49 protein-coding genes and 3 pseudogenes (1 of these 52 running past the window's edge) are annotated in these 57671 nt (G+C 70.7%); 28 read left to right on the top strand and 24 right to left on the bottom strand.

Annotated elements, in window-relative coordinates; genetic code table 11:
- From JM949_RS40145 to JM949_RS01905, 9 genes and pseudogenes are all read left to right on the top strand, one after another.
- A pseudogene (locus tag JM949_RS40145) lies at nucleotides 1-406 on the top strand (amino acid adenylation domain-containing protein); its annotated part reaches 956 nt to the left of the window's first position; the annotation flags it as partial.
- Nucleotides 383-736 (top strand): AMP-binding enzyme, encoded by a 354-nt coding sequence (locus JM949_RS40140; RefSeq protein WP_456320229.1) that lies wholly within the window; start codon nucleotides 383-385, stop codon nucleotides 734-736. The pseudogene JM949_RS40145 and the gene JM949_RS40140, both read left to right, overlap by 24 nt.
- Nucleotides 737-753: 17 nt before the next feature.
- Nucleotides 754-2232: a phosphopantetheine-binding protein gene (locus tag JM949_RS01935; protein ID WP_203146735.1), complete on the top strand. Its 1479-nt coding sequence runs from the start codon at nucleotides 754-756 to the stop codon at nucleotides 2230-2232.
- Between the two features lie 6 nt (nucleotides 2233-2238).
- A complete protein-coding gene (locus tag JM949_RS01930; RefSeq protein WP_203146734.1) occupies nucleotides 2239-3039 on the top strand; it encodes a thioesterase II family protein in 801 nt (266 codons plus the stop codon).
- Nucleotides 3040-3056: 17 nt separating this feature from the next.
- Nucleotides 3057-4196, top strand: a complete 1140-nt coding sequence (locus JM949_RS01925) for an acyl-CoA dehydrogenase family protein (RefSeq protein ID WP_203146733.1) — start codon at nucleotides 3057-3059, stop codon at nucleotides 4194-4196.
- Nucleotides 4197-4207: 11 nt separating this feature from the next.
- Nucleotides 4208-5389, top strand: coding sequence for an acyl-CoA dehydrogenase family protein (locus JM949_RS01920; protein ID WP_203146732.1), 1182 nt, complete (start codon nucleotides 4208-4210; stop codon nucleotides 5387-5389).
- Entirely contained in the window at nucleotides 5386-6759 is a 1374-nt protein-coding gene (locus tag JM949_RS01915; protein WP_203146731.1) for an AMP-binding protein, read from the top strand. Before JM949_RS01920 ends, JM949_RS01915 begins: the two co-directional genes overlap by 4 nt.
- Nucleotides 6756-7097, top strand: a complete 342-nt coding sequence (locus JM949_RS01910; protein ID WP_203146762.1) for a hypothetical protein — start codon at nucleotides 6756-6758, stop codon at nucleotides 7095-7097. The genes JM949_RS01915 and JM949_RS01910 overlap by 4 nt, the downstream gene beginning before the upstream one ends.
- The gene (locus tag JM949_RS01905) at nucleotides 7081-7311 is read left to right on the top strand and encodes an acyl carrier protein (RefSeq protein WP_203146730.1); all 231 of its coding nucleotides are present in this window, start codon (nucleotides 7081-7083) and stop codon (nucleotides 7309-7311) included. Before JM949_RS01910 ends, JM949_RS01905 begins: the two co-directional genes overlap by 17 nt.
- 10 nt (nucleotides 7312-7321) lie before the next feature.
- Here the strand turns inward: JM949_RS01905 and JM949_RS01900 are convergent, their stop codons facing one another.
- A complete protein-coding gene (locus tag JM949_RS01900) occupies nucleotides 7322-8182 on the bottom strand; it encodes a hypothetical protein (RefSeq protein WP_203146729.1) in 861 nt (286 codons plus the stop codon).
- Nucleotides 8183-8368: 186 nt separating this feature from the next.
- On the opposite strand from JM949_RS01900, the gene JM949_RS01895 reads away from it, so the two are divergent.
- Complete coding sequence (locus JM949_RS01895; protein ID WP_203146728.1) at nucleotides 8369-8869, top strand: site-specific integrase; 501 nt, start codon at nucleotides 8369-8371, stop codon at nucleotides 8867-8869.
- Nucleotides 8870-8893: 24 nt separating this feature from the next.
- Here JM949_RS01895 and JM949_RS01890 read toward each other — a convergent pair whose 3' ends face one another.
- From JM949_RS01890 to JM949_RS01835, 13 genes and pseudogenes are all read right to left on the bottom strand, one after another.
- The gene (locus JM949_RS01890) at nucleotides 8894-9988 is read right to left on the bottom strand and encodes a thioester reductase domain-containing protein (RefSeq protein ID WP_203146727.1); all 1095 of its coding nucleotides are present in this window, start codon (nucleotides 9986-9988) and stop codon (nucleotides 8894-8896) included.
- A gap of 13 nt (nucleotides 9989-10001) precedes the next feature.
- Nucleotides 10002-10235, bottom strand: coding sequence for a ferredoxin (locus JM949_RS01885; protein WP_203146726.1), 234 nt, complete (start codon nucleotides 10233-10235; stop codon nucleotides 10002-10004).
- A 31-nt stretch (nucleotides 10236-10266) separates the two neighbouring features.
- Nucleotides 10267-10530, bottom strand: a complete 264-nt coding sequence (locus tag JM949_RS01880; RefSeq protein ID WP_203146725.1) for a phosphopantetheine-binding protein — start codon at nucleotides 10528-10530, stop codon at nucleotides 10267-10269.
- A gap of 54 nt (nucleotides 10531-10584) precedes the next feature.
- Nucleotides 10585-11544: an alpha/beta hydrolase gene (locus tag JM949_RS01875; protein WP_203146724.1), complete on the bottom strand. Its 960-nt coding sequence runs from the start codon at nucleotides 11542-11544 to the stop codon at nucleotides 10585-10587.
- Complete coding sequence (locus JM949_RS01870; protein WP_203146723.1) at nucleotides 11537-12307, bottom strand: hypothetical protein; 771 nt, start codon at nucleotides 12305-12307, stop codon at nucleotides 11537-11539. Before JM949_RS01870 ends, JM949_RS01875 begins: the two co-directional genes overlap by 8 nt.
- Nucleotides 12308-12340: 33 nt before the next feature.
- Nucleotides 12341-13129 carry an HpcH/HpaI aldolase family protein gene (locus tag JM949_RS01865; protein WP_203146722.1) on the bottom strand — a complete coding sequence of 263 codons (789 nt, stop codon included), beginning with the start codon at nucleotides 13127-13129 and terminating at the stop codon, nucleotides 12341-12343.
- Complete coding sequence (locus JM949_RS01860) at nucleotides 13126-13911, bottom strand: hypothetical protein (protein WP_203146721.1); 786 nt, start codon at nucleotides 13909-13911, stop codon at nucleotides 13126-13128. Before JM949_RS01860 ends, JM949_RS01865 begins: the two co-directional genes overlap by 4 nt.
- Nucleotides 13912-13978: 67 nt before the next feature.
- A complete protein-coding gene (locus JM949_RS01855; RefSeq protein WP_203146720.1) occupies nucleotides 13979-15487 on the bottom strand; it encodes a class I adenylate-forming enzyme family protein in 1509 nt (502 codons plus the stop codon).
- Nucleotides 15484-15921 carry a GNAT family N-acetyltransferase gene (locus JM949_RS01850; RefSeq protein ID WP_203146719.1) on the bottom strand — a complete coding sequence of 146 codons (438 nt, stop codon included), beginning with the start codon at nucleotides 15919-15921 and terminating at the stop codon, nucleotides 15484-15486. Before JM949_RS01850 ends, JM949_RS01855 begins: the two co-directional genes overlap by 4 nt.
- A gap of 70 nt (nucleotides 15922-15991) precedes the next feature.
- A complete protein-coding gene (locus tag JM949_RS38380; protein WP_203146718.1) occupies nucleotides 15992-16717 on the bottom strand; it encodes an NAD(P)-dependent oxidoreductase in 726 nt (241 codons plus the stop codon).
- A gap of 35 nt (nucleotides 16718-16752) precedes the next feature.
- A pseudogene (locus tag JM949_RS39505) lies at nucleotides 16753-16842 on the bottom strand (NAD(P)-binding domain-containing protein); the annotation flags it as partial.
- Between the two features lie 94 nt (nucleotides 16843-16936).
- Complete coding sequence (locus JM949_RS01840) at nucleotides 16937-18202, bottom strand: cytochrome P450 (RefSeq protein WP_203146717.1); 1266 nt, start codon at nucleotides 18200-18202, stop codon at nucleotides 16937-16939.
- Complete coding sequence (locus JM949_RS01835; protein ID WP_255545481.1) at nucleotides 18199-19281, bottom strand: aminomethyltransferase family protein; 1083 nt, start codon at nucleotides 19279-19281, stop codon at nucleotides 18199-18201. Before JM949_RS01835 ends, JM949_RS01840 begins: the two co-directional genes overlap by 4 nt.
- A gap of 270 nt (nucleotides 19282-19551) precedes the next feature.
- Here JM949_RS01835 and JM949_RS01830 point away from each other — a divergent pair, with 270 nt between their 5' ends.
- Nucleotides 19552-20094 carry a GNAT family N-acetyltransferase gene (locus tag JM949_RS01830; protein WP_309231956.1) on the top strand — a complete coding sequence of 181 codons (543 nt, stop codon included), beginning with the start codon at nucleotides 19552-19554 and terminating at the stop codon, nucleotides 20092-20094.
- Between the two features lie 6 nt (nucleotides 20095-20100).
- Complete coding sequence (locus JM949_RS01825) at nucleotides 20101-22860, top strand: amino acid adenylation domain-containing protein (RefSeq protein ID WP_203146715.1); 2760 nt, start codon at nucleotides 20101-20103, stop codon at nucleotides 22858-22860.
- A gap of 24 nt (nucleotides 22861-22884) precedes the next feature.
- On the opposite strand, the gene JM949_RS01820 is transcribed toward JM949_RS01825, so the two are convergent.
- Genes JM949_RS01820 through JM949_RS01805 form a run of 4 tightly spaced genes read right to left on the bottom strand, consistent with a single transcriptional unit; the run spans nucleotide 22885 to nucleotide 30331 of the window.
- Nucleotides 22885-25236: a condensation domain-containing protein gene (locus JM949_RS01820; RefSeq protein WP_203146714.1), complete on the bottom strand. Its 2352-nt coding sequence runs from the start codon at nucleotides 25234-25236 to the stop codon at nucleotides 22885-22887.
- 49 nt (nucleotides 25237-25285) lie between these two features.
- The gene (locus tag JM949_RS01815; protein ID WP_203146713.1) at nucleotides 25286-26845 is read right to left on the bottom strand and encodes an AMP-binding protein; all 1560 of its coding nucleotides are present in this window, start codon (nucleotides 26843-26845) and stop codon (nucleotides 25286-25288) included.
- 59 nt (nucleotides 26846-26904) lie between these two features.
- Nucleotides 26905-30066, bottom strand: coding sequence for a non-ribosomal peptide synthetase (locus JM949_RS01810; protein ID WP_203146712.1), 3162 nt, complete (start codon nucleotides 30064-30066; stop codon nucleotides 26905-26907).
- 4 nt (nucleotides 30067-30070) lie between these two features.
- Complete coding sequence (locus tag JM949_RS01805; protein WP_203146711.1) at nucleotides 30071-30331, bottom strand: phosphopantetheine-binding protein; 261 nt, start codon at nucleotides 30329-30331, stop codon at nucleotides 30071-30073.
- A gap of 680 nt (nucleotides 30332-31011) precedes the next feature.
- Here JM949_RS01805 and JM949_RS01800 point away from each other — a divergent pair.
- From JM949_RS01800 to JM949_RS01770, 7 genes are all read left to right on the top strand, one after another.
- Nucleotides 31012-32301 carry a hypothetical protein gene (locus tag JM949_RS01800; RefSeq protein ID WP_203146710.1) on the top strand — a complete coding sequence of 430 codons (1290 nt, stop codon included), beginning with the start codon at nucleotides 31012-31014 and terminating at the stop codon, nucleotides 32299-32301.
- A gap of 159 nt (nucleotides 32302-32460) precedes the next feature.
- On the top strand, nucleotides 32461-33219 hold the full coding sequence (locus JM949_RS01795) for an iron-containing redox enzyme family protein (protein WP_203146709.1): 759 nt from the start codon (nucleotides 32461-32463) through the stop codon (nucleotides 33217-33219).
- A 56-nt stretch (nucleotides 33220-33275) separates the two neighbouring features.
- Complete coding sequence (locus JM949_RS01790) at nucleotides 33276-35327, top strand: amino acid adenylation domain-containing protein (RefSeq protein WP_203146708.1); 2052 nt, start codon at nucleotides 33276-33278, stop codon at nucleotides 35325-35327.
- Between the two features lie 68 nt (nucleotides 35328-35395).
- Nucleotides 35396-36712 (top strand): condensation domain-containing protein, encoded by a 1317-nt coding sequence (locus tag JM949_RS01785; RefSeq protein WP_203146707.1) that lies wholly within the window; start codon nucleotides 35396-35398, stop codon nucleotides 36710-36712.
- Entirely contained in the window at nucleotides 36709-38526 is a 1818-nt protein-coding gene (locus JM949_RS01780) for an ABC transporter ATP-binding protein (RefSeq protein ID WP_203146706.1), read from the top strand. The genes JM949_RS01785 and JM949_RS01780 overlap by 4 nt, the downstream gene beginning before the upstream one ends.
- A gap of 61 nt (nucleotides 38527-38587) precedes the next feature.
- On the top strand, nucleotides 38588-40300 hold the full coding sequence (locus JM949_RS38375; RefSeq protein WP_203146705.1) for an ATP-binding cassette domain-containing protein: 1713 nt from the start codon (nucleotides 38588-38590) through the stop codon (nucleotides 40298-40300).
- A gap of 25 nt (nucleotides 40301-40325) precedes the next feature.
- A complete protein-coding gene (locus tag JM949_RS01770) occupies nucleotides 40326-41129 on the top strand; it encodes a phytanoyl-CoA dioxygenase family protein (protein ID WP_203146704.1) in 804 nt (267 codons plus the stop codon).
- Nucleotides 41130-41167: 38 nt separating this feature from the next.
- On the opposite strand, the gene JM949_RS38925 is transcribed toward JM949_RS01770, so the two are convergent.
- Both JM949_RS38925 and JM949_RS01760 read right to left on the bottom strand, forming a co-directional pair.
- A complete protein-coding gene (locus JM949_RS38925) occupies nucleotides 41168-42373 on the bottom strand; it encodes a DUF418 domain-containing protein (RefSeq protein WP_203146703.1) in 1206 nt (401 codons plus the stop codon).
- A 182-nt stretch (nucleotides 42374-42555) separates the two neighbouring features.
- Nucleotides 42556-43650, bottom strand: coding sequence for a ricin-type beta-trefoil lectin domain protein (locus JM949_RS01760; protein WP_203146702.1), 1095 nt, complete (start codon nucleotides 43648-43650; stop codon nucleotides 42556-42558).
- 534 nt (nucleotides 43651-44184) lie between these two features.
- Here JM949_RS01760 and JM949_RS01755 point away from each other — a divergent pair.
- The 6 genes from JM949_RS01755 to JM949_RS01730 all read left to right on the top strand — a co-directional run bounded on the left by JM949_RS01755 (nucleotide 44185) and on the right by JM949_RS01730 (nucleotide 52400).
- Complete coding sequence (locus tag JM949_RS01755; protein WP_203146701.1) at nucleotides 44185-47169, top strand: glycoside hydrolase family 3 protein; 2985 nt, start codon at nucleotides 44185-44187, stop codon at nucleotides 47167-47169.
- A 385-nt stretch (nucleotides 47170-47554) separates the two neighbouring features.
- Nucleotides 47555-50257 (top strand): RICIN domain-containing protein, encoded by a 2703-nt coding sequence (locus JM949_RS01750; protein ID WP_203146700.1) that lies wholly within the window; start codon nucleotides 47555-47557, stop codon nucleotides 50255-50257.
- 100 nt (nucleotides 50258-50357) lie between these two features.
- A complete protein-coding gene (locus JM949_RS01745) occupies nucleotides 50358-50654 on the top strand; it encodes a DUF6582 domain-containing protein (protein ID WP_203146699.1) in 297 nt (98 codons plus the stop codon).
- Between the two features lie 110 nt (nucleotides 50655-50764).
- Nucleotides 50765-51715, top strand: coding sequence for an FUSC family protein (locus JM949_RS01740; protein WP_309231955.1), 951 nt, complete (start codon nucleotides 50765-50767; stop codon nucleotides 51713-51715).
- A complete protein-coding gene (locus tag JM949_RS01735; RefSeq protein ID WP_203146697.1) occupies nucleotides 51703-51975 on the top strand; it encodes a hypothetical protein in 273 nt (90 codons plus the stop codon). The genes JM949_RS01740 and JM949_RS01735 overlap by 13 nt, the downstream gene beginning before the upstream one ends.
- Nucleotides 51976-52073: 98 nt before the next feature.
- The gene (locus JM949_RS01730; RefSeq protein ID WP_203146696.1) at nucleotides 52074-52400 is read left to right on the top strand and encodes a hypothetical protein; all 327 of its coding nucleotides are present in this window, start codon (nucleotides 52074-52076) and stop codon (nucleotides 52398-52400) included.
- 142 nt (nucleotides 52401-52542) lie between these two features.
- On the opposite strand, the gene JM949_RS01725 is transcribed toward JM949_RS01730, so the two are convergent.
- Nucleotides 52543-53358, bottom strand: coding sequence for a DUF72 domain-containing protein (locus tag JM949_RS01725; protein ID WP_203146758.1), 816 nt, complete (start codon nucleotides 53356-53358; stop codon nucleotides 52543-52545).
- Between the two features lie 123 nt (nucleotides 53359-53481).
- Between JM949_RS01725 and JM949_RS01720 the strand changes: the two genes are divergently transcribed.
- Nucleotides 53482-54486 carry a glycosyltransferase gene (locus JM949_RS01720; RefSeq protein ID WP_203146695.1) on the top strand — a complete coding sequence of 335 codons (1005 nt, stop codon included), beginning with the start codon at nucleotides 53482-53484 and terminating at the stop codon, nucleotides 54484-54486.
- 60 nt (nucleotides 54487-54546) lie between these two features.
- Nucleotides 54547-55272, top strand: a complete 726-nt coding sequence (locus JM949_RS01715) for a Clp protease N-terminal domain-containing protein (RefSeq protein ID WP_203146694.1) — start codon at nucleotides 54547-54549, stop codon at nucleotides 55270-55272.
- Between the two features lie 9 nt (nucleotides 55273-55281).
- On the opposite strand, the gene JM949_RS01710 is transcribed toward JM949_RS01715, so the two are convergent.
- Both JM949_RS01710 and JM949_RS01705 read right to left on the bottom strand, forming a co-directional pair.
- A complete protein-coding gene (locus tag JM949_RS01710; protein ID WP_203146693.1) occupies nucleotides 55282-55800 on the bottom strand; it encodes a hypothetical protein in 519 nt (172 codons plus the stop codon).
- A gap of 133 nt (nucleotides 55801-55933) precedes the next feature.
- On the bottom strand, nucleotides 55934-56128 hold the full coding sequence (locus JM949_RS01705; protein ID WP_203146692.1) for a DNA repair protein: 195 nt from the start codon (nucleotides 56126-56128) through the stop codon (nucleotides 55934-55936).
- A gap of 160 nt (nucleotides 56129-56288) precedes the next feature.
- Here JM949_RS01705 and JM949_RS01700 point away from each other — a divergent pair, with 160 nt between their 5' ends.
- Nucleotides 56289-56951, top strand: coding sequence for a GNAT family N-acetyltransferase (locus JM949_RS01700; RefSeq protein ID WP_203146691.1), 663 nt, complete (start codon nucleotides 56289-56291; stop codon nucleotides 56949-56951).
- A gap of 234 nt (nucleotides 56952-57185) precedes the next feature.
- On the opposite strand, the pseudogene JM949_RS01695 reads toward JM949_RS01700, so the two are convergent.
- Nucleotides 57186-57671, bottom strand: a pseudogene (locus tag JM949_RS01695) (glycoside hydrolase family 3 protein); the annotation flags it as partial.

Here is a 57671-nt window from a genome sequence, read left to right as displayed (position 1 = left end):
CCTGCCGGACCGGCTGCGCCGGCTGGTGCCCGACGTGAAGGTGATCAGCCTCGGCGGCGCGACCGAGGCCTCGATCTGGTCGATCGGGTACGAGATCGGTGCCGTGGACCCGGCCTGGACCAGCATCCCGTACGGCAAGCCGCTGGCCAACCAGCAGGTCCACGTCTTCGACCGGGATCTCGACGTACGTCCGATCTGGGTCCCGGGCGACCTCTACATCGGCGGCACCGGCGTGGCCGACGGCTACTGGCACGACAAGGAGGCGACGGACGCCGCCTTCATCACCCACCCAGGGACCGGCGAGCGCCTGTACCGCACCGGGGACATCGGACGGCGACTTCCCGACGGCAGCATCGAAATTCTCGGTAGGGAGGACTTCCAAGTGAAAATCGGCGGCTACCGGATCGAACTCGGCGAGATCGAGAGCGTCATCCACGAGCACGAGGCGGTACGCGAAGCGGTCGTGCTGGCCGTGGACGACCACAGCGACAGCAAGCGCCTGGTGGCGTACGTGGTCACGGCCGGCGACAAGCGGCCGGAGACGGGCGAACTGCGGACCTTCATCCGGGACAAGCTGCCCGAGTACATGGTTCCCAAGACGGTGATCCTGCGCGACGACCTGCCGCTCACCGCGAACGGCAAGATCGACCGCAAGGCCCTGGCCGAGTCGAACATTCCCGAGCTCGACGCCGCCCGCGGGCCGTCGCGCCCCGCACTCCGCTGGAGGAGCAGCTGAGTCAGCACTGGTGCGACGTGCTCGGACTCGACCGGGTGGGCGTCCACGACAACTTCTTCGACCTCAGCGACGACTCGCTGCAGGCGGTGAACCTCGTGTCGAAGATCTCCGGCACGGTCGGCAAGCAGCTCGGGGTCCGGTACCTGTTCGCCCACCCCACGATCGCCGACCTGTCGGCCGCGCTCACCAAGGGCGACGACACGGGCCAGGACGAGCAGACCGACGAGGGTGAGAAGGCCGCCGAGGTCATCGAGGGCAGCGTCACCACCGAGCGGCGCGACCTGCTGACGCTCTACGTGACCGGCAAGATCCCGCAGGTGGACGGCGCCGGCGTGCTGGCCACGCCGGCGGGCCTGTTCGAACGGGCGGGCATCGAGCCCGGCGACGTCGCGCACCGGCTGATGGAGCTGGACGCCCCGCACCTGTGCGGCATCATCGACACCAACCTGGGCCGCATCGCCACGATCATGATCCCGCGCCTCGACACCGCCGAGCTGTACCTCAACCAGGAGCGACTGGTCGAGACGATCATGAGTGGGGTCGAGATGGGCACCCGGCTCGGCGCGAAGAACATCTCGCTGAGCGGACTGCTGGTGACGGCGACCAACTACGCTCGCGGGGTCGCCGAGGCCGTCGAGGGCCGCCAGGACCTTCCGCCGGTCACCAGCGGCCACGACACCACCTCCGCTGCCGTCGTGCTCAACGTGGAGCGGATGCTGCAGATGACCGGGCGCAGCATGGAGAACGAGGTGCTGGGCATCCTCGGCGTCGGCTCGGTGGGTAAGGCGTCCATGCACCTGCTGCTGAGCACCCTGCCGCACCCCCGCAAGCTCGTCCTCTGCGACCCGTACGCCGCGACGGGGGACAGCCCCCGCGGCCCCGCGGCCGGGATCCCGAGCCGGCTCCGCAAGGCCGCCGACGAGGTACGCGACGTGCTCGGCTACCAGGGCGAGATCGAGATCATCGGCGGCACCTCGTCGCTGCCGGACAAGTTCTACGAGGCGACCGTGATCAGCGCGGACACCAACGCCCCCGACATCGTCGACATCGGCAAGCTCAGGCCCGGCACCATGCTGGTCGACGACTCGATCCCGCCCTGCTACGACCGGGACGTGGCGATGGCCCGGATCCAGGAGAAGGCGGACCTGCTGTTCGGCCAGGGCGACGTGATCGAGTGCGCCACCCCGATGCGGAAGATCTTCGGTTGGCCGCCGCTCATGTACGACCTGGCCGGCGAGGAGGGCGTGGAGTGGTTCGCCGCCAACACGCCGGACGCCTACAGCATCACCCAGATCACCAGCTCGGTGTTGTCCAACGTACTCGTCGCCCAGGAGGGCATCGGGCCGGTGACCGGACCGTCCGACCCGCAGCGGGCCCAGCGCCACCTGGAGGTCCTGCGCAGCAACGGCTACGTGGGCGGCCCTCCGCAGTGCGACGGGGTGCTGATCCCCGAGGAGGCCCTTGCCCGCTTCGTCGAGCAGTTCGGCGAGGCATAGGGTCCCATGCCGGAGACACCGGAACGGAATCCGCATCGCCAGCGCTGGATCCAGTACCCACGTCCGAAACCGGATGCCGGCCTGCGACTGGTCTGCCTGCCCTATTCCGGCGGGAGGGCGTCGGTCTTCCGGCGGCTGGCGGCGGATCTCCCCGGCGACGTCGAGGTGTGCGCCATCGAGCTGCCCGGGCATGGCCGCCGGCTCGGGGAGACACCGATGACCCGCCTGGAGCCGCTCGTCGACCAGCTCACCGACGTCATCGCCGAGCGGGTTCCCCGACCGTTCGTCCTGCTCGGCTACAGCGTGGGCGCGTTGATCGGCTTCGAGACCGGGCGCGAGTTCGCCCGGCGGGGATGGCCCGGGCCGACGGCTCTGTTCGCCGCCGCGGCCCGGGCTCCGCACCTGCGGTCGGAGCGGACCCCGCTGCACGAGCTGTCCCGGGCCGAGCTGGTCGACGGGCTGCACCGGCTGGCCGGCCGGCACAACGACCTGCTCGACGACGAGGAACTGGTCGATGTGATGCTCCCCGTCCTCCGGGCGGATCTGGGCCTGGACGAGACCTACGCACACGAGCGGGGCAGCCCACTCGACTGCCCGATCGCGGCCTTCGGCGGCAGCGAGGACTGGACGGTGCCGTTACCCGCGCTGGAGGCCTGGGGCGAGCAGACGACGGCTGAGTTCTCGGCCACCACCCTGCCCGGTGGCCACTTCTTCCTCGACTCGTCGCCGGGCCTGTTCGCCGAAGCCGTGTCCGCCGAACTCAAGCGCCTGGAGGGGGCGCTCCGAGACGACGACGGGACACTCTGAGAGAAGGGGTCGCCATCATGGGTGACGGGCACGCGTCGATGTCGGACGACCAGCTGGCCTCGTTGCGCGCGGGCCTGGAGGAGGACATCCGGCCGCTCGGCGACCGCCACGGCGACGACCGGCTGCCACTGGACCGGCTGCCGGAAATCGTCAAGACGCTGCGCGGGCACGGCTATCCGATGGAGGACACCCAGGACGAGGTGGCGGCGGCGCTGGCCAGTGAGGAACTGGCCCGGGTGTTCCCCTCGCTCGAGGGCTGCCTGATGATCTCGTACGCCTGCGCCCGGTACATCGCCGCGGCGGGCCCGGCCGAGCTGCGGGACCGGGCCGTGCCGGCGCTGCTGCGCGGCGAGGGCATCGGCTGCCTGGCTTCCACCGAGCCCGACCACGGCTCGAACAACGCGGCGCTGGAGACCCGGGCGGTCCCCGACGGCGACGACTACGTCATCAACGGGCAGAAACGCTGGATCTCCAACGCCGACATCTCCGACTACGCGATCGTGCTGTGCCGGGTCGCCGGCGCGGACGGATCGGAGGAGATCAGGCCGATCATCGTCGAACGCGCCCGGTCGCCCTACCGAACCAGGGACCTGCCCAAACTCGGGCTCACCGCGTTCGTGACCTCGGAGATGGTCTTCGAGGACTGCCGCGTGCCACGGGAGAACTGCATCGGCCCGGCCGGCTCCCCGGGAAACCTGCAACTCATCTTCCGGACGATGCAGTGGGCGCGTTGCCGGATTGCCGTCGTCTCGCTCGGGATCGCCCGCGCTGCGCTGGAGGCCTCGGTGTCCTACGCCCGACGACGCCGCCAGTTCGGCCGACGGATCGGGGAGTTCCAGCTCATCCAGGACAAGATCTTCCACATGTCCGCCGAGATCGACGCCTCCCGCCTGCTCATCCACCGCGCGCTGACCTCGGTGCAGCAGGGTCACCGGTCCGACCGGGAGGCGTCGATGGCCAAGGCGTACGCCACCGAGATGGCGGTGCGGGTCACGTCGGAGGCGATCCAGATCCACGGCGCCAACGGACTGTCGCCGGACTACCCGCTCGAACGCTACTTCCGCGACGCCCGGGCGCTGACGATCGCGGAGGGGACGACCGAGATACACAAGCTGGTGGTGGCCCGGTCCGTGCTGGGGCTCGCCGCATTCCAATAGGGGGCGCTGTCATGGAAACCTTGTTCTTGGACGAAGAGGAAGCACTGCGCGGCACCGTCCGCAAATGGGCGGACGAGCGACTGCGGCCGCAGGTGGAGCGGATGGACCGTGAGGCCCGGATGCCCCGCGAGCTGATCGACGAACTCTTCGCACTGGGCCTGATGGGCATCCAGATCCCGGACCGCTTCGGCGGCGGCGGCGGCTCAACCTTCATGAGCGCCCTGACCATCGCCGAGCTCGCCCGGGTCGATCCCGCGGTGGCGGTCTGCGTCGACGTACAGAACGTGCTCGTCAACACCGCCCTCATCAGGTGGGGCAGCTCCGCCCAGCAGGAGCGCCACCTGCCCCGGCTGGCCCGTGACGTCGTCGGCGGCTACGCGCTGACCGAACCGGAATCCGGCAGCGACGCGTTCGCGCTGCGGTCGCGGGCCCGCCGCGACGGCACAGACTACGTGCTGGAAGGGCGGAAGATCTGGACCACCAACGCCCGCGAGGCCGGCCTCTTCGTCGTCTTCGCCAACGCCGCCCCCGAGCACGGCGTCTACGGCATAACGGCCTTCCTGGTGCCGAGTGACACACCAGGGCTGGTCGTCGGACCGAACGAGGAGAAGCTGGGGATCAGGGCGAGCTCGACCTGTGAACTGCACTTCGACGGCGTACGCGTTCCCCGGGACCACCGGCTGGGGGAGGAGGGCGACGGCTACGACATCGCCATCGACACCCTCAACATCGGCCGGATCGGTATCGGCGCGCAGATGGTGGGCCTGGCCACCGGCGCCCTCGACGCGGCCGTGGCGTACGCCGAGGAGCGCGAACAGTTCGGCCAACCCATCGCCACCTTCCAGGGCGTGCAGCTTCCGCTCGCCCAGGTGGCCACCGAGATCGAAGCGGCGCGGCTGCTCGTGTACGACGTGGCCCGGCTCGCCGACCGGGGCGGTCACGCGCCCGAACTGCTGTCGCGCTGCGCCATGGCGAAGTATCTGGCCTCCCAGGTGGCCACCCGGGCGGCGTCGCAGGCCGTACAGACCTTCGGCGGCAACGGCTTCAGCACCGCGTACCCGGTCGAGAAGTTCTATCGGGACGCCGTGATCGGCCAGATCTACGAGGGCACGTCGAACATCCTGCTGCGTACCATCGCCAGCCAGATGTTCGAGACGGGACGCCGCCGCGGCGCCGGAGGGAGCAAGCGGTGAGGGTCCGGTCGGAGACCGCCTGGACCACGGCCGTCCGGCAGCGCGCCGAGTCGCATCCCGAGCAGGTGGCGATGACGTTCGTCGACTACTCGACCGAGCCGTGGGGACGAGCCCGGAACCTGACCTACGGGGAGTTGGACGCGCGGGTCCGCGCCGTCGGCGAGCGCCTGCGGCAGGTCGCCCGGCCCGGTGACCGGGCCGCGATCCTCTGCCCGACCGGCGTGGACTTCGTCGTCGGCTTCGTCGCCTGCCTCTACGCCGGGGTGATCGCGGTACCGCTGTCCGCGCCCGGCCCCTATCGCCACAACGACCGGATAGCGCTGGCCATGGACGACTGCGGGTGCGCGGTGGCGCTCGCACCGCGGTCGTTCCACGAGACCACGGTACGGATCATCCACCCCGACGACATCGAGCCCGACCCGTCGATCCAGTGGACCCCGGCCCCGTGCGAGCCGGCGGAGACCGCGTATCTCCAGTACACCTCCGGCTCCACACGGCACCCCGCGGGCGTCCGGGTCACCCACCGGAACATGGCCGCGGTGGTGGGTCAGAGCCGCACCAGTCTCCGCTTCGACGAGCACTCCACGATCGTGAGCTGGAGCCCGCTCTTCCACGACCTGGGCCTGGTGTTCGGGGTGATCCTGCCGCTGGCGACCGGGGTTCCGGTGCTGCACATGAGCCCGCTGGCCTTCGTCCGGGAGCCGCTGCGCTGGCTGCGGCTGCTCAGCGACCGGCGCGCCACCCACATGCTCTGCCCCAACTTCGGCTTCGACATGTGCGTCGACCGGGTCCCCGCGGCGCAGCGCGCCGGACTGGACCTGTCCCCGCTGGTCTACGCCGGCAACGGCGCCGAGCCCGTGCGGGCCCGCTCGCTGGCCCGCTTCACCGAAGCCTTCGCACCGTACGGATTCCGACCCGCCGCCCACACCCCTGTCTACGGCCTCGCGGAGGCGACGTTCGTGGTGACCACCGTTCCTCTCGACCAGGAGCCCCCGGTCCGCTCGTTCGACCGTGCCGACCTCCACGCCGGGCGGGTCCGGCGGATCGGGGACGCGACCCGCGCGGGGTCGCCATGGTGGGCTGCGGGCTCCCCGTCGACCAGGAGGTACGGATCGTGGATCTGGCGACCGGACTGCCCGCGGGGCCGGAGGACGTCGGCGAGATCTGGGTACGCGGCGCCAACGTCTGTGCCGGCTACTGGTCGGACGACCGGCCGGAGGTCTTCGGTGCCGCCCTCGACGGCGAGGACGGCTGGCTGCGTACCGGCGATCTCGGCTTCTTCCACGGGAATTGCCTGTTCGTCGCCGGCCGGCTCAAGGACCTCATCATCATCGACGGCCGTAACCACCACCCGAGCGACATTGAGTTGACAGTCGAGGAACAGGTGCCCGCCGTCCGGACCGGCAACGTCGTCGCGTTCGGTGTCAACGTCGACGAGCGGGAGCGGGTCGTCGTCGTCGCCGAGATCCGGCCGGAGGCGGCCACTGACCTCCGCGGACTGCGCGCCGCGGTGCGCCGCGTCGTCGCGGCACAGCACGACATCCACGTGCACGACGTCGTCTTCCTGCGCCGCGGCACCATGCCCAAGACGACGAGCGGAAAACTCCAGCGCCGCACCTGTCGGGACCGGTACCACAGCGGCGCACTGATCGTCGTCGACGACGAATCCGATCTCGTGGAAGGACGCCGCCGTGAACGAGGAGCTTAGAAGCATCCTGCTCGACGATCTGGGGCTGGAGGAGGCCGCCGTGCACCCCGAGCTCAGCCTCGAGGACGCGGGTTTCGACTCGATCACGCTCGTGGAGCTGTCCGTGATCCTCCTCGACCGGTTCGGGCTGGAGATCAGCGAGGACGAACTCCAGGACGCCGGCACCGTCCGCGACATCGACCGACTGATCGAACGGCGACGCGACCACGGCTGAGCCGCACCGCTCAGCGTTCGACGATGACGACCTCGTACTCGTCGGCCGTCGGCGGGTCTCCGGTCTCCGCCGTGTCCGACTTCGCGTTGAGCACCGCCAGGCAGTCGTCGAAGAGGGCGGCGGTCGCCGGGAACTGGAAGGCGTCGTGGGTGATGACCGCCTCGACCACCCCACTGGACAGGTCGGGGCTCAGCCGCACCCGGGACACCTGGTGGATCCGGTTCTGCACCACCCACAGGTGGTTGCCCTCCAGCACCAGGCCATCAGCCACGGGCACATCGACGCCTTCGATCAGCCGGCTGGCACCGGTCGCCGGGTCGACGGTGTAGAGCCGGCCGTTCGACGTGTGCGACATGATCAACGGCTCTCCGGCCTCGGCCGCGATGATCCCGTTCAGGTTGAACTCGCCAGTGATCTCCGCCGCCGGTCCGGTCACCGGGATCGTGCTGGCCGGTCCGAGCTCGCCGGCCGGGCCGATCGGCACGAAATAGATGACGGCGCTGGAGGAGTCGCTGAAATAGGCACCCCGCTCGGCGACGAAGACCTTGTTGACGACCGTGGTGGCCAGATCGCCCACGGTACCGAGCTGGTAGGTGGCAACCGTCGCACCGGTATCCAGGTCGTAGACGTACGCCCACCCCAGAGCGCCGCCGACGAACAGCAACCCGTGCCGAAGATCGGCCCACATCCCCATCGACAGCCGCCCGGCCGGGACCTCGATGAACAACTCGGCGGTACGGCGCCGAAGATCTCCCCGGTAGATGTGGCCGAGGAACAGATCACCGCAGTAGAAGGTGTCACCGGCTCCGCTGGCTATCCCCTGGGCCGACCTGGCCCCGGGGAGCACGATGACGTCAGTGGCCGGCGCCACGGCCCCCGGCTCGTTCCGCAATGCCATGACGCTCGCCCCGTTCGTCTGATCCGGAAACCGCAGTGAGAACAAATGTCGCGAACGCCTGCGGTTCGGCCAAGCCCTCTCGGTGTGGACGATGTAGCGCGCCAAGGTGCGCACGGCGGTGTGTCCTCAACGGGGCCGCACACTGCCTACATTGCCTCTATGCCGTCCCCCACCCACCAGCAGGCCGCGGCCATCGTCACGGAGGCGTCGAACGACCCCGGCTGGGGACTGTTCGTCTGGCTCGCCCTCACCACCGGAGCCGGCCCCGCGCAGCTGTGCGACCTGCGCTGGACCCATGTCGACCTTGACGCCGGTACGCTCACGATCCGGCGGCACCCGGTCGCGCTCGACCCACGCACCGTCCCGCTGCTGCGCGCCTACCTGGCCCACTGCGCCGCACAAGCCGCCATCCTCGGCATCGACCGGCATCCTGAGGCGTACGTCTTCTCGCCCTTCCCGGACGGCGGTACGGCCACCGAGCCGGCGGCGGTCACCGACCGGTACGCCCGTACCTGCGCGAGCCTCGGCTGGATCCACCGGCTCGACGAGCTGCCGCACTACTCGGTGACCGACCTCGTTGCCGCGGGAGTTGACATCCGCGCCTTCACCTGGCGACTGCAACGCGGCCTCTCCCGCATCCAGCGGCGGCCGAGAGCCTGAGCACCGTGCCGGCGTTGCTGGTCCTCACGGCAGCGGCGTGGGGAGCCTGCCGGTGGCCTGCCAGGCCGCTATCGTCCCGTCGAGCAGGCTTTCCGCGGGCGGCAGCCCCGGAAACCGCCCGCCCAGCGTCCGCCGCGCGTTGATCGGGCCGGGCAGGCTCCGGTCGTCGAGCGTGAGTTCGGTCGGCGGTAGCGCACTGGCCAGCCTCGCCACGTCGGGATCCTCGCCGCTGTGCGCGATGGCCAGCGCCCGCCACTGCGGGTAGGGCAGTTCGGTCAGGGGGTGACCGGCGCGGCGCAGGGCCGCCACCACGCCGGTCCAGGGCAGTGTCTCGGCCGAGATCAGGTGGTACGCGCGCCCATGGCTCACCGGCGCCCCGGACAGCGCCACGATGAGTTCGCTGACCCAGTCGACCGGACTGAGTCGTACCCGGGTCCGCAGGATGGGCGCCGCCGTCAGCCGCACACAACTACGGACCAGCATCTCCAGCAGGTCGTCCGGGTTGCCTCGGGCGGTGCGGGAATCCGCGGTGACCCGGCCGGGCCGGAAGATGACCGCGCCCAGCCGACCCTCCTGGTGGGCGACGCTGACCAGCCGGTCCGCCGACCACTTGCTCTGCGCGTACCCGCCGGACACCGGGGCGAGCAGCTCGAACGGTTCGGTCGCGACGCCCCGGGCCACCGCGGCGAGGCTGCCCACGTAGCCGAACGAGGCCGGGAGCGCCGCCGCGAGGTCGAGCAGATCCTCGGTGGCCCGGACGTTCGTGTCGTACAGCGGCTCGTAGGGCAGCGTCATGTTCACCCGGGCACCGCAGTGGACGACGTGGCTGACACCCCGACCCAGAGACCGGAAGTCCGCCTCCGACAGCCCCAAGCGGCTCCTCGACAGGTCGCCCGGGACCACCTCGATCCGGGACCACTCGTCGACCTGGTCGCCCAGGGCGGCCCGTAGCCGGCCGACCCGGTCGCCGTCCGTCTCCCCCCGGACGACGCAGCGGATCGAGTGGCCCTGGCGGAGCAGCCGCGCCACGATCGCCGAGCCGAGGAACCCGGTTGCTCCCGTGACCAGCGACAGTGGCGGGGCGGGGCTCACCGGCGCCCGCCAGCGGCGATCGGCCACCGGCGACCCACGGCTAGCCGACCAGGTGGATGCAGCTGGCCGGGCAGGCGCGCGCGCAGTCCTCGGCGAGGCCCACCAGGTGATCGGGCACCTCGGCCTGGCTCGCCTCGCCGCCGGGCTGGTCGAGGACCTCGTCACCCTCGCGCACGTAGGCGAGGAAGTCGCCGCCCACCGCGAACAGTTCGGGAGCCTCCTCCTCGCACAGGCCGCTGTTCTGGCACTTCGACTGGTCGATCCACATCCGCATTGGCTGTCTCCTCTGGAAATCGTGCGGTCAACTACTGTGCGACGCCGGACGGCTCGTAGCCGCCGGTGAACCGGTACGCCCGGCGGAGCGTGGCGATCTCATCCATGTCGAGTTGGTCCAGGTCGATGTCGCTGCCGCGCTGCTGCTCGAGGAAGTCGAGGAAGGCGAGCGTCCCGAGCGAGTCGAGCACGTTGCTGTCGAACAGGTGGGTGTCGGCCTCCACCTCGGAGGTGTCCGCGCCGATCTCGTCGAGGAACTGGAGCGCGGCCGTTATGAACTCAGCTTCGGAGGACACGTCTCTTCCTTCGGGTCGGGTCGCCGACGTCTCGACGACATACGAGCTGGGGTCTCATCTCAGGGCATCCCGCAGGACCTCGTTGTGCTCGCGGCGGGCCCGTAGCGACACGGGCGCGGCCGCCAGGGTGTCGAAGCCGTGGAAGGTGCCGGGGAACTGGTGCAGCTCGGTCGGGACGCCGGCGGCGGTGAGCCGTTGGGCGTACTCGACGCCCTCGTCGCGCAGCGGGTCGTACTCGACGGCCATGACGTACGCCGGGGGGAGCCCGGCAAGGTCGGTGGCCCGGGCCGGAGCGGCCTCGGCGGAGACCTGGCGTCGTTGCCCGACCGGCCCGAGATAGTGGTGCCACATGTGCCGGCAGTTCGCGAGGTTCCAGGCGGGAGTGTCGGTGCAGGCGAGCATCGAGGGCGTCCGTAGCCGATCGTCCAGGACCGGATACAGGAGCAGTTGCAGCCTCGGCGGGGGCAGCCCCGCGTCGCGGGCCCGAAGGCAGAGCGCGGCGGCGAGGGCACCCCCGGCGCTGGACCCGGCCACGGCGATCCTGGCCGGATCGATCCCCGACGCCTCCCCTCGGCACAGCCACTCGTAGACCAGCAGGCAGTCGTCCAGGGCCGCGGGATAGGGGTGCTCGGGCGCGAGCCGGTAGTCGACGGACACCACCGCCACCCGCGCCTCGCGGCACATCTCCAGGCAGCGGGGATGCTCGAAGTCGAGATCACCGGAGATGAAGGCGCCGCCGTGCATGAACATCACCACCGGATGCGGTGCCTGCCCGGCCGTCGGCAGATAGATCCGTACGCCCACGTCGTACCCGGGGCCGCCCGGTATGCGCAGGTCCCGGACGTTCACCTCGGCGTCCTCGCCGGCCCACAGGCCCGCTGCCCTGGCCACCCGGATCCGGCGGGCTGACTCTCGGCGTACCGACAGCGGATCCGCGTGGTCCACCAGGCGGTAGAGCCGCGCGGCTCGGCGGAGGTCAGGGTGAAGGCCCTCGGTGAGCGTGGCGTTAGTCATCCGCTCGTCCTTCCGCGAGCCCGGCCGAAGGACCGTCCCGGCCGTCGTCTGGTGTCTCGGCACCGGCGCGGTCCCGGAACCTCAGCGTCAGCAACCTGGCGCCCGCCGGCCCCGCTGTCCCGGTGAACCCGGGCTCGCCGGCCGGCTGCCACCCGACCGACTCCGGCCCGTACGAGCCGTCCCGCCACCGGAGGGTGCCCTCGACGACGAAGACGAACTGCCCTACCGGACCGCTGGCGGGAACTGACACCGTCGCGTCGGCACCCGCGTTGATCTCGGCGATGCCGAGGTGGCCGTCGTCGTCGAGCAGCGGCGAGTACACCGCCTGCCCCAGCGCCACGCGGGCGGTCGGCTCGAGCCGACGGGACAGGCTTCGACCGCCGCGTTCCCGCCGCCGCTCCCGCGCCTCGGGCATGTACTCGGTGACGTCGGTCGGCGTCGCCCGCAGCGTGAAGTAGCGCAGCGGCGGATCTCCGCCGACCAGTGGCCCATAGACGGTGTAGGCGTCGGCATAGTGCACTTCCAGCGCGCTGACCGGCCGCCGGCCGAACAGCGATCCCTCGGCGCCGAGCAGGATCTGGAACTGGTCGGTGGGGTGGAAGTGGGCGCGAGTGACGTAGTTCTTCTGCTCCACCAGGTATGCCTGGGCACCGCCGGCCGCAGCGGCGCCGCCGAAGTAGTCGACGACCTTCCTGATCTTTCCTTCGGAGATGACCCGCCTCGACTTCGCCTGCTCGCGATCGACCATCTGGACCTGACTCACCACACCCTCCTTGCGCGTTGGTTCGCCGCCGCCCTACCTGCGCAGCATGTTCACGGTCGACGCCGCGGACTGCACGAAGAAGCCGACCTCGTTGCCGACGCAGATGAACCGGAAGCCCTCCTTGGCGTACGTCCGGGCCAGCTTCGGGCTCTGCGCGAAGATGCCAGCGGTCTTGCCCGCGGCCTCGCAGGCCGCCAGGACGGCCTGGCGTGCCGAATCGAAGGCCGGCCCGGTGGGATCGCCCGGTTGGCCGAGATCCATCGCGAGATCGCCGGCGCCAATGAACAGCATGTCGACGCCGACGGTCTGGGCGATCTTGTCGACGTTGCGGAGCGCCTCCCGGCTCTCGATCTGCACGATGCAGAGCACCTCGCGGTTGGCGGATCGAAAGTACTGCTGGGAACCCTGGTAGTAGGCGCTCGCCCGAATCGGGTTGACGCCCCGGTGGCCGTCGGGCGGATATCGGCAGGACTGCGCCGCAAGCTCCGCATCGCCGGCCTGCTCGACCTTCGGCACCATCACGCCCGCCACGCCGAGGTCGAGTGCGTACTCGATCTGGTGCCGGTCGAGGCTCGGCACCCGGATCAGGGCGGCCGCCTCCGTGCCGGTCAACGCCTGCGCCTGGTGCAGCGCGTCGACCTTGGTCATCGCCGCCGCCTCCATGTCGATGATGGCCCAGTCGGCGCCGGTGTACGCCGCCGCCTCCGCCAGCGTGGCGTTTCCGCTGACCAGGAAGAGCCCGTAGGTCGGGCCGGCGGCCATCTTGGACCGCAGGCGGTTGCCGAACCTCAGCAGCGGGGAGTTGTCAGCGGTGTCGGTCATCCGAGCTTCTCCTTCACGGCGTCCCGGTGCACGCAGAGCAGTTCGATCGGGGCGCCCCCCGGCGACTCGATCAACGCCATCCGCAACCGTCTGCCATTGATCTCCGTGACGATGGGGGCCGCCCGGAGCTTCGCGCCGGCGGCGAGGGCACGCTCGCAGTCGCTCTCGATCGCCGTGCTGTAGACGCCGATCGAGGGAAAGCCGAGGTCGTTCATCGAGTACGGCGATGTGTCGTCAGCCCCGCGGGTCAACACCAGCTCGCATCGGGGCTGTGGACGGGGCGAGGGAATCGACCCCCACGCCGCGTCGGCTCGTACCCCACGCCAGGTGGCCTTCGCGAACGCCGACCAGAAGTCGACCTCGGCGGGTACGTCGCCGACGGGGCAGAGTAGGCCGCCGAGTCCCGCACCGGCGGACCGCGACGCGTCGAACCACGCCTCGCCGCCGCCGGCCGCCGGCAGGGACACGCACGTGGGCGTCCGCAGCAGCCCCGCGAGCCGGAGCACGTCGGCGGCGGCCGAGCTGCCCGCCAGCACTGTGGCGTCGGCGGGCGGCGGAGCCTGGAAGACGGCTCGGTAGGCACTCGGCCGACCGGTGTCGCGGCGGTGCCGCACGACCTCCAGCCGTAACCCGTCGGCGGCGGCGAGCACGGCCAGCGGCAGCCGGTGGGCGTGCCCTTCGATGCCCTCGAAGGCCGCCGGCAGAGCCACCTCGTCGACGAAGTCGAGCTGGAAGCCCAGCTCGGCGGCGAGCGCGAGACCGCGGCTCAGCTCGGCCTCCATCGTCAGATGTGTGACGCGAAGTATCATCGCTCTCCATCAGGGCGGCGTGGCTCGGGTGCGAACGTGGTCAGCTCCGGCTGCCGGCACCGGCCCAGGAGCCGCGCAGGCTGCGTGGCACATTGGGCAGTGCGTCCCAGCGCGCGATGACCGCCGGGCGGTCCAGCTTGTCCTGGCCACCTCGGGGTAGCGGTTCGGAGGTCAGGACGAGTCGACACGGCGCGCGTTGCACACCGAGCTCCTCCCGTAGCCAGGCCGTCAGCTCGCTGGCGGTGGCCGTGCCGGCGTCGCTGAGTCGTACGAGACATCCGATGTCCTCCGTGCTGTCCGCGAGCCGTACCCCGACCGCAGCGGCCTCCAGGACGTCCGGGTGGGCGCAGATGGCCTCCTCCACCTCGTTCAGGTAGATCGCGTAGCTGCCCTTCATCACGGCGTCCTTGCTCCGTCCGACCAGGTGGTAGAACCCGTCGGCGTCGCGGTGGGCGATGTCGCCGGTCCGCAGCCACCCCTGCACCAGCGTTTCGGCCGTCGCGCTCGGATTCCGGTAGTAGCCCTGGAAGATCTGGTCCCCGGTCAGCTCGATCTCGCCGGTGCCCGGGCCGGTCACGACCTGGCCGTCGGCGCCGCGCAGCCGCGCCGTCGCCCGTTCCGGTACGCCGATGCTGTTGGTCGCCAGGCCGTCCGGTCCGAGCTGGCCGAAGAAGGCGGCGGACATCGTCTCGGACAACCCGTACGCGTTGAAGAGGGGCACCCCGAAGCGGCGTTGGAACCGGTCCTGGGTGCGCGGCGACAGCGGTGCGCTCCCGGTGAAGCAGAGCGGACCCGGAACGGAGGTGTCCCGGTCGGCGGCGAACCGGTTCACGACCTCGATCAGCTGGGGGACGAGGAACATCTGGTCGATGCCGTGGGACTCCAGCCGGGACCAGTAGTCCCGGGCGGTCGACACGGTCAGCTCGGGCAGCACCACCACGCACGCGCCGAGGACGGCGGCCCAGGTGTGGTGCAGATTGATCACCCCGGAGCCGGACATCCGCATGGAACGGGCGATCCGGGCGGGCGGCTCACCGCGCAGCCGGGTCGACGCCGAGGCGTTGCCCAGGGTGCCCGCGTGGAGTCGCTCGTGGGTGAAGACGATGGCCTTCGGATCGCCCGTGCTGCCCGACGTGTAGCCGATGAAGGCCGCGTCGGCGGGGGGCGGCTCGGTCGATCCCGGCGGGGAGGTGGGCGTCACGGTCAGGGCCGGCTCGATCTCCACCACGAACTCCGGCGTGCTGTGCGCCAGCACCGAACCGGTCAGCCGGGCGCCCCACCTGACGTCCAGCAGCACCGGTGGGCTGTTCAGCTGCCACAGGGCGAGGAGCGTGGGAATGAGGTCCGGGTGATCCGCCAGGACCAGGGCGGACACCCGGTCGCCCCGGGCCCCGCCGCGGACCAGGGCGGTCCGGATCTCTTCGGCGCGGCTCCACAGGTCGCCCCAGGTCAGTGTGACACCGATGTGGGGCTCGCGCTGATAGTTGATGGCTGGCTCACCGGGCCTGCGGCGGGCAAGATCCGCGTGCCGCTCCAGTAGGGCTCTCATGCGCCGTCGACTTCCCAGACGAGGTGGTGCGTGTTGAGGATGAAGCCGTTGCGCAGGTACGCCTTGTGCGCCCGGTGCCGCTGGTAGCCCGTGTCGAGGTGGACCGCCGCGCAGCCCTCGCGACGGGCCTCGTCCTGCACGAACCGGAGGATGGCGGTGCCGAGCCCCGCGCCGTGCTGGTCGGTGAGCGCGGCGAGATCGTCCAGGTAGAGGAACCGTCCCCACGCCATCGAGTGGAGGATGCGGAATCCCCCCACGGCCTGCACCTCGCCCGCACGCTCGATGAAGACGATCCGGTATCCCTCGTCGCGCTGGCGTTTCCACCGATCGACGAAGTCGTCCTCGACGGTGATGTTCTCGCGCAACTCCCGGAACACCGGCCAGCACCGCCGGACGTCGTGTTCGTCCCGCGCTTCCCGCACTTCCCAGGCCATGTGGCTCCTCTGCTCCCAGTCGACGAATTCAGCGGCGGCGCCGGGTGCCGCCGCTGCCCGGTGGACCGCCCTACCAGCCGTACAGTCGCGCCACCGAGCCGAAGTCGACGGCGTCGCCGTACGCGGCCCGGGCCTCGTCCATCCGTTTCGCGGCCGCCTGGCCGACGGGCGTCGGCACGCCGGTGAGCCCGGCGAGGTCGGACGCGTGGCGCAGATCCTTGACCATGTAGCCCAGCTTGAATCCGGCGGCGAAGTCGCCGGCGAGAACCCGGTTGGGGTAGAGGTTCGCCAACTGGGCGTTGGCGCCGCCTCCGCCGGACGTGATCGCCTCTATCGCGAGCCGCACGTCCACGCCCGCCTCGCGCACCATCGCGAGCGCCTCGCCGGAGGCGATGGCGTTGACCGCGACGAGGTAGTTGTTGACGAGCTTCACCACCAGCCCCGCGCCGACCGGCCCGCAGTGACGCAGCTTCGCCGGATCTCCGATCTCGTGCAGCACGGGACGCGCCCGTTCCAGGGCCTCCGCCGACCCGCCGACCCAGATGGCGAGGGTGCCCGTGCGTACGGCCAGCACCCCGCCGCCGGCCGGGCAGTCGAGATAGGCAATGCCGCGCGTCTCGGCCTCCTTCGCCAACTCGCGGGCGACGTCCGGAGAGTGCGTGGTCATCTCCAGGAGCACCGTGCCCGGTCGGGCCGACTCCAGCACGGCCGCGACGACCGAGCGGACCTCGGCGGAGTCCGGCAGGATCGAGCACACCACGTCCGCGTCGGCGGCTGCGGCCCCGGGGTCCGCCACCACGGACCAGGACTCCGGCCGGCGCCCGGATCGCGGGACGCGACCACCACCTGGTGGCCCGCTTCGATGACTCGCTCCACCATGGGTGCGCCCATGAGCCCTGCACCGATGAACGCTACGCGCATCCGATCCACTCCCTCGTCGCTCGTGTGATGACGATCGCGCCGGCGCGGGCCGGACGCTGTGCTGGCTGTGCCACGACGTCGGGGCGGTGCTCAGCTAGCGCCATTCGGCCCGTACCGGTAGGTGTTCGTAGCTGGCCTTCAGGATGTTCGCGCTGGTCTGGGCGGCGCCGTCAGCCGAGAGGCTCTTGGTCGAGGCGAGCAGGGTGGTCAGCACGTGGCGCAGTTCCAGGTGGGCCAGTGCCCGGCCCAGGCACCGATGCGGACCCGCGCCGAAGGCCAGGCTCGTCGTTGGCCGGCCCAGGCGGGCCTCGTCCGGATCGCTGTAGACCCGGTCATCTCGGTTCGCCGAGGCGATCAGCACCATCACCATCGCGCCGTCGGGAATGCGGGTCCGGTCGACGATCTGGTCACCCACCGCGACGCGGAAGGTGGCCCGTACCGGCGACGCCAACCGCATTCCCTCGTCGATGACGTCGGCGAGACGATCCGACGCCGTCCGGTGCAGCAGTGACGAGGACTGGTCGACCAGGAACCTGTCGACGAAGTAGCCAAGGGCGGAGACGATCGTCTCGTAGCCGGCCTGGAACAGTTGCAGGACGGCGAGGATGACCTCCTCGCGCGCCTTCGGCGTGTCGGCCTGCCGCCAGGTCTCGACCAGCGAGTTGGACCTGATCGACGGGTCGGCGGCCGCCCGCCCGAGAAACGACGTCACCGCCCGAAAGGAGGCCAGGTTGCTCCGCATCAGCGGTTTCTCGGCGGCTGCCGTGGACAGCTCGTCGCCCGGGTCGAGGGACCGGAACGTGAGGTCGACCCAGGCGGCCAGCGTGTCGGCGACCTCGTCACTCAGGCCCATGACCCGGCCGATCGCTTTCACCGCCACCGGTTTGGCGAGATCATTCACCACGTCGAACCGGGGGCCACGGCCGGCGAGCTGCGCGACCACCCGCCGTACCTGGTCGCCGACCGTCGCATCGAGCGCGTCGAGCTGTGGCTTGGCGAGGTTTCTGGCCACCATGCGGCGGAGCCGGACGTGTTCGCTTCCGTCGCTGGACGAGACGACGCCGCCGGAGTCGCCGGCGAATCTGAGGTTCAGGCGGCGCGGGGTGGGGTCCCGCGGATCGCTGAGGGAGGAGTCCTTGCCGAACGCGAGTGCGGCGGAGAACGAATCCGGCGCCGAGAGGATGCTCCGCACGTCAGGGTGACGGCCGACCACCCACATGTCGAGCGGCTCCAGGAGCCCGACCGGACAGCGGTCACGCAGGCGGGCGTAGGCGGGATAGGGATCTTTCAGGGTGGCCGGCGACATCGGATCGAAGATGTCGATGGGGGTGACCGGACTGGCCTCGGCGGTGGCAGTCATCGTGCCGCCTCGAACTCGATCGGCGTGGCGACGATCTCGGCGGCCACGCCACCTCGCTGGGTGCGGACGGTCACCTCGCTGCCGGGTGGCTCCTCGGGACGGACGAAGGCGAACCCGATGCCGCGGTGCAGGCGGGGCGAGAAGTTGCCGCTGGTGACCTGCCCGATCCGCTCGTCCCCGGCCAGCACGTCACTGCCGGCGGTGGGCACCTGGCGGGTGCGCATGACGATCGTGCGCAGCAGCCGCTGGGCGCCCCGCTCCCGCCGGGCGAGCAGCGCGCTCCGACCGAGAAAGTCGGTGCCGAAGCTGACCGCCTGGGAACTGCCCGTCTCCAACGGGGTGACCGCCGTGCTCAACTCGAAGCCGTAGCGGGGGATGCCGGACTCGAGCCGGTGTGTCTCCCGCATGCCCAGGCCGGCCGGCGCGACTCCGCGGGCGACGAGCGTGCGGTAGACGGTCCGGGCAACTGGCGGCGTCAGGTGAAGCTCGAAGCCGACCTGGCCGCCGAACCGGGTCGTCGCCACGAGGGCGTCGCCGCCGGCCAGCGTCATTCTTCGTACGCGCAGCGCCGGCATCGTCGCGGCGGGCGGGGCCAGCTCCGCCATCCGTTCCCTCGCCTGCGCCCCCTGCAAGGCCAGGAGCACCCGGTCGGAGGAGACGTCCTCGATGTCGCACGGCGGATGACGGTCGTGCTTCCGAAGCTGCCGGAGAGCCCGCAGGACCGGCTCGGGCCTGTTCGGGGTGAGGTAGAACAGCTCGGTGTCGACGCGCCAGATCATGAGGTCGTCGATGATTCCCGCGTCGACCTCGGAAAGCAGGAAAGTGTACTGACTCCGCCCCACCTCACAGCGTCGCAAATCATTTGTGAACGCGGTCTGTAGGAGGTCGAGAGCGCCGGGTCCGCTGACTCTTATCGAACCGAGATTCGACGCGTCCCAGATAACGGAACTCCGGCGGTGAGCCTGGTACTCCCTGAATACGCCGGAGAACTCGAGCGGCATGATCCAGCCGTCGGTTTCCGTCATCCGGCAGCCCTGCCGAAAATGATCTTCGTGTAGTGGTGAGCGGCGAAGTTCCATCAGGTGGCCCCGGGGCCTGCCTGTCGACCTGGGCCGCAACCTGGCGAGGGCATCGGGCATGACTGACGCAGCATCGCTCCCCCGTGGATCGAGCTTTCGTTGCGGAGCCACTGTACCCGTTGGCGTTCACGGTTGTACATACGTCGATATCTGTGGTGGATCCGTCCGAATGCCCGCAGGTCTTTGTTCGGGCGTTGCCAGATCGGCTAGAGTCCTTTCTGGCATCGATCATGTTCGGAGGCTAATGTGGTGGTGATAGGTCCGTCCGCGGTGTCGTATCGGCTGGCCTCGGCAAGCGATGCCGAGCAGGTGGCGATGATTCACGCCGCGAGCTGGCGCCGCTTCTACCGGGGCGCGTACTCGGACGCCTTTCTCGACGGCGACGTGGAGTCCGACCGACGCGCGGTGTGGGCACGGCGGCTGGCCGCCGGTGGCGGTGGCAGCGCCACGATCATGGCGTACGTCGGCGCCGAGACCGCCGGTTTCGTGCACGTGGTCTTCGATGACGACGAGCAGTGGGGCGCTCTCGTCGACAACCTGCACGTGGTGCGCGACCACCAGCGGCGCGGGATCGGGGCCAGTCTGATCGCCAGTGCCGCCCGGGCCGTGCTGGAGCACGGCGCAGGCGTCTCGATGTACCTGTGGGTGCTGGAGCAGAACGTCGCGGCACAGGCCTTCTACACGGCGCAGGGCGGTCGCTCGGTCGAGCGCGCCATGGTCGATCCGCCCGGCGGTGATCCGGAGCGGCTCGCCGGCACGCCGGCCAAGCTGCGCTACGTCTGGCCGGACCTCCGCGACCGCTTCGGCAGCTGAACCGCCATGTCCGCCGCTGTCGCCCGCACCTACTTCGAAGTGGACATCCGGGACCTCGACGTCGACGCCTTCGCGGTGGCGTGGCGGCGGTTGGCGAGCCGGCACGCCCTGTCGCCTGCTGTCGTGTCCGCCGCCGCCGGTTCGGCGGGGCCGGCCACGGACACCACCGAGCCCGGCCCGGTCGTGCTCGACGTTCGGCAGGAGACCGAGGTCGAGCGGGATCGGCGGCTGGCCCAGGTCCGCGAGGAGCTGCTCGGCGAGCAGACGTACCCGGGGCCGGGTGCCGCGATCGAGGCGCGGGTCACGATGATGGCGGGCCGGCTCGCCCGGATCCACATCGTCGTCGACGACCGGACGATCGACGCCGACCGCACCGAGCGCCTCGGTCAGGAGCTGCGACGTCTGTACCTGACCGGGACATGTGACGGGGCACCGGGCGGGATCACGCCGCCCGGCGTGCCGGAGCCGCGCCGGCCGCACCGGCCAGGGCCGGACCCAGTTGGCTCCGGCCCCCAACTGCCCCTCGCCCGACCCCCGTTCCCGGCGCGCCCGGTGGCCGTACGGCGCCGGCACCGGATTGCCGGCGGGCTGTCGGACGCGCTGCTGGCTCAGGCGTCGCGGCTGGGCGTGTCGCCCCGGGCGCTGTTCGCCCAGGTGTTCGCAGAGGTGCTGGGTCTGTGGTGCACGCCGCCGAGCTTCGCGGTGAACCTGATCGAGGGGGCCGGGCCGGGCGACGGCCGGCGTGCCGCGGCGCTGCTGCTCGACGCCGATCCGACCACGTCGTTCGGGGCCCGGCTGGGGGAGCTGAACCGTCGGCTGCGCGGCGACGCCGCCCGGGGGCACGCGGGTGATGAGGTGGCCGACGGTGACCCGCCCGACACCCTGGGTGTGCAGTTCAGTTGTCGGGTGGGGGACGGGGTGACCCGCTCCGGCCTGTCCGGCTGGACTTTGGGCGGCGGTGTGGTCGGCTACGAGTGCCGGGTCGCCCCCGGGCTGCTACTCGGCTGTGACATCGCGGACGAGGACGGAGAGCTGGCGATAACCTGGGACACCGTCGACGCGGTACTCGTGCCGGATCTCGCCGAGGACATGATGGCGAGCTTCGTCGACGTGCTCACCCAACTCGCCGGGGCGGTCGCGGTCGACGGGGCAGACGCGATCGATGTTGCGGAGGTCGGCGTCGAGGTCCGCCTGCCCGCGCGGCAGGAGGCGGTCCGACGTCGGGTCAACGACACCGCGAAGCCGGTCGACGGGCAACTGCTGCACCAGATGTTCTGGGAACAGGCGCGGGTCGGGCCCGACCGACCGGCGGTGATCACAAGCGACCGCACTGTGAGCTACCGCGAGCTGGCCACGGCCGCGACGGTTCTGGCGGACCGGTTGCGCGACCTGGGTGTCCGGCCGAACGAGCTGGTGGCCATCGTCCTGGACAAGGGGTGGGAGCAGATCGTCGCGGCGCTGGGCATCCTCGAGTCCGGTGCCGCCTACGTGCCGGTGGATCCGGATCTGCCGCAGGAGCGTCTCCACCACCTGCTGCGACACGCCGACACGGCGATCGCCGTCACCGACGCCGGGCTCGCCGGCAGCCTGCCCTGGCCCCCGGCCGTCCAGGTGGTCACTGTCGACGCAGCGATGCTGGTCGGCGAGGTCGCGTCGGTGTCCCGGCGGGCGCAACAGATCACCGATCTGGCGTACGTGATCTACACGTCGGGCTCGACCGGGCAGCCCAAGGGAGTGATGATCGACCACCGCGGTGCGGTGAACACCGTGCTGGACATCAACGAGCGGTTCCAGGTCGGTCCCACCGATCGGGTGCTGGCCCTGACGCCGCTGAGCTTCGATCTGTCGGTCTACGACATCTTCGGTCCGCTCGCCGCCGGTGGCGCCCTGGTGATGCCCGACCCCGGCACCAGCCGGGCACCGTGGCACTGGGCGGAGCTGCTCCAGCGCCACGACGTCACGCTCTGGAACACGGTGCCCGCGCTGATGGAGATGCTCGTCGGATACGCGGTGGCCAGCCGAGCGCAGCTCCCGCCGTCGTTGCGACTGGCGATGCTGAGCGGCGACTGGATTCCGGTCACCCTGCCGGACCGCATCCGCGCGCTGGCGGGGCCGGGGATCGAACTGGTCAGCCTCGGCGGCGCGACAGAGGCGTCGATCTGGTCGATCCACCACGTCATCCGGGAGGTCGACCCTTCGCAACCCAGCATCCCGTACGGCAGGCCCCTGTCGAACCAGTGGTTCGAGGTGTTGGATGCTGGGCTGCGGCGGCGTCCGGACTGGGTGGCCGGTGACCTCCACGTCGGCGGAGTCGGCGTGGCGATGGGGTACTGGCGGGACGAGCAGACGACCCGGGCGGCGTTCATCTCGCACCCGGGCACCGGCGAGCGCCTGTACCGCCTGGGTGACCTGGCCCGATACCTGCCGGACGGGACGCTTGAGTTCCTCGGTCGCAGCGACTACCAGGTCAAGATCCATGGGCATCGGATCGAACTCGGCGAGATCGAGGCGGCGTTGCTCGCCCACGACGGGGTGGGTGCCGCCGTCGTCGTCGCCCAGGGCGCCGCGCAGAGCGGTAAACGCCTGGTGGCGTACGTGGTGACCGAGGCCGACCTGACCGAGCGGGACGTCCGCGAGCACCTGGCCGGCAAGCTGCCGCGACACATGGTCCCCGCGCAGGTCGTGTTCCTGGACGCGCTTCCGTTGACGTCGAACGGCAAGGTCGATCGGCGGGCGTTGCCAGCGCCCGACCCGCGCCGACGCTGACCAGTGGGTGACCCCCGGCGCTGCCTACAGCGCCGCGATCGCGTCGGCGACCTGGCTGGCGGGTACCCCACGAAGCACGCCGAAGTGGTCGCCGTCCACCCGGACGGTCCGTGGCGCGGGTCGCAGCCGGGCGGCCCACGCCCGGGTGTCGGCGGTGGTGAGTTCGGCGTCGACGAGCACCGCCGGCACGGTCACGGTGGCGGCGCTGGTGTACGCCGCTCCCGCAGTCGACTGCCGCCGGTACGCCGCCCACCTGTCGAACAGGACGTCGGCGGAGACGGCCTGCCCCTTGGCGCGCAGCCGGGCGGCGAGGGCGAGCAGGGTCAGCGGAACCTCGTCGCCAGACACGCGGGGCATCGCGCCGGCGACCCCGAGCGACGAACAGACCAACGTCACGAAATCGTGCAGCTCACACCGGGTGGCGTCGGCGCCGGTGGGGTAACCGATCGGCGCCGGAGAGTCGATCAGCACCAGGGCCGGAGCCGCGTCGCCGTACTGGACGAGCATCTCGTAGCCGATCAACCCACCGACCGACCATCCGCAGATGACGTCCGGGCGGGCCCCGGCGGCGTCCAGGTCGGTTCGGTACCGCCGCGCCATGGCGGGCACGGAGTCCAGCGGTTCGCGCTCCTGCGACCAGGTGACCCGCCAGCCGGCCGGAAGTGCGGCAATGATCTCCCGGAAGTCGTTCGGGGTGCCACCGGCGCCGCCGATCAGGTGCAGGTGCCGGTCACCGCCCTCCACCAGGGACACCAGCGTGCTCGGCGCCGATGTCGGCGGCTCGGCGCCCAGTAGCTGGTGGACCATCTGGCCGGCGGTGGGGGTCGCCACCCAGGCGGCCAGGTCGAGGCGCACGTCCGCCCGCTCCGCGAGTGCCGCGACGAACTGGACGGCGTTGAGCGAATGCCCGCCGCTCGCGAAGAAGTCCTCGTCGAGATCGTTCGGGGGATAGCCGAGCAGTTCGGCCCAGGCATCGGAGACCAGGCCGATGGCGGCCGACTCGGACAGGTCCGTGCGCGCCGACGGCTCGGCCACCGGGCTCGGGCGGCGTCGGCTGGACCGGGTCGACACCCGGATCGAGTGCAGAGCGGTTCCCGGGTCCTCGGCGAGCACCACGTCGAGGTCACGCAGCAGGGCCAGCATCGTCCGCTCGTCGTACCGCGCGGTGGCGTACTCCACCTCGGCGACCAGGCCGCCCCGGTCGTCCCAGTACGTCAGAGCGAGGTCGGTGCGGGCGGTCCGGCCGGGATTGGGCCGGATGGACAGTTCCGCAGTGCCCAGGCGCAGATCACTCACCGGCCCCAGATAGTTCAGCAGGATCGGGGGTGTGCCGCCGAGTTCGGTCTGGAGGGCGGCGGGGAGAGCGGCGAAGACGGTGGGATAGGGCACGGCCTGGTGCCCCATCATCTCCCACAGGTTGTCCCGGGCCCGGCAGACGGCGTCGGCGACGGTGTCCTCGGCGGTGACGAACGAGCGCGCCACGCAGGTGTTGGCCAGATATCCCACCAGTGCCTGGTCGCGTCGGCTCATCCGGTTGGCGACGACCACGCCCACCGTCACGTCCGGTCCGGCACCGCCGCGCGCCAGCACGATCTGAAGCGCGGCCAGCATGACCGAGAACGGTGTGGTGCCGGCCTGCCGGGCCAGTGTCGAGATCCCGTGGGTGGCCTGCGGACTGAAGTCGTACCGCAGCGTCGTGCCCTCCGAACCCACGCCGGCGTGCTGGTCGCGGTCGGGGCGTACGGTGACCGCCGACGCGCCGTCCAGCACCTTGCGCCAGTGGTCGAGGCTCGTGCGCCAGCGATCCTCCGGGTGGCCGCACGTCTGTTCCCGCGCGTACTCGGCGAAGCCTGGCGCCGCCGTGCCGAACTCGTGGCGGCTGCCCCGCGCGCGTGCCCCGTACGCCTGCGACAGATCGTCCAGGAGCAGGTTGAGCGCCCAGCCGTCGACGGCCGCGTGATGCCCGACGACCAGCAGCTCGTACCGGTCGGCCACCCGGACCACGACCAGGCGCACCAGCGGCGCGCGATCGAGCGGGATCTCCCGGCCGTGCACCTCCTCGGCGACGGCCTGAAACAGCACGTCGGGCGGTGTCTCGCCGGGGTCGTCGAACTCGATCACCTGCACGGACGCCTCGACCCGTGCCGGAATCACCAGCTCCAGCGCGTCGTCCCGACGGCGCAGCGACATCCGCAGTGCGTCGTGCCGGTCGGTGAGCTGCTGGTACGCCGCCTTCAGGGCGGCGACGTCGATCGGCTCGTACGCCGCCAGGCGCCAGGTGATGTTGTAGACGGCCCGGTCCCGCGCGCGCTGCCCGATCCACCAGAGAGCGTCCTGGAGCACTGTGGGACTGGTCGTGGTGGGCTGAGCGCTCATCTGCTCCTTCTTCCGGTCGGACGGGGATTCCGCGCGGATCAGCACCCGATCAGCGCGCGAGCTCCGCCGTCAGGCGTTTCCGGTCCACCTTCCCGACGGCTGTCACCGGGACCGAGTCGCGATGGTGGAACCGTCGGGGATGCATGTAGGCGGGCAGCGTGGCGAGAAGGTCGGCGAACTGTTCGGCGAACACCTCGTCGCCGGTGTGGACGGCGTGCAGCTCGACCTCGCCGTCGGACGCGGTGACCGCGACGACGACCATCGCCACCACGCCGGGGTGCCGACGCAGCACGGCCTCGATCTCGCCCAGCTCGATCCGGTGACCACGGATCTTGACCTGGTTGTCGATTCGGCCCAGGTGGACCAGTTCGCCGCCGTCGAACCGGCACCGGTCGCCGGTGCGGTAGTAGTCCTCCGCGACGAGCGCCCTGGTCCCGTCGTAGGTGCTGGCCACACCCCCGTCGACGGAGACGAACCGCTCTCGGCTCTGCTCCGGATCGAGGTAGCCGCCGAAGCGCTGCACACCGCGGACGCAGAGTTCGCCGTCGCGCTCCGACACCCGTTGCCGGTCGTCGACGAGCACCCAGTCCATGCCCGGGAACAACGCGCCGATCGGCACCGAACGGTTCGACGTCTCCGGCCAGGCCGTGCGATCCGCGGGCAGTTGGTAGTCGGTGACGAAGACCGTGATCTCCGTCGGGCCGTAGGTGTTGTGCACTGTGGCGTTCGGCGCGGCGGCGGAGAACGCCTCGGCCTGCTCGACGGTGAGCGTCTCGCCGCCGAACACCGCCCGGCGCACTGTCGGCATGCTTCCCGGCGCCAGCCCTCTGAGCTGCTTGGCGAAGGAGATGACGGAGGGCACCGACATCCAGTGCGTGAGCCGCCGCGCGTTGACGTACCGGACGGGTGTGAAGACCTCCGCGGCGGTCGGCACGCACAACGTGGCACCCGAGCCCCAGCTACCGAATATCTCCAGGAGCGAGGCGTCGAAGGACATCTCGAACATCTGGCTCACCCGGCAGCCGGGGCCGAGCGCGTACCTGTCAATGACGTGCGACAGGTAGGCGTGGATGCTCCGGTTGACGATCGGAACGCCCTTGGGCCGCCCGGTCGTGCCGCTGGTGAAGATGATGTACGCGATGCCGTCGTCGTCGCCGACGGAGACGGCCGGGGTGCCGGCGGCCTCCGGCCGGCTCCCCGCCTCGCGGAGGTCGTACCCGGACAGGTCCAGCAGCGCCCGGTCGGCACCCTTGCGGAAGTCCGCCGCGCCCGCCCCCGATGTCTCGTCGAGGACGGTCAGGGTGACGCCGGCCTCGCGGGTGATGTCGAGATTGCGCACGGCCGGCGCGTTCGGGTTGAGCGGCACCACCACCGCGCCGAGCCGCAGGGCGGCGAGGTAGGCGACGTAGCCGACGGCGCCGCGCGAGGTCAGCAGCCCCACCCTCGCCGGCACGCCGTCCGCCGCCCGACACATCCGGTGGGCCACGTCGGCGGCCACCGCGTCGAGCCGGGCGTACGTCAACGCGAGATCTCCGACCTCCAGCGCCACCTGGTCGGGGTTCGCGGCGACCGAGGCGGCGAACCAACCGTAGAGCGTACGCGTCGTCATTACCGGATCCCTTCGACAGCGGGGAGAGGCCGAGGCGGGGTCGCGCCAGGATCAGCGGGTCACGTCCTCGCCGTCGCGCCCCGGGCGCGGACGAGGTCGGCGAGCGCGGCCACGGTCGGGTTACGGAAGAACGTGGCGACGTCGACTGTCACACCGAAGCGATGCTGTATCTCGGCGAACGCCACGAACGCGTTGAGCGAGTGAGCGCCGCAGTCCAGCAGCGACACGTCGGCGGGAATCGTGTCGACCTCGAGGATGTCCGCCCAGAGCGCGGCCAGTTCCCGTTGCGTCTCGTCGGCGTACGTCGGCACGCGGTCGGGTCGGTCGGCGGTCGCCTGGGCGACGAGCCCGTCGGCGCGGGCGGCCAGCGCCGCCCGGTCGGTCTTGCCCGTGCCCGACGTCGGCACGTAGCTCAGGTCGAAGATCCAGGCCGGCATCATGTACCCGGGAAGCGCGGCGGCGAGCTGGGCCCGCACCGCCGCGTGGTCGACCCGCCGGCCGTCCTCCGGGTGCACGAACAGGACAAGTTCCACGTCACTGCCGGCGGGCCGGGCGACGGCGACCGCCTCCCGCACGTCCGCGACGCCGTTGGCCACCGTCTCGATCTCGCCCAGCTCCACCCGGTGGCCGCGCACCTTGACCTGCGTGTCGCGCCGCCCGAGGTAGACGAGGACGCCGTCCTCGTCGCGCGCCACCAGGTCGCCGGTGCGGTACATCCGGGCGTCCGCCGTGCCGGCGAACCGGTCGGGGAGGAAGGCCGCGGCGGTCCGCTCGGGGTCGTTGAGGTAGCCCTCGGCGAGGCAGTCGCCGCCGAGATACAGCTCGCCGGGCACGCCGGGCGGTGCGAGATGCCCGGTCTGGTCGACCACGTAGGCGACGACGCCGGGCATCGGCCGCCCGATGGGCACATGGCTGGGCCAGCGCCGTGCGTCGCCCGTCAGGTGATGAACGGTGACCGCGTTGGTCTCGGTCGGCCCGTAGAGATTGACCAGCGCGCAGTCGGTCAACCCGGTGAAGAACCGTCGGATGTCGTCGTCGAGCACGAGCTGCTGCCCGGAGACGCAGACGTAGCGCAGGTGCGGTAGCGACGCCCGCAGGCCGAGGGCGGAGAGCGCGAACGGACGGAGCCCCGCCGCCGGCAGGAAGAGGTGGGTCACCCGGGTGTCGGCGACCCGCCTGACCAGTGCGGGGAAGTCGCGGCGGTCGGCCGGTTCCCGCGAGACGACGGTGCCGCCCGACGCCAGGGTCGGCAGGATCTCCTGGTAGCAGACGTCGAAGCTCATCGGGGCGTACTGGAAGAAGCGGGTGTTCTCGTCCTGCCGCAGCGCGTCGAGCTGCCACGTCGCCAGGTTGATCAGTGGCCGCTGGCCCATCAGCACGCCCTTGGGCACGCCGGTGGAGCCGGACGTGAACATGACGTAGGCCGGATGGGCCTCGGCGTCCGTCGGGATCGTCTGTGGCCCGTCGGCGACGAACTCCGTCGGGTCCACCGTGCGAACCCCCGGCACGTCGATCCCCTTGCCGACCACGATCCGGCAGCGGGCGATCCGCGCCATCGTCGCGAGTCGTTCCTCCGGTAGGGCCGGATCCAGCGAGACGAAGGCGGCGCCGCAGCGGAGAATTCCCAGGACGGCGACGATGGTGTCGCACAACCCGTCGGTGGCGACAGCCACCACGTCGCCGGCGGTGACTCCCGAGCGACGCAGGCCGGCCGCGACGCGTCCGGCGGCCGCGACCAGCTCCTGGTAGGTGAGTTGCTTGCCCTCCTCCGCCAGGGCCACCGCGCCGGGCTGCCGGCGTGCCGTGGCCATCACCCACTCCTGGAGCGTGCGGTGCTCCGCCGGGCGGACGTGCGCCGGTGGCGGCGCGGCCGGCGGTGGGAAGTCCACGAAGAGGTCGGCGAGCGGTCGGGTCCGGTCCTCCGCCGCCCGGTTCAGCGCGGTGCGCAGTGAGTGCAGGATGCCCTCGGCCACCGTCGGCGCGAGCAGGGCCGTGTCGTACTCCAGCTCCAGCAGCCAGGTGCGGCCGTCGACCCGGGTGGCGCCGAGCCACAGGTCGAACTTCGCCCACCCGTTGGCGGGCTCCCGTACCGCCGTCACCGCGCCGCCGGTGGCCTGCTCATGGGTGTCCTGCATCGCCAGCATGCAGCCGAACAGCGGGTTCCGGCTGCCGGGCCGGTCCGGCTGGACCTCCGCCACGACCTGGTTGAACGTCACGTGTGCCGAGGATCGGCAGAAATCGACAGCCGCGCGCACCGAGGTGCCGAGGAACTCCGCCACGGTGCTCTGCCACGTCACGTCCACGGTGATGGGCAGGGTGTTGACGAAGTAGCCGCAGAGATCGAACGCACCCACCGTGCGCCGGGCGCTGAACGGGCTGCCGATCAACACCGTCGGCACCCCACCGTGTCGGGCGACTACCGCACCGAAGACCCCGGTGAGCAGGACGAACGGGCTGACCGCGAGGGCGCGGCAGGTTTCCTCGAAGGCGGTGGTCTCCCGGTCGTCGAGGGTCCACGCGATCCGCTCGCCCCGGTAGCCGGGCTCGGTCGGCCGGTGTGGGCGCGGTGACAGCACCAGCGGCGGCACCGCACGCAGGCGCTCCGCCCACGTCTTCACCAGCGGGAGCACCCGGTCCGGAGCACTGGCGCGTTGCTGCGCGGTGAGTTCCCGCAGCAGCGCCTGCTCCCGCTCCGTCCGCAGCGCCTCAGGTGCCGTACGGGGGCGGTCGCCGGCGAGCGCCGCCTCGAGATCGCGGACCAGCGGACCGAGTGACAGGCCGTCACAGACGACGTGGTGCAGGCAGAGCAGGATCCGCGCGCCGGTGCCGTCGCGGGTGCTGAGGTGGCCGAACCGGTACGCGGGCCCCACCGTCAGCTCGATGGGCTGCCTGGCGAGACGCTCCACGAGCGCGCCGGTCGCGCGCTCGTACTCCGCCGTCTCCACCACGACCCGCTCGATTGGCAGGTCCGCCGGCGATGGCGGGTCCGCGAGACGCGCACCCAGCTCCGGCCGCAGCTGGAAGATCTGACGCAACGCCGGCTGTACGGCGACCACCTCGGCGAGCGCGTTCCGGATGTGCTCGAACGGGAGCGCGGGTGCCACGTCGAGCTGGATGATCTGGTTGTAGATCTCGCGGCGCGGCAGCCAGCTGTCGATGACCAGGAGGCCCTTCTGCGACTCGGTGATCGGCAGCGCGGGCGGTTGCGACGGGTGTGGCATGCCGCTACCTCCCGTCGCTCGGCGCGCCACCGCTCGACGGTGTCGAGGCGAGCTGGTGCAGCCACGCCTTCAGGTCACCGACCGAGCGGATCTCCACGAGTCGCGCGGCGTCGATCTCCGCGTCCTCCGTCCCGGCGAACCGCACGGCGAGACGCAGCAGGGACAGCGAGTCGATCCCGGCCTCCGGCAGCAGGGTGGTGTCGTCGAAGGACCCGATGGCGTACGTGGCGATCGCGGCATCGAAATCGGCGAGCGTGGATGACATGGCTGGGCGTCCTTCACGTCAGATGGGCGGCGCGCAGAAGGGCCTGAGGGTCGCCGCTGGAGGATTGCCCGAGCACCGTCGGTCGCGTCACCCGGGCGCTGGCGCCCGTCTTCGTCACGACGACAAGGATCGCCGGCACGCGTGATCGCATAGTCGCCGGTCACGCCGACGTCATCAGATGCTTTACCCCCGTTGGTCGACCGCCGACCACCGCCGCGCGTGACTGCGGTCGGCCGCCGACGAGCCTATACGGTATCCACACACTCGCCAAGAGGTTGTGGTCGATGTCCTTTGTCGACGAAAGCGCTCACTGCGTGTCGTGTAATGCGGTGAGAAAGCTGACCTGTGGTAACAGTGGAGGGCTGTGAAAGGCGTGGCCAGCGGGCCTTTCCACCACCTGGGACAGCGGCCTGAAGGCATCGACGCCCTTGCGCATGCCCGGTGTCGCTCATATCATCAGGCCTAGCTCAGCCGTCCGAGCGGCGGTGCGGAAACGGGGTGTGATAACCCGCGCTCGGCACTCGACCCCACGCAGCTCACACATTAGCCGTTCTTCAATGATGAAGATCGGATCTGGGTGCGCGTGGTGGCGCCGCGATCGACTTCTTGATCAGAAATGGTCCTGTTCACAAAACCAAGGACCATACGTAGCTTTCTGTTTGGCCTACACGGGGGAAACAATGACTTCGTACAAGGCCGGCCGTGTCTCAGAGGTGAACGACGCGAGCACGATGCGCCGGTTCGTCGCCTCGGCACCCGACTCCAACTGCGTGGACGGCGTCTTCGACGCGTGCCTGCGCCCGATCGTGTACAGCCGGCACCACTGGCTGCTGTTCAAGGGCGAGTACCGGGTCAGGGCGGAACTGCGCGCGGTGTACGAGTCGTGCCGCCAGCGGCCGCCGGAAGAGTGGGACGACGACGAGGCCGATCTGATACTCGCCCTGTTCGCGCTGGACATGTCCTCGGTGGGGCTCGACGAGCTGCGGGAACACGCGAGTTCGGCCGCGGTCCGGTCGACGCTGCTGGAGCGGCACGCCCTCTACGCGGGTGTCCTCGAACCGACGGAGGTGCCGCCCGACGGCCTGCTCGACCTGGCCCGACGCCTGGCCGAGATGCGGCCACTGGTCGAGCGCTCGCACGTCCCGTACTCCGTCATCGACGGGCGCGCGTGGTACCGCACGGAGGGGCTCATCCGGCGCGACGACCTCGACGTCAGCGAACTGGCCGCCCCCGTGTCGGACGTACTCGACTCCCTCTTCGACAGTCCCGGCGACGGACTCGGCGCGTCCGAGCGGCTCGTCGCCACCACCCGCGCCGCGGTCGCCGCCGACGGCGACAGCGCCGTCGTGGTGCGGGCGATCATGTACGCGGCGCTGCTGGATCCGGTCCTGCGTGCCGATCACGTGACGCTGACCTGCCCGGTCGGCGACATGCTCGACAAACCGGCGGAGATGACCACGAGTGCGGCGTTCTTCACCGAGACGCAGGTGCGTGACGGCGTCGATCTCGGTAACTACGCCGAGCGGCTTGGTCACGAATCCGTGGACCAGATGCAACGGACGATCAGGGCTCGCATGCTGAAGCTCAAGCGCGGCGCGATTCGCGGACTGTACGGTCCCGGCTGCATGCAGGGCAGGTTCGTCGAGAAGCACGGCGGGCACATGCTCTTCCTCAACGAGGACGCCCACTACCGGGGCCACCAGAGCATCGGCTGCCACAGCGGTGGTCGTGCCTCCTTCGCCCTGCGCTACCGCGCCGGCCAGGAGGAACAGGCGCTCACGCCCATGGTCGGGGACTTCCGCGTGGTGCGGATGAGCCAGGACGAGAGCGACATCTTCACGGTGGAGGAGCTTCGCCACACCATCCGGTACGGCGAATGGATCCGCACGGTGGTGGAGGAGACCTACCGGCTCGGCGCCGTCGTGCGGCTCGACGACCCGACGCTCACCCGCACCGCCGTGCCGGCGTAGCGAGTGGTTCGCCCGTTGTGCGCGGAGATGCGCACGCGACAGATTCAGGCTGACGAGCCGGGTTCGGCCTGCGTCCGCGAAGAGGCGGGCGCCGTCGATGGCCGATTCCGGCCCAACGTACCCCGTTCCCAACCCGTCCCACCCACGGCAGGAGATGAAGTGACCGCAGTACTGGAGCCCGCCACCAAGCTCAGCTACGACGACGCACACGGCCGGCTGCTCGCGCTGGCGCGTGGCTCCGCGGAGCACCCGGCGCTGAAGAATCCGTTCTACCAGCTCTGGATGGCCGAGCAGCTCTCCGCGGACGAGGTCGAGTTGGTGGCCAGGAACTTCTACGAGCGGGTCCGGCGGACGCCGATCCGCATCGCGCTCGCGTTCCTCAACATGACCGACGTCAGGGCTCGTGCCGAGACCGTCGAGAACCTCTACGACGAGATGGGCAACGGCAACTCGTCCAAGGTCCACTCCGTGCTGCTGCGTGACTTCCTGCAGAAGTTGCTGGGCCGCATGCGCGGGCAGGAAGTCGACCTGCACAACGTGGACGCCCCGCTGCTGCCGTCGACCGCCCGTCTCATCTCGGAGGGGGAGAAGCTCTTCGCCAGCCCGTACCCGCAGGAGGTGTGCGGTGCCCTGCTGGCTCAGGAATGGCACGCCTACCCGCAGCTCGTCTACCTGTACGAGGGCTTCCGGAACTACCGGCAGCACTTCGAGCTGGAGGAGTTCCACGAGGACTGCGAGTTCTTCTACCTGCACATCGGCGCGACCGAGAAGGAGCACAAGATCCACTCGCTGTCGACCGCGGCCAAGGCGTGCGCGTCCGTCGAGGACATCGAGCACATCGAGCGAGGATTCACCAGTTACCTCGACCTGCTCGCCGAGAACTGGACCGAGATCCACAGCAAGCTGCGGCCAAGCTGAGCGTCCACCCCCGGCTGGTGACGTGATGCTCGTGGCCCACTGCAGAAGCGAGTGAGATGGCACTCTGGGATGGCTATGACGAGACGCTCTTCGAGGTCGTCGGCAATTCCGAGGGACAGTTGTCCCTCTGGCCCCGGGAGCGGCAACGTCCAGGCGGATGGGATCCGGTGGGCTTCGCCGGCTCGCGACGCGAGTGCCTGGACGCGATCAGGACAACGTGGCGGGAGGGGGCCGGCGGTCGGGTGGCCGGCCCCCGGCTACCGCGCGACGGACGGCCCGACCGTCCGGCGGTAGCACTCGACGCGGGCGCGTCCCACGCGAGCGGGCCCGACCGGCCGGTCGCGGACCTGTCGATCACTGCGCTGATCCGGTCCCGGGCGCTCGCGCCGGACGCAGCCGCGGTGATCGACGGTGCCCGCGTCCTGACCCGGGCCGAGGTGCTGGATACCAGCGAGCGGTGGGCCCGGGTGCTGGTGGAGGCGGGCTGTGCCCGGGAGGCTCCGGTCGCGGTGGTGTTGCCCCGGGGCGCGGACGCGTTACTGGCGATCCTGGCCGTGCTCGACGCCGGTGGCGCATACGTGCCGATCTCCGCCGACGCGGCTGCGGACCAGATCGAGGCCATCATCAAGGACTGCGGCGCGCCGATCGTCATCACGGCCGACCGGCTCCTCGGGCAGCTCTCCCCGGTCGCCGACGTTGTTCTGACGCCGTCGACGATCGCCTCCCGCGCCGCGGCTGCGGAGGCCACCCCGCAGCCGGCCACCGGCCGGGACCTGGCGTACATCTTCTACACCTCGGGCACGACGGGCGCGCCGAAGGGCGTCGAGGGCACCCACCGGCAGCTCGTCAACTACGCCCTCTGGTGCCGGGAGGCATTCGCTCACCGCCCGGACGAGGTGACGTTCCTCAGTGCCTCCCTGTTCTTCCTCGGCTCGCTGACGACGATCTTCACGCCACTGGTGTCGGGCTGGCCGATCGTCGTCGTCCCCGACGGCGCGTCGACCGACACCCTGGCCGACGTCGCCCGGCAGACCTCGGGCGGGCTGCTGAAGCTGACCCCCACCCACATCCGGATGCTGATGGCTCGGGGTGTCCCGGCGGGCGGCCTGGCACGCCAGCTGATGGTCGGCAGTGAACCGCTCACCTTCAGCCGGGAGATCAAACAGTGGATGGGTGCCGACCCGCAGCGCGTGGTGGTCAACCACTACGGCCTGACCGAGACGCACGGCTGCTTCTGCCACTGGCTGACCGGCACCGAGGAGGTCGGCCGCAACGTGCCGATCGGCCGGCCGGTCGACAATCTCGACGCCTACATTGTGGACCGCGACTTCGTGCCGGTGCCGGTGGGGGAGGTTGGGGAACTGCTGGTCGGCGGTCCGTCCATCGCCCGTGGCTACCGTGGCCAGCCCGACCTGACCGCCGAGCGCTGGGTGCCCCACCCGTGGCGTGCCGACGGTGCCCGCCTGCTGCGGACAGGTGACCTCGCCAGGATCGACGCCGAAGGCGTGGTGACGTTGCTCGGCCGGGCCGACCGTCAGGTCAAGATTCGCGGGCATCGGGTGGAGCCGGCGGCACTGGAGGAGGCGTTGCGCACCATTGTCGGGGTCAAGGAGGCGCTGGTGCTGCCCAGGCTCGCCGACGGCAGGGCGAGGCTGGACGCGTACCTGCTGCCCGAGGAGGGGGCACGCGTCGAGCCCGTGGCCGTGCGGGACGCGCTGCGGCGGAAGTTCCCGCCGCAGTGGATTCCGGCTCGGATGATGGTCATGGCCGAGTTTCCGGTGAACGCCAACGGGAAGGTCGACACGCGGTCCCTCCCGGAGCCGCCGCCGGTCGGTGAGGCGACGGATGCCGCGGCCAGCGGCCGGTGGAGCAGAGCCGACCGCGCGGTGGCCGACGCGTTCTGTGAGGTCCTGAAGATAGACGACATCGGGCTCACGGACAGCTTCTACGACCTCGGCGGGGACTCGCAGACAGCGGTGGAGGTGGCCGCCCGGTTGGGACAGCAGCTGGGCCGACAGGTCCCGCCGCCGTCCGGGGAGGCCGCGACCGTTCGGGCGTACGCCCAGCTGGTCAACTCACCCGCGGCGGCCGGGGCAGCGGCGCCGTGACGCGGCCTCCCACCGGAATCACGCTGGCGGCCACGCCGCCACTGTCGGCGGGACGGACAGTGGCTCCGTTGTCCTTCGGACAGTTGTCCGTCTACCGGGTGATGCAGACCCTCCCGCTCGACCGCTGGGCGGAGACCTACCTGGTGAGCCTGGTGCCGATCCCGGCCGCCCGCACCGACGACGACATCGTCGCGGCGCTGACCGTGGTGGCCCAGCGGCACGAGTCGCTGCGCAGCCGCTTTCTCGACGGTCCGCGCGGGCCGGGTCAGGTCGTCTCGCCGACCTGGCATCCGGAACTGGTCCATGTCGAACTGCCCGGCGGCGGGGCGGAGGAGGCCACGACGGCGATCCGGGACACCTGTCGGCGGCCCTTCGACTGGGACGCGGGGGCCTGCTGGCGCGCGGTCGTGATCACCGACGGGGGACGGCCGGTAGTCCTCGGCCTCATCGTCGACCACATCGTCTCCGACGGCTGGGGGCTGCGGCGGGTCGCCGCGGAACTCCGGGCGCTGCTCGGCTCCGGAAGCGACAGAGACGAGGAACTGCTCGCCGCCGCGCCGCCCCAGCCGCAGCAGTTGGCCGACTTCCAGCGCTCGGATGAGTGGCGACGCAGGCGCGACGCCACGACGAGATACTGGGACGGGTTGCTGCGGGACCTGCCCGCCGACGTCTTTCCCTGGTCGACGGAGGCCGGGAGCGTGGGTCGGCTCGGTGTCGTGCTGCGCTCGGCCCGCGCGCGGTACGCCCTCGGCGTGGCCGCCCACCGACTGGGGGCCTCACCGCACAACGTGCTCCTGTCCCTGTACGCCATCGCCGCCCGGGAGATGCTGGGCCTACCCGACCTGGCGCTGACCCTGCAGGCCGGCAATCGGAGTCTGCCGCGCTGGCAGGGGATCGTGAGTTCGATGAACCAGTACGCCCCGGTGCCCGTGGTCGGTGCACCGGTCGGCGGTGACTTCGCACGCCTGACGGAGACGGTAAGCAAAATGAGCCTCCGCGCCTACTGGCACGGGATGTACGACCTCGACAGCGTCCGCGAGCAGGTCTTCCGGGCCCGTGGAGTCGAGTTGGACTTCGACTGCTTCTTCAACTGGCAGGCATTCGACGTGCGCCAGGACGCCGGAACCGGCCCACCGCCGGACGAACGCCAGGCCGTGGTGGAACGGGTCCACCCGAGTCGACAGGTGGGGCCGCGACTCGACCTGAAGGTCCAGGGCGGTGACGGATTGTCGATCACGGTTCGGGTCGATCCGTCCCTGCTGTCGGCGGAGCGCCTCGATCACCTGGTGCGGTGGTTCGATCACGAACTCTGGACGATCGCCACCTCGACCGAGTGCGACACCGAGCAGATGACGCGACGCTGCGCTCGGGCGGTACGCGGATGAGGCTGGGCTGGCTGAAGGAACTCTGGCGCGACCGGGTCGCCCTCCTCCGCCTGCTCAAGCCCGTGGGCGGCGTCGCGATGACCGGTCTGCTGGCGACGCACCTGGTCGTCGCGGTGGCACCGCCGGGTGTCGCGTTGGCGACCGGTTGGCTGGTCCGGGAGGCCGATGTCGGCTGGTCGCTGGCCGGGCTGCTGGCCCCGCTGTGCGTGATCGCCGTCCTCATCCTGCTGAGTCAGGTGGGGGAGGCGCTGCGCGAGCCACTGGAACTGCTCGCGTCGCGTCGCGTCGACGGTCGCTTCCGGGCCCGGATCCGGGCCCGGGTCGCGGCCACGCCCGGCATCCGCTACCTGGAGGACAACGAGTACGTGGTGGCCGTCGGGCGCGCCTCCGAACTCGGCGGCTGGCGCGAACGCACCCCCGGTACGGCGGCGACCGGTCAGCTCACGGTCCTCAGCCGGATGTTCAGCGCGTTGGCCTCGGCCGCCGTGATCGCCGGGTACTCGCCGCTGCTGGCGGTCGGGGTGCTGGCGATGATCCTGGTGATGCGGTCGATCATCAGGCGGCAGTGGATCCACCTCAACGTCCTGTGGGACGTCTGGACCGACGACCGGCTCCGGATGGACTACTGGTCGAGCACGCTGACCGGGTTGGATACCTCGAAGGAGGTCCGGCTCTTCGGGCTGGCGCGGTGGCTGGCCGACCGACGACAGGACCAGGCGCTGGGCTGGATCACCGAGCTGTGGCGCGAGCGCCGCCGGATCCTCCGCGCCCAGGGCTGGACGTTCCTGCTCGCGGCGGTGAGCGGGTTCGCCGCGTTCTACGTGCCGGCCGCCGCCGTCCAGTCCGGCTCGATGACGGTCGCCGACCTGATCACGGTGGTCGTGGCCGCCTGGGGGGTGTTCGCCATCGGCAACATGGGCTGGGAGGCCTTCGACATCGAGCACGGCAAGGGGGCGTTACGCGCGTACGCCCGGCTGGCGGTCAGCGAGGCCGACCGCGGTCGGCGCGAGCTGCCGGTGTCGGCGACCCCGGCGAGCCTTCGGTTCCAGGGGCTGTCGCACCGCTATCCGGGTGCCACCCGTCCGGTGCTCGACCGACTGGACCTGAACGTCGGCTCCGGCGAGGTGCTGGCGGTGGTCGGCCGTAACGGCGCGGGTAAGACCACTCTGGTCAAGGTGCTCGCGGGTCTGTACAAACCCACGGCGGGCCGCATCACCGCCGACGGCGTCGACCTGGCCGAAGTCGACCCGGACCACTGGCGCCGTCACATCACAGCGGTCTTCCAGGACTTCGTCCGGTATCCGGGCACCGTACGCGAGAACATCGTTCTCGGCGCGCCGGAGGTGCCGCCGGACGACGAGGCGATCCGAGCGGCCCTGGAACTCGCCGGAGGCGGTGCTCTCCTGGCCCGGCTCCCCGCAGGGCTCGACTCGCTGCTGGCTCGGGACTACACCGGAGGCATCGACCTGTCGGGCGGCGAGTGGCAGACCATCGCCATCGGCCGGGCGCTCTACGCGGTGCGGCACGGCCGGCGCGTGCTCGTCCTCGACGAGCCGACCGCCCATCTCGACGTACGCGCGGAGGCCGACTTCTACGGCCGGGTCATCGGCGCGGTCACCGACGCGACGATCATCCTCATCTCGCACCGACTCTCGACGGTGCGCCGGGCCGATCGCATCGTCTTCCTGGAGGCCGGGCGCATCGTCGAGCAGGGCACCCACGATGAGCTGGTCGCCGGTTCGGGCCGGTACGCGCAGCTCTACGAGTTGCAGGCGCGCAGGTTCCGGTCGCCTCGGGACCCGGTGACGTCATGACGGCCAAGATCCGGGTGCTCCGTCACCTGATGCGGATCGCCGTGCGCGCGACCGGCGCGTGGTGTTCCTCATTCTCGCCCTGGCCGGGGTGAACGCCGCCTCCATCGCGACCACCGGGGCGAGCCTTCGCTGGCTGGTCGACAGCGCGCGGGTGGGGCTGCTGCCCACCATCGCGCTGGCCGCGTGCCTCGGTGCGCTGGCCTACGCCGTCGTCGCCACCGCGCAGCGGGTCCAGCACAACCTCCAGGTCGACCTGACCGAGCGGGTCGACATCGTGATCAGTCAGGAGATCCTCACCACGGTCGCCTCGATACCGACGGTGAGCCATCTGGAACGGCCGCAGGACGTGGACCGGATCAGCCAACTGGAGCGGAACACCGAGTCGTTGGCCGGGGTCTGCTGGACGGCGCTCGGCACGTTCACCTCGTTCGTGAGCCTGGCACTCAGCGTGCTGCTGCTGTATCTCGTGCATCCGGCGCTGACGCTGCTCGCCGTGCTCGCCGCGCCGCCGCTGCTGTTGTCCCGCTACGCGACCCGCCGCATCTCCCAGGCCAAGGACCGCACCGCCGCGACAGTGCGCAAGGAGAAGAACCTGCACGAGCTGTGCACCACCGCCGGTCCCGCTAAGGAGCTGCGGATCTCCGGGGCCGTACCCGTGGTGAGCCGGGCGGCCGACGCGAGTTGGGAGGCGACCACCCGGGTACTCGTCGCGGCCCGGGTCCGGGCCGCGGCGGCGCACGCCGCCGGGTGGGTGTGTTTCGGAGCCGGGCACGTCGGGGCGCTGGCCCTGGTCGTCCACCTGCTCGGCCAGGGCAGGGGAACCGTCGGTGGGCTCATCCTGGTCGCCAGCCTCGCCAGCTACCTGCGGGTCCAACTGACCGCGACGGTCTCCGGCGTCGGTCAGGTCGCCGAAGCCAACCACGCGCTGGAGCAGTACCTGTGGCTGGCGGACCACGCCGAACGGCAACGCCGGTCCGGCGGTGCCGCGCCGCCCGCCCAGCTCACGAACGGCCTGCGCCTGCGCGGTGTCTCGTTCCGCTATCCGGGCGCCGGTACCGAACTGCTCGCCGACATCGACCTGGACCTGAAGGCCGGTTCGGTCGTGGCGCTCGTCGGCATGAACGGCGCCGGCAAGACCACCCTCGTCAAACTCCTGATGGGCATGTACCGGCCGAGCCGGGGCGCGATCCTGGTCGACGACACACCGCTTGCGGACATCGACCCGGTCGCCTGGAGCAGCGAGCTCACCGGGGCCTTCCAGGACTACGCCAAGCTCGAGACCCGGGTGCGGGAGACCGTTGGGGTCGGCGACCTGCGTCGCGTGTCGGACCGGACGGCGGTGCAGACGGCGGTGGCGGAGGCGGGTGCGACGGCCCTGGTGGAACAGTTGCCCGATGGGCTGGAGACGCAGCTCGGCACGTTGTTCAACGGCACCCAGCTCTCCCACGGGCAGTGGCAGAAGCTGGCGCTCGGTCGTGCCCTGATGAGGCGGACGCCGCTGCTGGCGGTGCTGGACGAGCCGACCGCCGCGCTGGATCCACAGGCGGAGAACGACCTGTACGAGCAGTTCGTGGGCGCCGCGCGGGTCGCTCGACAGGTGCGGGGCGGGATCGTCCTGCTGGTCTCGCACCGGTTCTCGACGGTGAGCATGGCGGACCACATCGTCGTGCTCTCCGGCGGCACTGTCATCGAGCAGGGCAGCCACCGCGAGCTCATGGCGCTGGACGGTGAGTACGCCGAACTCTACGAAGCACATGCCCGCGGCTACGTCTGACGTCGGATCGGAAGGACGAAATCGCATGCGAGTGAATCACGAATGGCCGGACCTGGTGTCCTCGTACGGCAAGAACGGGTACTGCGCGCCTGAGCAACGGTTGACGGACGAGAACGTGGCGAAGTTACGCCAGGCGATCGCGGCCATCAGCGAGCAGGAGCGTCCGGAGATCGTCTACGAGTCCGGAACCTCGGTCATCCGTGCGGTGCACGGCTGTCACCGTTTCGACCAGGTCTGCGATCGGGTCGTACGCCTGCCGATGCTCGTCGATCTGGCGGAGGCGCTGCTCGGCGGGCCGGCGTACGTCTACCAGTTCAAGGTCAACATGAAGCAGCCGCGCGAGGGAGCGGCATGGCCGTGGCACCAGGACTTCGTGTTCTGGCACCGGGAGGATGGCATGGCCGCTCCGGACGCGGTGAACATCGCGGTCTTCCTCGACGACGTGACCGAGGCGAACGGGCCGCTACGGGTCATCCCCGGCAGCCACGAGCTCGGAATGATCGGTCCCGCGTCCAGCGAACGGCAGGCGAGCCACGACTGGCGCAAGCACGTGGCCGCCGCACTGGAGTACACCGTCCCGGACGAGTTGGTCGAATCGCTCGTCGATGCCTACGGGGTCGTGCCGCTGACCGGTCCGGCCGGGGCGGTCACGGCGTTCCACCCGAACATCGTCCACTCGTCGTCGAACAACACGTCCGAGCAGCGCAGGGCGATCATGCTGGTGACGTACAACCGGGTGAGCAACGCCCCGGCCAACCCGACCCGGCCGGAGTTCCTGGTCAACCGCGACACCACGCCGGTCGTCCGGATCGGGAGCGACGACCTGTAGCCGGGCGTCGCGGATGGTTGGTGCTGGCCACGGTGCCGTCAGGCCGGGTCCGTGGCCCGCAGCCGTGGCCAGTGCCGCTCGGTCCAGGCCCGCAACAGCCACTCCACCGGCCCGTACCGGAACCGGGCCATCCACACCGCGCTGGCGGCGAGCTGCGCACAGTAGATGGCGACCGCGATGAGGACGACCGCCGGGGGCGCGACGGCACCGGCGAGGCCCAGCCCGACGCCGGTGAAGATCAGCACGCAGAGCAGCGATTGACCCAGGTAGTTCGACAGGGACATTCGTCCGGCCGGCGCGAGTACGGCGACGACCCGCCGCCCCCGGTCGGTCTGGAAGAACTGGAGCAGGGTGGCGGCGTACGCGGCCGCCAGCAGCGGCGCGGTGAGCACGCCCGCCGTCAGCCCGGTCAGGTTGGCGGTGCCCCCGCCCGCTGCGAAGATCACCGCACCGGCCAGGCCGATCGGATAGCCCAGCTGCTGGACCCGGCGCAGGAGCTGCCGGTTCCCGGTGACGTCGGTGAGTAGCCGGCGCCGTCCGGCGGCGTACCCGAAGAGGAAGGCCGAGAGGGCGAGCGGCCCCTGCACGAGGAGCGCGCCGAACATCGCCGGCAGCTGACGGACGTGCTCGGTGATCACCGAGCCGATCCCGCCCTGTAGGGCCTCGGTCGACCGCTGCCCCGCCGCGAGTGCTGTCGCCGGATCGCTGACCAAGTGGGTCCCGCCCGTGGCGGCGAGCGCGAGAACGAAGCCGATCGCGCCGGTCAGCACTACGGCGGCGCGTACCGCGGTGCTGGCGCGGACTCTTCGCATGGCGAGCAGTACCAGGCCGAGCAGTGCGTAGGTGGTCAGGATGTCGCCCTGGAACAGCAGCACCGCGTGCAGGATGCCGAGCACGAAGAGCCCGGCCAGCCGTCGCCGGAACCGTGGGGCGATGTCGACGCCGCGCCGCGCGGCGGAATCGAGCTGGAGCGTGAAGCTGTAGCCGAACAGGAAGGAGAAGAGCAGGTACGCCTTCATTGCGAGGAGCAGCTCGACCATCCACCGGATCGCCTGGTCGCCCCACGAGTCGTGCGCGGGATCCGCAACCAGATGGAAGGAGTAGCCGGAGGCGAAGAAGGCGATGTTGACAATCAGGATGAGCAGCAGCGCCACGGCACGCAGCGCGTCGACGTCGACGATCCGGGATGGCGCCCCGGACGACGCTCGATTCTCGACTGGCGAATTCTCGATGGAAAAGGTCACGCGACCACCCCCGCAGCGTGTTCCGTCACTTTCCTGCGACCCTATGAAGCGGATCGGTGCGGTGACAGCCGGTGAGCGGGAGGGTCGGCGGTGGGGCAGGCCCTACCGGGTGTACGCGGCGAGGCAGCCGCGCCGCCGAACACGAGGTTCGGCGGCATGGCTGGTCGTCGAGGTCGCGTCGGCTATCGGCGGCTGAACTGCTGGTTGGCCTGGCCGGTGCAGGTCCAGAGGACGAGCTTGGTGCCGTTGCCGGTGCCCTGGTTGGTGGGGTCCAGGCAGAGGCCGGACTGCACCCCGGTGATGGTGCCGTTGGCGTTGACGTTCCACTGCTGGTTCGTTCCGCCGTGGCAGTCGTAGATGGTGACCTGGGTGCCCGGGGAGGTGCCGTAACCGGCGGCGTCGAGGCACTTGTTGCCGTAGACGGTGAGCGCCTTGCCGGTGGTGTAGGTCCACCGCTGGTTGGTGCCGCCGTGGCAGTCCCAGAGCTGCACCTGGATGCCGTTGGTGGTGGACGACCCGGGAACGTCGACGCACCTGCCGGAGAGCGTGCCCACGATGCTCGTGGTCTGCCCGCCGCCGCTGCCCGGGTTGCCGATGCTGCCGGGCACCGACTGGAGGGCGCTGTACCAGCGGGCGGCCATCTTGTCGTAGCCGCCGGAGGTGGGGTGGATGCCGTCGATCAGGTCGGCGGTGGTGAGCGCGCTGTGCATGTCGACCAGGTGTACCCGTTTGCCGGCGTTCACCTTGCTCTGCACGATGCCGGGGATCGCCGCGTTGAAGGTGCGGACGGCCGCCTCCTGGTTGCTGTTGGAGAGCGGGATGAGCTGCGCCACGAACACCTCGGCGGTGGGCACGGTGCTGGTGATGCGGTCGATGAGCGTGGAGAGCCGGTTCGGCGCGGTGCTCACGTTGTAGTTCTGCAGGATGTCGTTGGTGCCGATGTGCAGCAGGACGGTCTGCGGCCGTTGGGTGTTCAGCCAGTTGACGATGTTGGCGTCGATCTGGTCGATGCGCCAGCCGGGGTGCCCCTGGTGGTCGTGGTCACCCAGGCTGGCGGGCCCGTTGAACTGCGACCCGACGAAGTCCACCGTGTACCGGCCGTTGACGAGGCGCTGCCACAGCCCGATGCGGTATCCGCCGGGCACCTGGGTGCCCTCGGTGATGGAGTCGCCGAGCGGCATCACGCGCACCCCGCCGTTGGACTCCGCGTTGGCCGGGCTGCCGGGGGTCAGCACCCCGGCGACACGACACCGAGCGTGGCGAGCGTCGCGAGCCATCGTGCCCTCGTTCGCATGGATCTCTCCCTTGGGTTAATCGAGCAGGCCGAGGGCGTGGTGCCGGTGGATGGAAGCTGCCACGGTCGGGCGGCGACCCGTTCCGGGGACGGGTCGGCCGGACCGGGCAGCCGCCGGTTGCCGGGGGTTCCCGGCACGCGCCGATCGTCACATCGGCACGGCGATGCCGCCTCAGCACTGGGACGAGTGTGAGCGTTAACAACGAAGATTGTAGATTCCTGCGGGTGGCCAGGTCCAGCGCCAGCCGGCACGGCGGCTCACCGGGTCGTGTCGGCTCGGTGGCAGGCACCGGCCGACGGTCGCAGAATGGCGCGGGCGACGCTTCGGCATGGTTGCCCAACTATTGGCGCGCATCTATAGTTTCGCGAATCACGACATTCATGGCCGTGGTAACGCGGCCGGGTCGTCGAAGCGCTTCGACGATCCGTCGTTCAGGCCCGTCAGCCGGGTGTCGAGCCTGGCCACGCCGGTCTCGGCGCTGTCTGGCGCCGGTCGTACGACATGAGGAGAATCCGCATGCGGAACTGGCGCCTTCGGCGCGGCATCACCGCGCTCGCGCTCGCCCTGCTGGCCCTGCCGGCCGTTCCCGGCACCGCGCTCGCCGATCCCACCTACCCGTTCCGAGACCCACACCTGCCGGTGCACACGCGGGTCGACGACCTGCTCGGGCGGCTCACACTGGACGAGAAGATCTCCTGGCTGCACCAGTACCAGCCAGCCGTTCCCCGGCTGGGCATCGGGCTGTTCAAGACCGGCACCGAGGCGCTGCACGGGGTGGCCTGGTCGACCGACATCGACAACAACGGCGCGGTGGTCAAGGCGCGCGGCACCGCCTTCCCGCAGCCGGTGGGCATGGCGAGCACCTGGAACCCCGACCTGATCCAGCGGGTGGGGTCCGCCGTCGGGGACGAGGCGCGCGGGTACCACGCGCAGAACCCCCGGGTGTGGGGTCTCAATCTCTGGGCGCCGGTGGTCAATCTGCTGCGCGACCCCCGGTGGGGCCGCAACGAGGAGGGCTACTCGGAGGATCCGCTGCTGACCGCCGCGATCTCCACCGCGTACGGCGCGGGGATGACCGGTGGCGACCCGAACCACTTGAAGAGCGCCCCCACCCTCAAGCACTACCTGGCCTACAACAACGAGGTCCGGCGGGACGTCACCTCGTCGAACGTGCCGCCGCGGGTGCTCAACGAGTACGATCGCGCCGCCTTCAAGCCGGCCATCGCCGCCGATGCGGCGACCGGGATGATGGCCGCCTACAACCTGGTCAACGGACGTCCCGCGACGGTCGACCCGGACCTGGCCACCGTGGTGCGCGGCTGGACCGACCAGACCCTGATGAACGTCACCGACGCCTGGGCGCCGAACAACCTCGTCAACTCGCAGAAGTACTACAGCACCCAGGCCGAGGCGAACGCGGCGATCATCAAGGCCGGACTCAGCAGCTTCATCACCGACGACACCAACGCCCAGCCGACAGTCACCGCCATCAAGCAGGCCCTCGCCACCGGCCTGCTCACCGAGCGGGACATCGACGCCCGGATCCGGGACATCCTGACCATCCGGTTCCGGCTCGGGGAGTTCGACCCGGGCGGCGGCCGGTACGGCGGCATCACCCCGGACGTCATCAACAGCCCGGAACACCAGCGGCTCGCCCGCCAGGCCGCCGGCGAGGCGATGGTGCTGCTGAAGAACTCCCGGCAGGCGCTTCCGCTGGACCCGGCCCGCACCCGCAAGGTGGCCGTGCTCGGCCCGCTGGCCGACACGCTCTACTCCGACTGGTACGGCGGCGACCTGCCGTACCAGGTGACGGCGCTCGACGGCATCCGCGAACGGTTGGGTGACAGCGCCAGCGTCAGTGGGCTCGACGGGGCGGACCGGATCGCGCTGAAGGTCGCGGCGACCGGCCGGTACGTCTCGGCCACCGGCACCACCGACGCCGACCGGGTGCTCGGGACCGGCGCCACCCCGGCGCTCGTCGCCCAGTTCGACGAGGTCGACTGGGGACAGGGCGTGGTGACGTTGCGCAACGCCGCCAACGGCCGCTACCTCGGCTACAACTGGGGTCCGTTCGTCACCCGCGACGAGCAGCCGAACGGCTGGTACGTGCAGCAGCAGTTCAAGCTGGAGCCGCAGGCCGACGGGACAGTGGTGCTGCGGTACGCCGGCTACGAGACCAAGGAGAGCTGGTTCGGCGTCAACACGTACGTCACGGTCGGCGACGACGGCGCGCTCACCCTCGGCGCGGCGACCCCGGACGCCGCCACCCGGTTCAGCCGTGAGGTCATCAGCAACGGAATCAACCGGGCGGTCGCGGCGGCGAAGGCTGCCGACACCGCGGTGCTCGTCGTCGGCAGCAACCCGTTCATCAACGGCCGCGAGGCGCACGACCGAACCTCGACGGCGTTGAGCGCCGGCCAGGAGGCGCTGGTCAAGGCCGTGACCACCGCCAACCCGCGGACCGTGCTGGTGCTCCAGACCAGCTACCCGGTCACCACCGCCTGGGCGCAGGAGCACGTACCGGCCATCGTCTGGACCACCCACGCCGGCGCGGAGACCGGGCACGCGGTCGCCGACGTCCTGTTCGGCGACCGCAACCCGTCCGGCCGGCTGACCCAGACCTGGTACCGATCGGACGCGCAGCTGCCGCCCGACCTGCTGGAATACGACATCATCTCGTCGGAGCAGACCTACCTGTACAGCAAAGCGAAGCCGCTCTACCCGTTCGGCCACGGGCTGTCGTACACCCGCTTCCGGTACGGCCAGCTGCGTACCGGCGGCGGGTCGGTGGGCGCCGACGGCACCATCACGGCCAGCGTCGACGTGACGAACGTCGGCGGCCGGGCCGGCTCCGAGGTGGTCCAGCTCTACACCCACCAGCGCACCTCGCGGGACACTACACCGTTGCGCCAGCTCAAGGCGTTCCAGCGGGTGGAACTCGCACCCGGGCAGACCCGGACCGTGACGCTCCGGCTGCCCGCCGCCGACCTGGCGCACTGGGACGTCACCCGCAGTCGCTGGGTGGTCGAGTCGTCCACCTACGACCTGCTGGCCGGCTCGTCCGTCGGGGACGTCAGGGCCCGGGCGGCGGTCCGGGTACGGGGCGAGACGATCCCGGCCCGGGATTTGTCCCGACCCACCCGGGCGGAGAACTTCGACAGGTACGCGGGTGCCCGGCTGGTCGACGAGTCGAAGGCGCGTGGCACTGCCGTCGGCGCCACCGAGGCCGGTCAGTGGATCTCCTTCGACGGTTCCGCCCTGCGTGCCGGAGCGCGCACCGTCACCGCGACGGTCGCCAAGGCCGGAGCGGGCGCCGGCGCCATCCAGATCCGACTGGGATCGCCCACCGGGCGACTGCTGGGCACGATCCCGGTGCCCAGCACCGGAGACGACTACCGGTACGTCAGCACCAGCGCCGAGTTGGCCCGGGTGGCCGGCACGCACGACGTGTACCTGGTGTTCGACTCCCCGCTGCGGCTGACGACCTTCGCCATCCGCTGACGGAGCCCGGGCCGGGGCGGTCGTCGCGCCCCGCCGGGGTCCACGCGCGTGCCGCAGTGCGGTGCGCCCACCGGTCGCGTGCCGGCTCCGGCGACCGGATGTGCTGCCCCGCCTCGACGGGGATTCATCCGACGACCGTGTTTCGAGGCCCGTCAGGTCTGGGCTTTCTGCCGGCTTCGTCAGCATTAGCGCATAGACGTCCGCCGATTGCCGGTTGCATTCATCACACGTGTGACCTACGCTTCGGGAAGATTTCGAGGCGATTAACAAGAGAGTGCGGTTGGGCGTCGAAAGCCCCGCCGGCCCTGATGGTGTCGCTGTTTCCGTACTCATCGTTCGATACGCACGGGGTCCCCTGCCGACGGCAAAATGAGAGGAACAGTACGTGAGGTCAATCGTGTCCACCGCTCGAACGTCGCTGCTGGCGGCGGCGGCTCTCGTCGCCGCCACGCTGCCGGCCGTGCTGACCGATCAACTGCCGGCCTCGGCCGCGGTCCAGGCGACCTACTACGTGGCCCCCGACGGCAACGACGCCAACCCCGGCACGCTGACGTCTCCATTCCGGACGATCCAACGCGCGCGGGACGTCGTCCGCACGGTCAACACGAACATGACCGGCGACATCAACGTCTACCTGCGCGGCGGCAGTTATCCGGTCACCAGCACCGTCGAGTTCGGTGCCGCCGACTCCGGCAACAACGGGTTCCGGATCAGCTACGCCGCCTACACCGGTGAGACGCCGGTCCTCGAGGGCGGGGTCCAGGTGACCGGGTGGACCCAGCACAGCGGGAACATCTGGAAGGCGCCGCTGAACCGCTCCAACAAGCTGCGGGCGCTCTACGTCAACGACAAGCGCGCGTACATGGCGTCGAAGACGATCAGCTCGGGCGGCTGCTACGGGACGTACACCATCAACGCCGGTCAGGCCTCCTGGGCCTGGGAGTCGGGGTCGCAGTGTGACGGCTCCCGCTACAGCCTGAGCGACTTCCCGTCCATCGCCCGCAACCAGGACGACATCGAGATCGAGACGGGTACGACCTGGACCACTGCCATCGTCGGTGTGCGGCAGGTGACCACGAGTTCCGACGGCGCGAGTCGGGTCGCCCTGCTCCAGCAGCCGGGCGGGGCCATCGCCCAGGGCGCGTTCAACGGCAACGCGCAGTCGGGCGGCACGCACAAGGTGATGAACGCCTACGAGTTCCTGGACGCCCCCGGCGAGTTCTACTTCGACAAGGGCAGCCAGACGGTCTACTACTACAAGGCCAGCTCGGAGAACATGTCGACGGCGACGGTCTACGCGCCGAACAACGTCACCACAGTGCTGCGGGTCGCCGGCAGCTCGACGAGCAACCACGCGCGCAACATCACCTTCTCCGGCCTGACCGTGCGGCACTCCGACTGGAACCTGTTCAACGTCGCCGGCTCGTCCTTCAAGCAGGCCCAGCAGGGCAACCTCGGCGCCCAGGTGTACGCCAAGGGCAACTTCCACGTCTACTACTACCGCAACGTGGACGTCACCCCCGCCATCGTCCAGGTGCAGAACGCCGACGGGATCCTCCTGCAGCGCAACCGGATCCACCACACCGGCGCGGACGGCGTCAGCATGGTCAACGACGTGCAGGGCTCGCAGTTGATCGGCAACCACGCCAACGACGTGGCCGGGTCCGCCATCAACATCGGTCATCCCCAGCACGTCTTCATCGGCGACGGCACCTCGAGCAACAACGAGAAGTACAGCCCCCAGGTCGAGGGGTTGCCGAAGAACATCGACATCAAGAACAACTACCTCTACGACAGCGCCGTCCTGTTCAACGGGCACAGCCCCATCTCGGCGTACTTCGTCGACACGCTCACCATCCAGCGCAACCGGATCGAGAAGGCCCCCTGGTCGGGCATCACCCTCGGCTGGGGCTGGTGGAACTTCGACGGATCGTCGGGCTCGATCACGCCGAACCGACCGACCACCACGGCGCGCAACAACACCATCAGCTACAACCACATCATCGACACGGTGCAGCGCCTGAGCGACACGGCGCCGATCTACACGCTCGGCAGCCAGCCCGGGACGACGATCACCAACAACTACCTCCAGGGCGTTCCCTCGGGTCACAAGTACGGGCTGCACCCGGACGAGGGATCGGCGTTCATCACCTTCCGGGACAACGTCCTGAGCATCGACAAGAACGTCACCTGGATGATCAATTCCGACGACTTCGGTCGGAAGCACGATCTGAGCATCACGCAGATCTACGGCCCGATCAACAAGGTGTCGAACAAGAACCTGCCGAACAGCACCGTCGCCGACATCCTCGTCTCCTCCGACTACGTCTGGCCGGCGACGGCGTACGGCATCGCGGCTAACTCCGGCCTGGAGGACGCGTACCGGGACATCATCCCGGCGAGCAACTTCTCCGCGCCGAACTACGTCCTGCCGGCCAGCACCTTCGTCACCAGCGCGACGGCGTCGATTCCGATCCGGAGCACCGGCGACGCCTCCAAGTCGGTGTGGCTGGCGCCCTCCGGCACCACCACCTTCGCCGCCGGACCGACGATGACCAGGGCGGGCGGCACCGCCACGTCCATCGCCGTGCCGACCAACCAGGGGGAGTACCGGCTGTTCGTGGTCGACGCCCAGGGCAACCGGTCGGCGGAGTCGGCCTCGATCGTCCGGCAGCAGCAGGGCGGTGGCAGCGGCACCGGGAGCGGGCAGCTCGTGGGTGGTCAGTCCGGCCGCTGCGTGGACGTGCCCAACTCCACCACCACCAACGGCACCCAGGTCCAGCTCTACGACTGCTCCGGTGCCACCAACCAGCGGTTCACCCAGACCAGCGGCAAGCAGCTGATGGTGTACGGCAACAAGTGCCTGGACGCCTCCGGGGGCGGCACGGCCAACGGCACCGCCGTGATCATCTGGGACTGCCACGGCGGGACCAACCAGCAGTGGAACGTCAACGCCAACGGCACCGTGACGAACGCCCAGTCCGGGCTCTGCCTCGACGCCAACGGCGCCGCCACCGCCAACGGCACGAAGGTCATCCTCTGGGCCTGCAACGGAGGCACGAACCAGCAGTGGACGCTGCGTAGCTGACCGAGCGGACCCCGGGGCCAGGCCGACACGAACCTGGCCCCGGCTGCGTCCGAGCGCAGGTGCGGCGTTGCTACGCACGGAAGGTGGGTAATGGTGGGCGATGAAGTCGACCTGGAAGCCCCACGAGAAGCACGGCGGCCTGTCGGGCAAGGACAAGCGTGAGCTGCCGGAGAGCGTCTTCGCGTTCCCCGACAAGCGCAAGGAGCCGATGACCGACGCGGGCCACGTCCGTAATGCCATCGCCCGCTTCGACCAGGTGCAGGGCGTCACCGATGAGGAGCGTGACCTGGCCTTCCAGAACATCCTCGCCGCCGCGGCGCACTACGACGTCGAGGTCGCCGAGACGGACTGGCACCAACTCGGGCGGCTGCCGCACACGCCGAACCCGGCGCACTGAGCCACACCGACACGGTTCGGTGCCAACCGGTACCGAACCGGAGTTCACGGCGCTGTTCAGGGGCCAGACGCGCACCCGGATAGGTTCGCCCCGACCGGGTAGACGGCGCGATGCCCGGCGAGCACGAGACGGCGGTCGACGACGCCTCGGCCCCGCACGGATCGTCGCGGGCCGACCGAATGGGCCGGCCTGCGCGGGCGGTTGTCGTACGCGCTGCGCTCCCGGGTGTGGCGAATACGCCTCTACGGGATGCTCGCCGTGCAGGCGGGCATCGCGGCGGCGCTCGCCTGGTTTGTGGGTTCCAGTTCCTCGACAACCCCACTCCGGTCCTCGCGCCCACCACGGCGGTCGGCATCGTGGCTGCCTCGATGGGCTCACGCCTGCGGCGCACCGTCGAGCTGCTGGTCGGGGTCGTCCTCGGGCTTGCGGTCGGTGACACCCTCATGCCGCTGTTCGGCATCGGGGCGTGGCAGACCGGCGTGGTCGTCGTGTTGGCGATCATCGTCGCGGTACTGCTCAAGGGTGGTGGTTCGCTGCTCACCCAGGCCGGCGGCACCGCGGTGCTCATCGCCACCCTGGAACCGCCCGTGCGTGACCTGTCGGTGCCCCGTTTCGTCGACGCCGCGGTCGGCGGGTTGGTCGGGCTGGCGGTCGGTCTGCTGGTGGTGCCGATCCACCCGCAACGGACCATACGGCGGCTGGCCGAACCCGTCCTCGACCCGGCTGTCGCCGCCATCCACGACCTGGCCGCGGCCCTGCGTCACCGCGACCTCGGCGCGGCCGAGCGGGCCCTGTCCGCGCTGCGGGAACTCGGCCCCCGGCTGGCCGCGCTCGAAGAGGGGCTCAGCGCTGCCCAGGAAGTGGTACGACTGGCGCCACAGCGCCGGCGTGAACGCCCATCGCTGGCCTTCTACACCCAGGCTGTCCGACACATGGAGCGCAGCCTGCGCGGCTGCCGGTCCATCGCGCGGCGGCTCACCAGGGCACTTCGGCTCGACGAGCCGATACCGGACGAGATCCCCGAGGGGATCGACCTGCTGCTACCAGCGTGCAGACGCTGAGATGCGCGATCCGCGCGGGGGCGGAACCACGCGAGGCGCGCCAGCAGATCCTGGCCGCCGTCGAACTGGTCGCAAGGGCGGAGGGGGACGCGGTGCCGGACCTGATGCGCCCGCACACCCACCGGCTGGGCTATTCGGGCATGATCGCCGTCGGTGAGTTCCGGATGACCGCTTACGACCTGCTCGTCGCCAGCGGACTGGACGCCGACCGGGCGGCGGACCTGGTACGGCAGACCGCCGACCCGGCTGACTGGGACTGAGCCCGCCGGCACGGTGAACATCCCAACCAAATGCTTGCGATGTCAACAAAGGGCGGCGACGATGGTCGGAAGGTCCATCGACGCATTGGAGTCCCTGCATGCGAGCAAGAGCAGCCCGAGCCAGCGCAGTGCTGACCATGTCCGCGATCCTGACCGCCGGGCTCGGGGTCCTGGCCTCTCCCGCCTCGGCACAGGAATCCGGTCTGACCTTCTACAGTGGCAGCTTCCGCACGGTGGTCGCGCACTTCCCGGCCCCGACCGGCGAGTGCACGCCGCTGCCCCAGACCGCCGACAGCCACGTCGGCTGGAGTGGCTTCCAGGACGTCGTCTTCTACTACACCGCGGACTGCACCGGTCAGGCGACGGGTGCCGGCACCCTCCTCACCTACCCCGCCGGGCAGTGGCGGACCTTCCTCGCCAGCTGAGCCGGTGAACCCGGGCCGGGGCCGACGCCGGCCGGCCCGGGTCTCGCGTGTATCCCGTCACCTCCCTGGTAGTCGCCGCCGGTGACAAGCACGGCCGGCCACCTCGACGACCTGCTGGAGCGGCAGCGCTGACCGTGGTGGGTCAGAAGAGCGTCAGCGGCTCGATCGGGATCGGCTCGGGCAGCGGCTCCAGCTCGGGCAGCCGCGCCCGTACCTCGTCGTGGAAGCGGCGGGCGAGCGCCGGCGCGTCGGCGTTGTCCGGGGTGTGCACGAACATCGTCGGTGAGCGCCCCTCGCGTAGCCAGGTGACGGTCACGTCGACCCAGCGCTGCCACCCCTCGACCGTGCGGGCCGGGTCGTCCCGGCCGAGGTAGCGGACGATCGGCCGGTCGGTCAGCGCGAGCGACCGGAGCGGAACCCGGGGTTTCTTGGTCCAGGCGTCCCGCTCCGCGTCGCTGGTCGGCGGGTTCGCGAAGAAGGTGGTCGTGTCGAAGGGGATCCATTCGGTAGTGGCGGCGGCGAGTGCCGAGCCGAGCAGCCGGACCGCGTGGGCGTCCGTGAAGAACGCGGGATGGCGCACCTCCACCGCGTACCGGTGGGTCTGCGGTAACCGTGTCAGGAAGCGGCTCAGGGCCGGCACGTCGGCGGGGGCGAACGAGCTCGGCAGCTGGATCCAGAGGGCGTGGGCCCGCGGGCCGAGCGGCTCGATCGCGTGCAGGAAGGCACGCAGCGGCTCGCCGACGTCGGTGAGCCGGCGTTCGTGCGTAATGACCTTGGGCAGCTTGGGGACGAACCGGAAGTCGGGATCCGTCTGCGCGGCCCACGACGCGACGGTGTCCCGGGCCGGGATCGCGTAGAACGTCGTGTTGCCCTCCACGGCGTCGCACCAACCCGCGTAGTGCCGCAGCCGCTCCGCGGACGGCAGCGCGTGCCCCGGCCACGACCGATGGCTCCACATCGCGCACCCCACGTGCAGCCGCATGACCACCCCTTTCACCGCGCCGGTGTTCGACCGGAGCCCACCGTATCCGGGTCGGCGAGCCGAACCGGGTGCCCGGTGCGACGAGTATGGTCCGGCGTCATGCGTGTGCTGTTCGCCAGTCTGGCCTCCGTCGGTCACACCTACCCGCTGATTCCGTTGGCGATCGCCGCCCGCGAGGCCGGCCACGAGGTCCACTTCGCCGCCGGTCCGGCGGTGCACCCGCCGCTCGCCGCGAACGGCCTGCGGCCGTTCCGCCCGGGCGACGCCTTCTACGAGGTGTACGCCGAGGACCTCGAACCGGAGCTGGCCCGGCTCCGGCCCGACCTGGTGGTGCACGAGTGGGGTTTGCCGGGGGCCGCCGTCGCCGCCCATCGGGCCGGTGTTCCGGGCCTGTGGCACGGGTTCGGCCGACTGTTCCCCGATGGCATCGGCCTCGAACTGCCCACCCGGAACGCCGAGGTCGGCGGCCGGCCGCACCTGGATATCTGGCCACCCTCCCTTCAGGACGACACCTTCCTCGCCACCGAGCGTCGGATCGAGCTGCGGCCGGTCGCCTTCTCGACGCCGGCTTCGCTACCCGAGGGCGTCGGCCACCGGGCGTCCCGACCGTTGATCTATCTGACCTTCGGCACCGCGTTCGGCACGCCGGAACTGCTCCGCACGGCCATCGCCGGTCTGGCGACGCTGGGCGCGCAGGTGGTGGTCGCGGCGGGTCGTGTGCCCCCGGAGCAGCTTGGTGAGCTGCCCGACCACGTCACCGTGCACCAGTGGGTGCCGCAGGCGGCCTTGCTGCCGCTCGCCGACGTGGTGGTGCACCACGGCGGCAGTGGCACGACGCTCGGCGCGCTCGCGGCCGGCGTGCCGCAGTTGCTGGTGCCGCAGGGTGCCGACCAGTTCGCCAATGCCGACGTGCTCAGTGCCGCCGGTGTCGCCCGGCGGCTCCTTCCCGGTGAGGTGGACGCGGACGCTGTCGCCGAGCAGGCCCGCCGGCTGCTACCGCGGCACGGCGCGCAGCGTGACGCGGCCCGGGCCATCGCCGAGGAGATCGCCCGGATGCCGTCGCCGGCGGCCGTCGCCGCGCGACTGCCGGAGTTCGTCGGGTGACCCCGTAGATGGCGTCAACTGGCGGTTGACGCAAAGCGTTCGTCAACCTATGGTTGACGCATGACGGACCCTACCCAGATGAGCAACACGATCAAGCTCGACGACCTGATCCAGGCCATCAAACAGGCGCACACCGACGCGCTCGACCAACTCAGCGACGCGGTCATCGCCGCCGACCACCTCGGCGAGATCGCCGATCACCTGATCGGGCACTTCGTCGACCAGGCGCGGCGCTCGGGTGCCTCCTGGACCGACATCGGCCGCAGCATGGGGGTCAGCAAGCAGGCCGCCCAGAAGCGCTTCGTGCCGAAGGCGACCGACGCCGCCGCGCTCGACCCGAACGCGGGCTTCGCCCGGTTCACCCACCGGGCCCGCAACGTGGTGGTGGCCTCGCAGGAGGAGGCCCGGGCCAGCGGAAGCCCCGAGATCGGCCCCGAGCACCTGGTGCTGGGCCTGCTGGCCGAGCCGGAGGCGCTGGCCGCCCGGGTGCTGACCGGTCGGGGCGTCACCCCCGAAGCGGTGCGGGAGGCGGTCGCTGCCGTCCTTCCGCCGCCGGCCGACCAGGTCCCGGAACTCATCCCGTACGACGCGCGCGGCAAGAAGGCGCTGGAGCTGACCTTCCGGGAGGCGCTGCGCCTCGGGCACAACTACATCGGCACCGAGCACATCCTGCTGGCCCTGCTGGAGCAGGAGGACGGGGCCGGCGTGCTCACCAGTCTCGGCCTGGAGAAGGCGGCGGTCGAGGCCGACCTCGTCGCCGTCCTCGCCGCCATCGCGCAGAAGTAGGAGCCCGGGTCAGGACACCTCGGGGAAGCCGTAGCGCAGGGCGTGCTCCGGATCCGTCGGATCGATCTGGCGTACGCCCGCGTCGGCGAGACGCTTGTTGACCTCGTCGAGCTGCTCGCGCACCAGTCGGGCCTCCTCCTCGGTGACCCGGCCCCGGTGCGGCTTCCCGGCATGCTCCAGCGTGCCGTAGTCGATCTTCTCGGCGCTCTTGCGGGCCTTGGGTGGGCGGACCCGCTCGGCCGTCTTCAGCAGCTGCGCCATCGGCACGTCGGTGGCCATCGCGTCGAACTCGCTGGCGGTCAGCACCACCCGGCGGGGCTCACCGTTGCCGTGCCGGTCGTGGATCTCCACCACCGCCACGTCCAGTGCGGCGTCGTCGATGTTCTCCACCTCGCCGGGGGTGGCGTCCAACCGCACGGGCCCGGCGACCAGGTCCGGGTGCTCCAGCACGACGACACGGACCACCTCGTCGTCCTGCCGCAGAACCGTGCCGGTGAAGTCGGAGACGTGGATCGTCTTCTTGCCCATGCGCGGAGCTTCTCCTGTCGTAGGCCGGATGCCGGACCACAAGAAATTACCCGACAGGTGTGCGAAAGCCGCCGCTGGACCTCCCCGGTGTGTCGTCTGGCGCAGGGCCCGCGGGGGCTGCCCTGCTGGTCGGTCAGTGGGTGTTCAGGCGGTGCCTGCTGGAGTTGCCGACGGGTGAGTCGTTCAGTCCCGCCCAGGACAGCGTGCCGGCGCCGATCGCCCGAGGAGTTCGGTAGCGGGGCTGGGCGGGAACGCCTCCGATGAGCTCCGCCACCCGCCAGAGTCGCTCGGGGTCCTGCCGGTGGTGGTCGTTCGGCTGAATGGGCATGCCCTACCGTCCCAAACAAAGGTGTCCAGGTATGGAAATACATATGACGGTCGATTCGTGTCCCCGGTTCGGGTACCTCCGGCTCGGACGGATCGTCCGCCCGACCGGGCCGCCCGGCGTACGGTGATCCACGACGGGCCGGCAGACGGGGGAGGTGCGCATGCTCGACCGGCGACTCCACCTGCACCTGGCCACCTGGCTCGGCCAGTGGCCGGCCGGGCCGGGGCTGCACGTGGTCGCCTCGCACCGGCGGGCCCTACCGGCCTGGGACGGTCGACTGCGTCCCGCGCTGGCCGTGGACACCGGGCAGAGCGCCGTCCTGTCGGTGGCGCCGGAACGGGTGGCGGCGATCCGCTCGCTGGCCCGGCGTACGCCGGCCCGGCTGCTCGCCGGGCTACCGGAAGCCGTCGGCCTGCCCGAGTGGTGCGTGCACGACGGCCTCTTCCGGTGGACTCTGGCCCCCGCGCCGCTGCCCGACGTGGGGGAGTGGACCAAGCCGACGGCTCCCGGGCTGCCGCCCTGGCTGCGCCTCTTCGACCGGCCGGTGCTGGTCGTTCGTGACCCGGACGGCGCCTACCTCGCCGGTGCCGGGATCAAGCGGCACGACGCGTACGGCCAGGAGTTGGCCGTCGGCACCGTGCCGGCGGCCCGCGGGCGCGGCCTCGCCCGTCGACTGGTGGCGCAGGCGGCGCGGCGGGTGCTCGACGACGGAGCGGTGCCCACCTACCTGCACGAGCGGGACAATCACGCCTCGGCCCGGGTGGCCGAAGCGGCCGGCTTCCCGGACCGGGGCTGGCGTGCGTACGGCGTCTATCCACGCTGAGCGGGGACACCGCGCGGGCGCGGACCGTGGACCCCGGGCCGGATCCACGGTCCGCAACCTCCCCCCAGGCCCCGGTTCCGGTGGCCCGACCACGCGGGTGGTCGAGCGGCTACGTGGCGATCACGCTACGTATCGAACCGCCCTGGGGCAAGGTGTGAGCTGTCGGTTCGGAGTGTCGAAAAGTGGACTTGACCTCGATCGAAGTACGTCGGGCAGGTGACGAGGCGCGGTGACTCAGAGTGCCCGGTTCGCCTTCGCCAGGCCCAGCACCTCGGCCGCCGCGCGGCCGTTGGCGTGGCTGGCGCCGTAGGTGGTGACGAAGGCGCGTACGCCCGTTGGTCGCCACTGTGCCGGCCAACCCATCTCCACCACGGTCACCGGGTGCTGGGCCGCCAGGCCGGCGATCAGCTCCGGACCGCCGGGCAGCCGGTGCAGATGCCGCCCGACCAGTACGACGGGACGGTCGCCGGCCAACCCGCGCAGCGTTGCCGGATCGGTCTCGGTGGCGATTACCCGGATCTCCGGCACCCCGTCCAGGTGTGGGCCGAGGCCCCACGGCACCCGCCCCTCGGCCATCGTCGACTCGGTGTGCAGCTGCACCACCAGTGGCTGCTCCAGGCCGGTGAGCAGGCCGTCCACCCGGACCGCCCGGCGCGCGGCCGCGTACCCCAGCTCGGTGTCGGCGGTGACCGTCGACCCGCCGGCGGCCCGGGTCCAGGC

The organism is Micromonospora tarensis (assembly GCF_016803395.1).
Taxonomy (GTDB): Bacteria; Actinomycetota; Actinomycetes; order Mycobacteriales; family Micromonosporaceae; genus Micromonospora; species Micromonospora tarensis.
Note: the sequence above shows the minus strand (reverse complement) of the source record. Positions and strands in the feature narration are given on the sequence as shown.

What these genes read in the sequence shown, in the direction of transcription:
- JM949_RS01930 (WP_203146734.1), top strand. Translation starts at nt 2,239, where the DNA reads ATGCCGGAGACACCGGAACGGAATCCGCATCGCCAGCGCTGGATCCAG.
- JM949_RS01925 (WP_203146733.1), top strand. Translation starts at nt 3,057, where the DNA reads ATGGGTGACGGGCACGCGTCGATGTCGGACGACCAGCTGGCCTCGTTG.
- JM949_RS01920 (WP_203146732.1), top strand. Translation starts at nt 4,208, where the DNA reads ATGGAAACCTTGTTCTTGGACGAAGAGGAAGCACTGCGCGGCACCGTC.
- JM949_RS01895 (WP_203146728.1), top strand. Translation starts at nt 8,369, where the DNA reads ATGCCGTCCCCCACCCACCAGCAGGCCGCGGCCATCGTCACGGAGGCG.
- JM949_RS01885 (WP_203146726.1), bottom strand. Translation starts at nt 10,235, where the DNA reads ATGCGGATGTGGATCGACCAGTCGAAGTGCCAGAACAGCGGCCTGTGC.
- JM949_RS01875 (WP_203146724.1), bottom strand. Translation starts at nt 11,544, where the DNA reads ATGACTAACGCCACGCTCACCGAGGGCCTTCACCCTGACCTCCGCCGA.
- JM949_RS01865 (WP_203146722.1), bottom strand. Translation starts at nt 13,129, where the DNA reads ATGACCGACACCGCTGACAACTCCCCGCTGCTGAGGTTCGGCAACCGC.
- JM949_RS01860 (WP_203146721.1), bottom strand. Translation starts at nt 13,911, where the DNA reads ATGGAGGCCGAGCTGAGCCGCGGTCTCGCGCTCGCCGCCGAGCTGGGC.
- JM949_RS01855 (WP_203146720.1), bottom strand. Translation starts at nt 15,487, where the DNA reads ATGAGAGCCCTACTGGAGCGGCACGCGGATCTTGCCCGCCGCAGGCCC.
- JM949_RS01850 (WP_203146719.1), bottom strand. Translation starts at nt 15,921, where the DNA reads ATGGCCTGGGAAGTGCGGGAAGCGCGGGACGAACACGACGTCCGGCGG.
- JM949_RS01840 (WP_203146717.1), bottom strand. Translation starts at nt 18,202, where the DNA reads ATGACTGCCACCGCCGAGGCCAGTCCGGTCACCCCCATCGACATCTTC.
- JM949_RS01835 (WP_255545481.1), bottom strand. Translation starts at nt 19,281, where the DNA reads ATGGAACTTCGCCGCTCACCACTACACGAAGATCATTTTCGGCAGGGC.
- JM949_RS01825 (WP_203146715.1), top strand. Translation starts at nt 20,101, where the DNA reads ATGTCCGCCGCTGTCGCCCGCACCTACTTCGAAGTGGACATCCGGGAC.
- JM949_RS01820 (WP_203146714.1), bottom strand. Translation starts at nt 25,236, where the DNA reads ATGAGCGCTCAGCCCACCACGACCAGTCCCACAGTGCTCCAGGACGCT.
- JM949_RS01815 (WP_203146713.1), bottom strand. Translation starts at nt 26,845, where the DNA reads ATGACGACGCGTACGCTCTACGGTTGGTTCGCCGCCTCGGTCGCCGCG.
- JM949_RS01810 (WP_203146712.1), bottom strand. Translation starts at nt 30,066, where the DNA reads ATGCCACACCCGTCGCAACCGCCCGCGCTGCCGATCACCGAGTCGCAG.
- JM949_RS01805 (WP_203146711.1), bottom strand. Translation starts at nt 30,331, where the DNA reads ATGTCATCCACGCTCGCCGATTTCGATGCCGCGATCGCCACGTACGCC.
- JM949_RS01800 (WP_203146710.1), top strand. Translation starts at nt 31,012, where the DNA reads ATGACTTCGTACAAGGCCGGCCGTGTCTCAGAGGTGAACGACGCGAGC.
- JM949_RS01790 (WP_203146708.1), top strand. Translation starts at nt 33,276, where the DNA reads ATGGCACTCTGGGATGGCTATGACGAGACGCTCTTCGAGGTCGTCGGC.
- JM949_RS01780 (WP_203146706.1), top strand. Translation starts at nt 36,709, where the DNA reads ATGAGGCTGGGCTGGCTGAAGGAACTCTGGCGCGACCGGGTCGCCCTC.
- JM949_RS01770 (WP_203146704.1), top strand. Translation starts at nt 40,326, where the DNA reads ATGCGAGTGAATCACGAATGGCCGGACCTGGTGTCCTCGTACGGCAAG.
- JM949_RS01760 (WP_203146702.1), bottom strand. Translation starts at nt 43,650, where the DNA reads ATGGCTCGCGACGCTCGCCACGCTCGGTGTCGTGTCGCCGGGGTGCTG.
- JM949_RS01755 (WP_203146701.1), top strand. Translation starts at nt 44,185, where the DNA reads ATGCGGAACTGGCGCCTTCGGCGCGGCATCACCGCGCTCGCGCTCGCC.
- JM949_RS01745 (WP_203146699.1), top strand. Translation starts at nt 50,358, where the DNA reads ATGAAGTCGACCTGGAAGCCCCACGAGAAGCACGGCGGCCTGTCGGGC.
- JM949_RS01740 (WP_309231955.1), top strand. Translation starts at nt 50,765, where the DNA reads ATGCCCGGCGAGCACGAGACGGCGGTCGACGACGCCTCGGCCCCGCAC.
- JM949_RS01730 (WP_203146696.1), top strand. Translation starts at nt 52,074, where the DNA reads ATGCGAGCAAGAGCAGCCCGAGCCAGCGCAGTGCTGACCATGTCCGCG.
- JM949_RS01725 (WP_203146758.1), bottom strand. Translation starts at nt 53,358, where the DNA reads ATGTGGAGCCATCGGTCGTGGCCGGGGCACGCGCTGCCGTCCGCGGAG.
- JM949_RS01720 (WP_203146695.1), top strand. Translation starts at nt 53,482, where the DNA reads ATGCGTGTGCTGTTCGCCAGTCTGGCCTCCGTCGGTCACACCTACCCG.
- JM949_RS01715 (WP_203146694.1), top strand. Translation starts at nt 54,547, where the DNA reads ATGACGGACCCTACCCAGATGAGCAACACGATCAAGCTCGACGACCTG.
- JM949_RS01710 (WP_203146693.1), bottom strand. Translation starts at nt 55,800, where the DNA reads ATGGGCAAGAAGACGATCCACGTCTCCGACTTCACCGGCACGGTTCTG.
- JM949_RS01705 (WP_203146692.1), bottom strand. Translation starts at nt 56,128, where the DNA reads ATGCCCATTCAGCCGAACGACCACCACCGGCAGGACCCCGAGCGACTC.
- JM949_RS01700 (WP_203146691.1), top strand. Translation starts at nt 56,289, where the DNA reads ATGCTCGACCGGCGACTCCACCTGCACCTGGCCACCTGGCTCGGCCAG.